Raw genomic sequence first — 55667 nt, forward strand, 5'->3', positions numbered from 1 at the left:
CCATCCCGGGTGCGGACTTCGTCCTGCACAACAGCCTGTTCGTGATCGCGCACTTCCACAACGTGATCATCGGCGGTGCGGTATTCGGTTACATCGCAGGTTTCGCGTTCTACTTCCCGAAAGCGTTCGGCTTCAAGCTGCACGAAGGCTGGGGCAAGGCTGCATTCTGGTTCTGGATCACCGGCTTCTTCGTCGCATTCATGCCGCTCTACGTCCTGGGCTTCATGGGCATGACCCGTCGCCTGAACGCCACCACCAACCCGGAATGGGTACCGTACCTGTACGTCGCCATGTTCGGCGCCGTGATGATCGCTGTCGGCATCGCCTGCCAGTTGATCCAGCTGTACGTCAGCGTGCGTGATCGCAACAAGCCAGAAAACATGTGCGAACACGGTGACCCGTGGAATGCCCATACCCTGGAATGGTCGACCTCCTCGCCACCACCGTTCTACAACTTCGCCGTACTGCCAAAAGCCGATGTGATCGATCCGTTCACCGAAGCCAAGGAAAACGGTACCGCGTACCAGGCGCCAAGCCGTTACGAACCGATCCACATGCCAAACAACACCGCGACCGGTGTGGTCATGGGCGCACTGTTGACAGTGTTCGGTTTCGCGATGATCTGGCACATCTGGTGGCTGGCCGCCTTCGGTCTGGTCGGCACCGTGGTGTACTTCGTGATCCACGCTGCGCGTGATGATCAGGGCTATATGGTGCCGGTCGACGTGATCGAGCGCATCGAAGCCGAGCAGCACAAGCGTCTGGTAGCGGCCGGGAAAGTTCCAGCCACCGCCACCCGTGTTGAAACCTCGTTGGAACAGGCTTAAACCATGTCGAACTTAGTGACCAATGCTGGACACACCCATGTCGATGGACATGGGCATGATGACCATCACCACGACTCGGGCGAGATGACCGTATACGGCTTCTGGCTCTACCTGATGACCGACTGCATCCTGTTTGCGTCGATCTTCGCGGTATACGCGGTACTGGTAAACAACGTCGCCGGTGGCCCGTCGGGCCACGACATCTTCGAACTGCCGTATGTACTGGGCGAAACCGCTCTGCTGCTGTTCAGTTCGATCACCTACGGCTTCGCCATGCTGGCGTTGTTCAAGGGCAAGAAGAGCCAGGTCCTGGGCTGGCTGGCCATGACCTTCCTGTTCGGCGCCGGCTTTATCGCCATGGAGATCAACGAGTTTCACCTGCTGATCTCCGAAGGCTACGGCCCTAGCCGTTCCGGCTTCCTGTCCGGGTTCTTCACCCTGGTCGGCACCCACGGTCTGCACGTGACCAGCGGTCTGATCTGGATGGCGATCATGATGTATCAGGTGCAGAAAAACGGCCTGACGGCGACCAACAAGACCCGTCTGAGCTGCCTGAGCCTGTTCTGGCACTTCCTGGACGTCGTGTGGATCTGCGTATTCACCGTTGTTTACCTGATGGGGACTATGTAAATGGCTAACACATCACATTCCCACGACGACGCCGGCCACGGCAGCGTCAAGTCCTACGCCATCGGCTTCATCCTGTCGGTCATCCTGACAGTGATCCCGTTCGGCCTGGTGATGTACCCATCGCTGCCGAAGTCGATCACCCTGTGGATCGTCCTGGCATTCGCCGTGATCCAGGTGCTGGTGCACCTGGTGTACTTCCTCCACCTGGATCGTTCGCAGGCTCAGCGTAACAACGTGATCGCGTTTGTCTTCGCCGCACTGGTGATTGTCCTGCTGGTGGGTCTGTCGCTGTGGATCATGTTCAGCATCCACACCTTCATGATGGCGAAGTGAGGTAAGTCCGGATGTCCTTTAAGCACTTTATCCAAATCACCAAACCGGGGATCATTTTCGGTAACGTGCTTTCTGTGGCAGGCGGATTCTTCCTGGCCTCGAAGGGGCATGTCGATCTGGCCATTTTCCTGGCCGCGATGATCGGCACGTCCCTGGTGGTAGCCTCGGGTTGCGTGTTCAACAACTGCATCGACCGTGATATCGACCTGAAGATGGAGCGCACCAAGAACCGGGTGCTGGTGCAGGGCCTGATCTCCCTGAAACTGGCACTGGTTTACGCGACTGTCCTGGGTGTTGCGGGCGTGGCCCTGCTGTACAAGGTGGCCAACCCGTTGGCGGCGCTGTTCGCGGTGATCGGGTTTGTCATCTATGTCGGCTTCTACAGCCTGTATCTCAAGCGCAAGTCGGTACACGGCACGCTGGTGGGCAGTCTGTCGGGGGCGATGCCGCCGGTGATCGGTTATGTGGCCGTGAGCAACAGCTTCGACATGGCTGCGCTGACCCTGCTGGTGATGTTCAGCCTGTGGCAGATGCCGCATTCCTATGCGATCGCGATTTTCCGCTTCAACGACTACCTGGCGGCCTCGATTCCGGTGTTGCCGGTCAAGCGTGGGATCCAGGTGGCGAAGCGGCATATCCTGCTCTATATCCTGGCGTTCCTGGTGGCGACCTTGATGCTGACCTTCAGTGGTTATGCGGGCATGAGCTACCTGGCCGTTGCCGCGGCCATGGGCATGTACTGGTTGTATATGGCCTGGACCGGCTATAAGGCGGTGGATGACACGGTGTGGGCACGCAAGCTGTTTGTGTTCTCGATCTTCACCATCACGGCGTTGAGCGTGATGATGTCGTTGGATTTCAAGGTGCCGAGTGAGTTGTTGCTGACTTACGCGCCTTAAGGTTTGCCGTTGTGCCTGGAGCCCCGCCTTTGTGAGAAGAGCGGGGCTTTTTGTTGGGGCTGGGTTTGTCGGGGGGGGGGGGGGCATATCCGTTGCTGTGGTGATGGCGGCTAATGGTTCCGCCCTTACGGCGGGTCACTTTGGCAAACGCCGGAGTGCCGGCCCAGCCCAAAGTAACCAAAGGTCTTTGCCCCAGGCGTTCGGCCCCTCGCTAAGGCTCGGGGTCCCTTCGCTACGGTATCCATCCGGGGGCATCGCCTCCGGTTTGCTTCGCTGCACCTCCTCTCGATGTATGCGGCTTCGCCGCACGGCGCTCCGCGCCTCCCCCCGGATGGACACCTTCGCTCAGCCTGCCGATGGGGCGGGTGGATCAAGATCAAGAGCAGCAGGCGAGCTAACGCTCGGCCTGTTGAGTGGTAAGGGCGAGGCGGCCTATCGGCCGGCCTGCTTCTTTTTGGCTGGAGTATTTCTGTGGGATGTCTTTGTGGCTGCTAGCTTGCTAGCGATGGTGATCTGCGCCACACCACATATCTTGGCAATATCCCAATCCCCCGCAGCTGTCGAGCCCGCGAGGTTGCGTTCGAGGACCTGGTCCTCGCCGCTCTTGCGCTGCGTTTTCTCCGCCGATGCGCTCGCTCGCCCCAGCAAAAAGCCCCGCCTTCAAACGAAGAGCGGGGCTTTTTGTTGGGGCGATTTACTCGGCGATTACTGGGCCGCGATGCTGTAGCCGGCAAACGCGGTCTGTTGTTGCAGGGCGGTGATGATGGCTTTGCGGGTGGCCGGTTGTTCGGTGCCGCTGGTGTCGAGGAAGGTTTCGTTTTCCAGTTCCAGTTCGTCGCCTTCACCGACAAAGGTGAAGCCGAGGAATTCATAGGCTTGGCGATCGACGCTGGGTTTCGAGCGTGGGGTGCGCAGGGGCAGGGTGACGGTGAGGCCGTCCTTGCTGATGCTGAACACTTCGACTTCTTTCTTCGCGCGGGCGGCCTTGCCCTTGCTGCCGCTTGGGTTGCTGATGGCCTGGTGAGTCTGGTTGAGGACTTTCAGGGCCAGGCCGTAGACCAGTTCCTGGAAAGCAGGGTCGTCCTTGAAGCTGGACAGGATGCGGCTGATCGGGAATTTGCTGCTCAGGTCTTCGAGGGCGGCGATGTCGGCGGCCTCGGCGTCCTTGAGTTGCTTGAGCTGGCCCATCAGTTCGTAGGCCTGGTCGTCGTCGAAGCGGTCGTGGGCCTGGCGGATGGCGGCGCGCAGATCGCGAATCTGGTCGCTTTCCTTGGAAGTGTGGAAGGCGTCCAGGACCATCTCGCTGATGGTTTTGGCCTGGGGCACGTGTTGTGAAAGATTGATGGAGTTTTCGTATTCCGCTTTGGACGACAACGTGACTACGGATTCAGCGGTGTTGGAATCTGGCATTGAAATTTCACTACTTCTTTAAACTTGAATTGAGGCGAGAAAGCACGACGGCCTTTTCAGGCCGCCTAATCTATTGGACCGGGACGGTGTTGTCACGGGTGTTGAAGCCTTTGCGCCCGTTTGTCGACCAGGTGCTGGACCACCAGGCGCCCAATCAGCACCAGCAGGGTCAGGCTGATCAGCAGCACCGAGATGGCCGCCACGCTTGGGTCGACGTTGTCGCGCAGGCCGCTCCAGATGCGCTTGGGCAGGGTGTCGACGTTGACGCTGGTGATGAACAGGGTCACCGCCACTTCTTCCCACGACAGGGCAAAGCCCAGGAGGGCGGTGGAGGCCAGGCCCAGCTTGAGGTTCGGCAGGATCACCATGAAGGTGGTCTGCATCAGGCTGGCGCCGAGGTTGCGCGAGGCCAGTTCAATCCGCCGGTCGATCTGGCTGAGGGCAACCAGCATGGTCACCACCCCGTACGGCACCACCATGATCACGTGGGCGATCACCACCCCGGTCAGGGTGTCGTAGCCCATGCCCGGGGCGAACCGGCCGAGCTTGGTTTCCATGAAGTACAGCACCAGCGCCGAAATCACCGGCGGGATCGCCATCGGCAACAGCACCAGGCCGATCAATGCGGTGGCCAGTTTCGAGCGCATGTACCAGATGCCCAGGCTGAAGCTGGCCGCCAGCAGGGTGGCGATGAGGCTGGTGGCAAAGGCAATGGTCAGGCTCTGGCTGATGGCATGGATCCAGTCCGGATTGCTCACCAGCGCCTCGTAGTGCCGTAGCGACCAGTTGCCCTCGGGCATCGACAGGAAGCGCTTGCTGGTGAACGACACCGGTATGACCGTCAGCAGCGGGAACAGCATGAAGGCCATGGCGATCACGGCCAGCAGGCGGGTACTCAGGCTTGTACGATGGGTGTTCATAGATAACCTCAGCCTACCAGGCGGTTCACACGGGTCATTTTCAGCAGGACCCAGATCAATGCGCTGACCAACAACAGCAGCACCACGCTCAAGGCGGCCCCCAGGCCCCAGTTACTGGTCTGGAACATTTGCAGGAACACGTACTCGGCGATCATCACCGTTTGCCCGCCACCCAGCAGTACCGGGGTGATGAAGAAGCCCAGGCAGAACACGAAGACCATGATGAAGGCGCCCAGCATCCCCGGCAGGGTCTGGGGCAGCAACACTTGCCAGAACGTGCGCAGCGGCCCGGCTCCCAGGCCCCGGGAGGCCATGAGAATGCGCTGGTCCAGCTGGCGCATGCTCGACAGCAGCGGGAACACCGCGTACGGAATCATCACGTGGAGCATGCCGATCACCACGCCGATTTCATTGCGGCTCAGTTGCAGCGGTTGATCGATCAGGCCCATGCCCATCAACCCGTTGTTGAGCACCCCATTGCTGCGCAGGGCGATCAACCAGCCGAACGCCCGCACCAGCACCGAGATCCAGAACGGGATGAAGATGCAAATCTCCACCACCCGCTGCCAGAACGGCGGGCTGAACACCCAGCAGTAGGCCAGCAGGTAGCCGATCACCAGGGCCAGCACGCTGACGGTCAGGCACAGGCGCAGGGTGCGCCAGAGCATGTCGTGGATGGCCGGGTCGGTGGCGATGCGTTCGTACTGCTCCAGGCCCGGTGTCGGCAGCGAGAAGCTCCAGCCGACCACGCCGATAAACGGCAGCACGTAGAAGATCAGCAGCAACACCGGCAGCGGGAGCAGCAGCAAGCCGCGTTCCAGCGCCGGCGAACTGAACCGCGGCTTGGGTTTGCTCAGGGTCAAGGTCATGGTCATGATCGATGGCTCACTTGGACAGCCGCGTGAGGTACTGCTCCAGGGCGTTGGAGTAGTTGTCGGCGTACCACTGGGCGTTGAGCGCGATCTGTTTCTTCAGGTTCTCTGGCGACGCGCAGTTGGCTTGCAGTTGTTCGGCCGACATCAGCTTCTCGGTCGCGCTGTTGGACGGACCGTTGCCCAGCAGTTCGAAGAGCTTGAGCTGGCCTTCCGGTTGCAGGGCATGCTGGATGAACTGCATCGCCGGCTGGCTCCCCGCCGGGTTGCCCGACAGTACGGCCCAACTGCTGGAGTTGATGAAGCCGTTGTCGAAGCTCCAGCGCACACGGCCTTCGGTGTCTTCGCTGAGCAGCTTGGCGCGGGTGTGCCAGATGGCGCCCACCGAGACTTCGCCATCGACCATCAGTTGCTGGCTTTCGGCGCCCGAGCTCCAGAACGACAGCACGTGGGGCTTGATCTCGTCGATCTTGTTCAGGGCGCGCACCACGTCCAGCGGGTAGAGCTGATCGGCCGGAACGCCGTCGGCCAGCAGCGCCGCCTCGAGCATGCCGTTCATCCACTTGTAGAGGGTGCGTTTGCCGGGGAATTTCTTCACGTCCCAGAAATCGGCCCAGGTTTTCGGCCCGTTATCGCCGAACTTCTCGCTGTCCCAAGCCATCACGTAGCTGAACTGGTAGCTGGCGATGCCGTGGTCGGAGGCCAGGACTGGCGCCACCTGGTCACGCTTGATCACGTTGTAGTCCAGGGGCTGCAGGATCTTTTCCTTGCCCAGGACAATGGCGCTGTAGCTCTCGACGTCGACCACGTCCCAGCTGGGCTGACCGCTGGCCAGTTGTGAGCGGATCGCGCCCTCGGTGGGGCCGGCGCCGTCGATGCGCACCTGGATTCCGGTGTTCTTGGTGAAGGTGTCGGTCCAGGCGGAGCGGAAGGCGGTCAGTGCGTCGCCACCCCAGTTGACCACCACCAGCGGCTTGTCGGCCGACCAACTGATACCGCTGCGCAGCGCCAGGGGCACGGCCGCCAACAGGCCCATGGCCTGGATGAAGGTGCGTCGGTTGATCTGCCCGCCACGGGCCTTTTCGATAAGCACTTCAATACAGTCGCGTTGATGATCCTGGCTCATGGGCAAGTCCTCAGATGGCGGCAGTCCGTTGGGACAAGGGCCTATTGTTGTCGTTAGGAGAGAGCTTTGTGACGCACGTTGTTCAGGGGTTCAGGCTTGCAGCAGGAAGCTTTGCTGGACCGGCCAGCTCAGCCACACCGGCGCGCCGCTGGGCATCAGGGCTCCCGGGTGATTGCCGGGCACCGAGAGGTTGATCGGCAGGGCATCGCCCCCGACCTTCAGCGACAGGTGAGTGCTGGAGCCCTGGTAGACCTTGTCGGTGAGCTGCGCGGGGATCACGTTGTAGCCGTCGCGGTTCGGACGTTCGCTGTGCAGGTCCATGTGTTCGGGGCGCACCGCCAGCACGCTTGGCTGTTTGCTCAGGGGGGCCGGGGCCTGGGCGTGCAGCAGGTTGTCGCCACAACGGCCGCTGGCGGTGGGGCCGTTGCGGGTCAGGTCCTGCAGCGGGAACAGGTTCATCTTGCCGAGGAATTCGGCGACAAACCGGCTCTCGGGGCGGTTGTAGATGTTTTCCGGGGTGTCGACCTGGGTCAGCTTGCCGTGGTTGAAAATCGCGATGCGCGAGGACAGCGCCAGGGCTTCGTTCTGGTCGTGGGTGACGAACACGAAGCTGGTGCCGACCTGGCGATGGATGCGTTGCAGTTCGGTCTGCAGTTGTTCGCGCAGGTTCTTGTCCAGGGCCGACAGGGGCTCGTCGAGCAGCAGCAGGTCCGGTTCGAACACCAGCGCCCGGGCAATGGCCACGCGCTGTTGCTGACCGCCGGACATTTCGGCCGGCTTCTTGTGCATGTGGGCGCCGAGGCCGACCACTTCGAGGATGTGCTTGACCCGGCGCTGGCGTTCTTCGGCGGCGACTTTGCGGATGCGCAGCGGGTAGGCCACGTTGTCCGCCACCGTCATGTGTGGGAACAGGGCATACCCCTGGAACACCATGCCGTAGTTACGCTTCTCGGCCGAGCGCTTGATGATGTCGACGCCCTGTTCCATCAACTTGCCGGACGTCGGGCTGAGGAAGCCCGCGAGGATCATCAGCAAGGTGGTCTTGCCCGAACCGGAAGGCCCGAGCAACGTCAGGAACTCGCCCTGGCGAACGTCCAGGTCGACGTTATCCAGCGCTGCGAAACGACCGTAATACTGGCTGATACCTTGTGCGCTGAGCTGAATCGCTGAACCGCTGGACACGATGGAGATCCTCTTTTTATTGCCCATAAGACGTACGAGGACGGATGCAAATCCGAAATGGGCTTTGGGTTTATTATTGTTAAAAGTATCGCTACATCAATGGAATTATTTTGTGGGTATTGGTTAGAAAAATTACTCAATTGTCGGCTGATTCCGCCCTGAAAAGGGGCGGCGTTTTCCGTCGGCTCAGAGGGTGTCTTGCCAGGTCTGGTGGGAGGACTGCAGTTGGGTCTTGACCCAACTGCTGAAAGCCTGGACCACCCGCCGCTCGGCTTTTTGCGGGTCGGTCGCCAGGTAGTAGCCGCGGTGCAGGTCGATGGTGATGTCGAACGGGCGCACCAACAGCCCCTTGGACAGTGCATCGCCACTGATCAGGTTGTCGCCGATGGCAATGCCCTGGCCGGCAATGCACGCCGACTGCGCGCAGTGGGCGTCGGAGAACAGGATTCCGCTCATGGCATTGACGCCCGAGGCGCCGGCGGCGGTCAGCCAGACGCGCCAGTCCGAGTAGTCGGTCATGTGCAGCAGCGGGTAGGCGCTGAGCTCCTGCGGGTTCTTCAGGCCGCTCAAGGCGTTGATCAGGCGCGGGCTGCACACCGGGAAAAAGCGCAGCGCGACGATCTCCTCGACGTGCATTTCCGGCCAGTCACCAATGCCGTAGGCGATAAACAGGTCGACGTTGGTGTTGTGGGTGTCATCCGGCGATTTGGGGGAGATCAGCTGCAACTGCACCTGCGGGTACTGGCGCAGAAACGCGCCAATGTGGTGGCACAGCCAGTAGGTGGCGAATCCCGGCGCGCAACTGACACACAGCCGCCCCGAGACTTCCTGGTCGTCCACCGGCTGGCCGGCGTCCAGCAGGTTCAGCAGAATTCCGTGCACCTCGCGGGCGTAGCGCTCGCCCTGGTAGGTCAGGCCGATCCCGCGGCCGATGCGCTCGGTCAGGGCAAACCCCACGCACTCTTCCAGCTTGCTGATCTGGTGGCTGATGGCGCTGCGGGTCAGGTTCAGTTCGCGGGCGGCGACCGACACGCTGCCCAGCCGGGCCACCGCATCCAGAGCCCGCAGGGCTGTCATTGAAGGAAAGCGCATAAAGAATCCTGTCTTTAAGGGGGGCTGAGTGTTGAATCGTATGGTGACGTAAATCGAACGATTAAGCCAAAAAAAATCGATTGTTGTATTGGTTGATTCAACAATACTAGTGCCATTCGTCAGGGTCACCGAAGCCAAATGTGCGCGGAAGACCCTTCACCCGCACTGAACTCGAAGGTGGCTTGCATGGCTGAGTCCGACAACTTTTCCTCTACCCATTCTGCGCAAGGGACCTATGCCGACCTGATCCTTGGCAACGGTCGCATCTATACCCAGAACCCGGCGCAGCCCTGGGCGGAGGCCGTGGCCATTCGCGGCGGCAAGTTGGTGGGGGTTGCCAGCCTGGCCGAGTTGCAAGGATTCAAGGGCCCGAACACCCTGGTGCATGACCTGCAGGGGGCCTTCTGCATGCCGGGCCTGCACGACATGCACACCCACCCTGACCTGGCCCTGGCCCCGCGCTACAGCGACGACCTGGATGTCGGCATCGAAGACCCGACCCCGGAACAGCTGCGCGCGAGCATCCTGGCCTATGCCGATGCCCACCCCGGCGACGGTTGGATCTATGGGCAATACTGGGTGCGCTACACCTTCCGCGAAGCCGGCCTGACCCCGGGCCGGGCGTGGCTCGACAGCGTCATGCCGGATCGCCCGGTGGCCCTGCTCGATCGTATGTGGGGCACCATGATGGTCAACTCCAAGGCCCTGGAACTGGCAGGCATCGACCGCCACACCGCCGACCCGCGCAACGGCTACCTGGAGCGCGACGAACTGAGTGGCGAACCCAACGGCCTGATGATCGACGGTGCCTACGCGATGATCCACGCCGCCATGCCGCCGACCCCGGTCAGCGTGCTGCGCCGCGCCTACCGTGACGGGGTGCATTTCCAGAGTTCGCGTGGTGTCACGGCGAGCAAATACGTGCACGTCTGCGAGCAACGCCTGCAGGCGCTGAAAGAGCTGGACGACAGCGGCGAACTGACCGTGCGCATTGAAGCCGCCATCAGTTGGCAGGACGACATCTTCCCGGTGCGTCGCCGCTGGGAACTGCTCAGCGGTGAACGTCACTACTACCGCAGCGCACGCCTGAGTGCCAACGCGGTGAAGTTCCACTTCGACGGCACCGTGGAGCCGAAGTCCTCGTACCTGCTGACCCCCTGGCCAGAAGAGTCGAGCTGGCGCGGTAAGCTCAACCTGACCCCCGAGCACATCACCGACATGGTGGTGGACATGGACAGCCGCGGCATCCGCGTCATCGCCCACTGCACCGGCGACGGCGCTTCCGATGTGTTCCTCGACGCCGTCGCCGAGGCCCGTCGGCGCAACGGCTTCAGCGGTGTGCGCCACCAGTGCGCCCACAGCACCTTGCTGCACCCGGGCAACCTGCCGCGCTTCAAGGAACTCAATGTGATCGCCGAATTCTCCCCGGCGGCCTGGTACCCAACGCCGTTTGCCAGCGGCGCACGTTCGGGCTACGGCCAGGAGCGGCTCAAGCGCATCTACGATTTCAAAGGCGTGCTCGAAGCGGGCGGTACCGCAGTGATGGGCACTGACTGGCCGGTGGCGTCCATCGACCCGTGGCTGGCACTGGAAACCATGGTCACCCGGCAGAACCCGTGGAACGACGATCCCTCCTGCTTTGGCGACCCCATCAGCCTCGAGCAGGCACTGAACGTGATCACTCTCAACGGCGCCGTGGCCATGGGCCTGGAGCAGTCGACCGGCAGCCTGGAGGTTGGCAAGTCGGCGGACCTGATCGTCATCGACCGCGACCTGTTCGCCCAGCCGGCGCGCAATTACATTCACCAGACCCAGGTGCTGTTGACCTTCGTCGACGGGCAACTGGTCTATGACCGCAACGGCGCACTGGCCGACGCCGGCCTCAAGGCCGTGTGGACCGGTGAGCCACCGGTGCTGGAGGGCAAGGCCCAATGAACCCTCAACGTATCGCGGTGACCGTGGTCTCGGGATTTCTCGGGGCCGGCAAGACCACCTTGCTCAACCGCATGGTGCGCCGCGCCGAAGGCAGTCGGCTGGCGGTGATCGTCAATGATTTTGGCGAGCTGAACATCGATGCGGCGATCGTTTCCGAGGTCACCGACGCGGTGTACAGCCTGCAAAACGGCTGCATCTGCTGCACGGTGCAAGAAGACCTGCTGGCGCAACTGAGCAGCCTGGCGCAATTGCAGCCACGCCTGGAGCGCATCGTCATCGAGTGCAGCGGGGTGTCCGATCCACAGCGCATCGTGCAGACCCTGGCCTACCCGCAACTGCGCAGCCAGATGCAACTGGACATGGTGATCACCGTGGTCGATGCCACCGGGCACTTGCAGCTCGATGGCGAGTACGCACGCCTGGCTCGGGCGCAAGTGGCGGCGGCCGACCTGCTGCTGTTGAACAAGACCGACCTGGTGGACGCCGCCCAGTTGCAAGCCCTGCGCGACGCGCTGGGCCTGCGCACCCGGATCCACGAGAGCGTCCAGGCGCAACTGCCCGACGCCCTGTGGCTGGATTCGGACCTGGACCTGCAGCCGCGCTCGCTCAAGCCCTTGGTCCGGGCAACCGGTGGCGACCACGGCGAAATGTTCAGCAGCTTCCTCTGGCAGAGCCCGGCGCCGTTGAATGTCGAGCGCCTGCGCGGCTGGTTGCAGGCGTTGCCCCGGGATGTGTTTCGGGTCAAGGGCCTGGTGCTGCTGGATCAGGGCAGCAAGGCACACTGGCTGCAACACGTCGGCACCCGCAGCCAGTTTCTGGCCGCCACCGACGAGGCCCACGCCACGGGGTCGCGCCTGGTGTTCATCGGCCGTCGCGACTTCGCCGACTGGGACGCGCTGGTCGAGGGCCTGGAGCAATGCCAATGATCCATCCGAGCGAACAAGTCCTGCGTGAGGAATTGGCGGCCTGCTACCGCTTGATCGCGCACTTTCGCATGACTGACCTGATCTTCACCCACATCTCGGTGCGCCTGCCGGGGCCTGAGCACCATTTTCTGATCAACCCCTATGGCTTGATGTTCGACGAAATCAGCGCTTCGAACCTGGTCAAGATCGGGCTCGACGGACGTGCGGTGGAGGACAGCCCGTATCCCGTCAATCCGGCCGGCTTCGTCATCCACAGCGCCCTGCACGCGGCCCGCGAGGACGCCCAGTGCGTGCTGCACACCCACACCCGTGCCGGTTGCGCGGTGGCGGCGCTGGCCTGTGGCTTGTTGCCGGTTAATCAGATGTCCATGGAGTTCTATGGTCGTGTCGCCTATCACGACTACGAGGGCATCGCCCTGGACCTGGCCGAGCAGGCGCGGCTGGTGGCGGACATGGGCGACAAGCACGTGCTGATGCTGCGCAACCACGGCCTGTTGACCGTCGGCAGCAGTGTGGCCCAGGCCTTTTTGCGCATGTACTACCTGGAAAAGGCCTGCGACATCCAGTTGGCCGCCCAAGCCTGCGGTGATCTGGTGCTGCCACTGGCAGCGGTCTGCGAACACACTGAACGCCAGTTCAACCAACCGCAGCGCCCGCTGGCCGAAGGCGAGCTGAGTGACCCGGATGCCCTGGATCTGGCCTGGAAAGCCTTGCTGCGGCTGCTTGACCGAGTGGCGCCCGGCTACCGCGACTGACTGCAGGTATCTGTGGGCACCACAAAACCATTGTGGAAGCGGGCTTGCCCGCGATGAGGCCGCCACATTCAATATCCATGGCGCCTGACACACCGCCATCGCGAGCGAGCTCCCACAGGATTTACGTCGGTCCGTCAGGCCTGTCCCGGTGTGTTGAGGTTCATCGAGCGCACTGCCAGGGCCGTGGCTGTGGCTTCGTCCACCGCCAGGGAAAAGCACAGAGTCGCGCCCTGGCCAGGGACATCCAGCAGCCGTACCTGGCGGCCATGCAGTTCAAGGATCCGCTGCACAATCCGCAAGCCCAGGCCACCGTCGCGGCGCGCCCCGCCAATGTTGAACGGGCGCAGGAACAGTCCTTCGCGCAGTTCGGCGGCAATCCCCGGGCCGCTGTCGCTGACGGTGATTTCGACGAATTTGCCCTGGGGCACCAGGCGGATTTCGATCACCCCTCCGGCCGGGGTGTAGCGCAGGGCGTTGTCGAACAGGTTGGTCAGCACCCGCTCGATCAACCCGAGGTCGGCGCACACCCCTGACACGCTCGGCGCAAAACTGGCCTTGAGTTGCACATGCCGGGACTCGGCGTTCAGCTCGAATTTCTGGAAGATGTCCTGCACCAGGTCGGTCAGGGAAAAACGCTCCAGCACCGGCTGGACAAAACCGTGCTCCAGGCGCACCAGTTCCAGCAACGATTGCGCCAGGCCACCGACCTTGCGGCTCTGGTCCAGGGCGATGCCCAGGTAACGCCGGCGTTCGTCCGGGGTCAGGCTGGCGTCCTTGAGCGACAGGGTTTCCAGGTAACCATGCAACGACGCCAGGGGAGTGCGCAGGTCGTGGGAAATGTTCGCCACCAGTTCACGGCGCTCCTGATCCTGGCGGGTCAGGGAGCGCCATTGTTCGCCCAGGCGGTTCTGCATTTGCCGGAATGCGGCAGCGAGTACGGCGATTTCGTCCTGGCTGGTGGAGGGCTCCACAGGCACGGGGGCGGGCGCCGTGGCGGGGATGCCGTCGATGTCGAAGCCCTTGACGCTGTCGGTCAGGCGCCGCAGCGGCCGGGTGATCAAGGTGAACGCGGTCAGGCCGGCAATCAGGCACAATAGCGCCACCAGGCCAATCGACCAGAGGGCCGTGTTCAGCGCCGCGCTGGTGGCGCCGCGCGCGGCCAAGCGGTCACGTTCTTCGCTGAGCAGCACCACATACAGATAACCGGCCTGCTGGCCGTTGACCTTGAGCGGTGCGGCGCTGAACACCTTGCGCCCGTCGAGACTGCGCGGATCGTCGCCGAGAATCGGCAGGCGCTCGTCGTTGAGCAAACGCTGCAAGGGCGCCAGGTCGACCTGCTCGCGGCGCAGATGGCCCTCGGGCGCCGCATCGCCGATCACTCGGCCCTGGTTGTCGAGCAGGTACACCTCGACACTCGGGTTGACCAGCATCAGTTGGCTGAACAGGTTACGCAGGGCTTCGGGTTTCAGGCCGTTGGCATCCATCAACTGGGTGTCACGGGCGATGTGCTGCGCCAGGTCGCGGGACAAGCCTTGCACCACTTCCAGCTCATGCATCTGGTTGGCGCGCACCTGCATCCACACCGAGGTGCCACTGCAGATCAGCAGGAGCAGGGCGAACACCAGCGACAGGCGTTGGCTGAGGGTCAGCTTCATGTCGGCTCCTGCGCGCTGGCGAATTTATAGCCGCGCCCCCAGACCGTGAGAATGCGCACCGGCTGCGCCGGATCGGCCTCGATCTTGGCGCGCAGGCGGTTGATGTGGGTGTTGACCGTGTGTTCGTAGCCTTCGTGGCTGTAGCCCCAGACCGCGTTGAGCAGGTCCATGCGCGAGAACACCTTGCCCGGCTGGCGGGCGAAGAAGTACAGCAGGTCGAACTCGCGCGGTGTCAGGTCCAGGCGCTTGCCGTGCAGCGCCACTTCGCGGGTGATCGGGTCGATGAACAGACCGTCGCTGCTGAGGCTGCCGGCGTCCATCTTCAGGTTGCGCGCCATGGCATCGACTCGGCGTAGCAGGGCCTTGACCCGAGCGACCAGCTCGAGCATGGAAAACGGTTTGGCCAGGTAATCGTCGGCACCCAGTTCCAGGCCGAGGATGCGGTGCATTTCGCTGGAACGCGCGCTGGTAATGATGATCGGCGTGTAGCGCGCCATGGCGCGGGCGCGGCGGCAGATTTCCAGGCCGTCGACACCGGGCAGCATCAGGTCCAGGACCAGCGCGTCCCAGTTGCCCTGTTCGAGCAGGTGCAGGCCCTGGTTGCCGTCGGCGCTGTGCACCACCTCGAAGTGTTCGTCGCGCAGGTGCAGGCAGATCAGGTCGGCGATGTGACTGTCGTCCTCGACCACCAGGACACGTTTTGGCTGGTCCATAAAGCTCCGATCCGGTTGCGTAGTGCGGCCATTGTGCGGCTTTTCCCGGCGCTCAGTTATCACGAATTGTTTAACTGTACGTGAGGATTTGGCGATCAACTCAAGCCTAGGCTGTGTTCCAGGTTATCCACAGCACAGTGAAGGAGAGGGACCATGTATTCACGGCGACAGTTTCTGCTGGCCGGCGGCGGGCTGGGTGTTGCAGCGCTGGTGGCCGGGGTCCTGACCCGGCGGGTGGCGCCCCCGACGTTGATCGGTGCGGCGCAGGCGGCCGAGACCTTCGAGGTCAGCCACAGCGATGAGCAATGGCGCGCCCTGCTGACCCCCGAGCAGTACCACATCCTGCGGGAGGAGGGCACCGAGCGCGCCTACAGCAGTGCGCTGAACGACGAGCATCGCGACGGCACCTTTGCCTGCGCCGGCTGCCAGTTGGCGCTGTTTACCTCCAGCCGCAAGTTCGACAGCCATACCGGCTGGCCAAGTTTCTGGGCGCCCCTGCCCAACGCCGTGGCCACCCGCCAGGACCGCAGCTTAGGCGTGCTGCGTGAAGAGGTGCATTGCCGGCGCTGCGGCGGGCACCTGGGCCATGTATTCGACGACGGCCCACCGCCGACCGGACTGCGCTACTGCATGAATGGCCTGGCCATGACCTTTGCGGCCTGACCCCGGGTTTTTACCTTGCTCAGTGACGGCACTGTCAGTCACCCATTTCCCCCATCAGGAGTACTCACCATGAATCGCCGATTGACCTGGCGTCACACCTTGTTCGGCCTGGCGCTCGCCGGCGTGGTCGGGCAGTGCCTGGGTTTTTCCCTGGGCGCGAGCGAAGAGGCGGTCGTCCTGGCAGCGCCAGTGGTCGACGAAGTGCCGAATACGGCGAGTGAAACCGCGGTGTTCGCCGGTGGTTGTTTCTGGGGCGTGCAGGGGGTGTTCCAGCATGTCAAAGGGGTGACCAGTGCGGTGTCGGGCTACGCCGGGGGCACGGCCGAAACCGCGCAGTACGAACGTGTCGGCGAAGGCGATACCGGCCACGCCGAGGCGGTGCGAGTGACCTTCGACCCGGCCCAGGTCAGCTACGGCAGCTTGTTGCAGATCTATTTTTCGGTGGCCCATAACCCTACGGAACTCAATCGCCAGGGGCCCGACCGGGGCACCCAGTATCGTTCGGCACTGTTCGTGGAAAATGCCCGGCAACAGAAGGTCGCCCAGGCCTACATCGCCCAGTTGGACGCGGCCCATGCCTTCAACGCACCGATAGTGACCACCGTCGAGCGTGACAGTGGTTTTTACCCAGCGGAGGACTACCACCAGGACTTCCTGACCGAGCACCCCAGCCACCCCTACATCGTCATCAACGACCTGCCGAAAGTGGCGCAGCTCAAACAGCTGTACCCGCAGCGGTATTCGGCGCAACCGGTGTTGGTGAAGGCCGGGATGTAAGTCCGATCATTCGCTGATCATGTTCTTGCCGACGCTTTTCGAGCGATACAGCGCCTGATCGGCGCGGGCCAGCAGGCCGGTCTGCTGTTCGTCGTCGAAGCGCTGGACCACGCCAAAGCTCATGGTCACCTGGTAGTCGCCCACCGGCGCCAGGCTTTCCAGTTCAAAGCGAATGGTTTCGGCCAGGACCCGGGCGGTGGTGACGGGGGTGTTGGGCAGCAGCATGATGAACTCGTCGCCGCCCCAACGGGCCAGCAAGTCGCCTTCGCGCACGCAGCGCTTGAGGGTTTCCACCACGTGCACCAGCGCCGCATCACCCAGGGCATGGCCGTAGTGGTCATTGATGACTTTGAAGTCGTCGATGTCCATGGCGATCAGCGACAGTGGCTGGCGAAACCGCTCGGCGCGTTCGCACTCAAGCGGCAGGGCGGTTTCCAGGCGGTAGCGGTTGGCGATGCCGGTGAGGCTGTCGCTCTCGGCCAGCTTGCGGTTCTCCTGCAACTGCACCTGCAACTGTTGATTGACTCGCGATAACTCGCGGGTGCGTTCGTCGATGATGGCTTCCAGGGACTTGTTGCGTTGCTCCAACTGCTCCACCAGGCGCTGCTTGTCTTCAATGCTGCGGTGGGCGCCGATCATCCGCGCGACCGAGCCATCGGCATTGCGGGCGACCACGTAGCCCTGGTCTTCGATCCGGGTGTAGGCGCCGTCCTGCATGCGGCAACGGTATTGCGCCAGGTAACGCGGCGAGCGTTGCTGCAGATGGTCGTCGAACAGTTGCATCACCTGGGGGAAATCCTCCGGGTGGATCAGGCTTTCCCAGGTCAGTACGCTGTTTGCCAGGCCGTGGGGCGCGTAGCCAAGCATCTCGTACCAGCCGCGGTTGCGGTAGACGAAGCCGGTGTTGGCGTTCCAGTCCCAGATGCCGTCGCTGGTCAGGTCCAGGATCGCCCTCAGTATGTCTTCGTTCAGGTCCACCGGGTGGACCTGCAATGGCTCGAATTCCGACGCATCCCCCATGATCGCTCTCCTTGCTGTGCTGATGCCGAAGTGGTCCTTGCGTCGCTGAGACTAGCCCAAGGCACAGGGTCGCTCCAGTGCCGGGAGTCGCCTCGCAGGTGTAGCTTCCTGAGGCTACAACGGGAAAAGTAGCCTCAGGAGGCTACAGTCCCAGGATCCGCGTCACCGCCAGCCCGACGGCGATGCTCAGGGTGAAGCTCAACAAGGTGCCCAGCAGCACGTATTCGCTCAGCGAGCGGACCTTGGCGCCCTGGATTTCATTGAAGCGCAGGATGCTTTTGGCGGTGATCAGGAAACCCACGGCCTCCCATTGCTGCAACAGGACGAAGGTCAGGATCAGCACCCGCTCCAGATTGCCAATCAGCGCCCCGGCGTTGGCCAGTGAGCCGAGTTTGTCGATTTCCTTGATCCACGGGGCGAGGGCGGCCCCGATCAGGCTGGACGTGGGCCGCAACACCAGCAGGTAGGCCAGGGCGATCAACAGGTTTGGCGCACTCACCAGTTCCGTCAACCAGGCACGCCAGGGCGCGGCGGCGCCCTCGATCGCGGCCCAGACCCCGAGGATCGCCAGCAGGCTAACCCCCTGTTCCAGGAGGAAGCGGCGCACCGGATGGGGCGCGGGACGCGGGAGCAACCCATGCAGGGCGGCTCGCGCCACGGCCAGCGACAGTGCGATCAGGGCGGCCCAGGGCAGCGGATTGGCGGTCAGCGCCAGCGCGGCACAGTAGCCCAGCCCCGCGACCCCGACATAGCTGGTCAGCGCCCGTGCTCGGTGGAGCCCGCTGCTGGCTTGGCTGAACCAGCGTTTCCAGGGCAGGGAGAAGTCGGCCAGCACATGGATCAGCAGCAGTATCAGCAACAGAGTGTTGGGCTCAGCCATGTTGCAACTCCTCGATCCACTGGTGGGTGCGTTCCAGGTAACGATCCAGCAAACGTGCCTGGGCCCGTTGCAGCGCTTTGTTCACCGTGACCCGGGATTTGCCCAGGTGGTGGGCGGTGCTCGACTGATCGCCCTGGCTGGTCAGGTGCACGCCATAGGTCTGGGCTTCCACTTGGGTCCATTGCTCGATGATGGCGCCGACAAACTCGGTCACCAGCTCTGTGCGCTCGAGAAACCGGCTGTCGCTGCAAAAAACCCCCAGGGTCGACTTTTTCATGCTGTCCAGGCCTTGCCCGGACAGCACGAAGACTTCGCCGTAGCCTTTATCGACTGGCGCCGCCCCGATGCCGACGGCGACCCGGGCGTCCCAGCGCTCGCCTTTGGGGCTGGCGGCAATCAGCCCGGCCCGCAAGGCCAGCGCACAGTCGAAGGCCAGCGCCGGTTGTCCGAGCACCAGTTGAAAGCCGTCGCCACGGAAGGTTTCAGCGCTGGCGCCGTAGCGCTCGCTCAAGGTCGCCAGCACCCTGGAAAGCCCCTCGATGTACGCCAGGGTGTCGTGGGAGTGCTGGGAGTGAATCAGATCACCGGTCAGGACTGCCTTGATCGTCATGCAGGTTCCTAGAGGAAAGACGTAGTGCTTAAAAGTAGCCTCTAAAGGCTACATTTGCAAAAGTAGCCTTTAGAGGCTAATCCATAATGTGATTCGACTGCGCGGTTGTCGTAGGCGCAAGGCTTGCCCGCGTGGCGGCCTCTGGGGTGTTGGATATGTACCCGGCCTAATCCAACACCCCAGAGGCCCACAGATGCAACGTCGCACCACAGTCGTGTAGATACCTATGCCGCGATGACGCCCTTGAGATCATGATCGCAAGCAAGCTTTGCTCCTACGTTGATTTGGGTGATTTGGGTGATTTGGGTACGCCGGCCCCGGGCCCTTGTTTGCCCCACATCTGCAGTGCGAACTCGACAAAGCAGCGCAGCTTCGGCAGGCGGTAGCGGTCCGGGGCGTAGACCAGGTTCATCGGCCGGTGGGGCAGTTGATAGTCCTGCAGCAGCGCCACCAGCTTGCCGTCGTGCAGGTCCTGTTGCACCAGCGCATCGGGCAGCATGACTATGCCCATGCCAGCGCGCGCGGCCTGGTGCAAGCCGGGTGCGCTGTTGATCATCATCGGCCCGCTGACCGGCACCAGCACTTCGCCTTCGGGCCCGCTCAGTGGCCATTGTTTGCCCACCGCGCTCCAGTCATCGCCGACGGGGTAGGCGTAGGTCAGGCAGGCGTGTTGGCTCAGTTCGGCCGGCGTGCGGGGCACTCCCCGGCGTTCCAGGTAGGAGGGGGCAGCGCAGATGGTCAGGGTGAAGTCCATCAGCGGCCGGGCGATCAGCCCCGACGGCTCGGGGGTGCCCAGGCGAATGGCGGCGTGGACACTGTTGTCGATCAGGTCCACCACCTGCTGGCTCAGCACCACATCGACGCGGATTTGCGGGTACTGCTGGGTGAACAGGTGCATGGCCGGCGCCAGGCATTCGGAACCGAAGCTCGGTGGGGCGGCGATACGCAGCATCCCCTGGGGTTCGTCGTGCACGGTTTCGGCGAGTCGTTCGCTGTCCTGCACCAGCCCCAGTACCTCCAGGCAGCGCTCGTAGTAGGCTGCGCCAAACTCAGTGAGGCGCTGGCGGCGGGTGGTGCGGTTGATCAGGCTGACGCCCAGGCGTTGCTCGAGGGCGCGCAAGTGGTTGCCGACCATGGTGGTCGACAGGCTGCACTGGCGGGCGGCGGCGGTCATGCTGCCGGTCTCGACCACTTTGACGTACACCGTCATGGCCAGGAATAGGTCCATTATCAAGTCCAGCTTCAAGATGATTGAAGTTTCAGGCTGTTTATCCAGCTCAGGTGGCTAACGATACTGCAAAAACACCGAACCCTGCTGGAGCACGCTGCGATGACCGCCACCCACCTGATGAGCACCTACCAACCCCTGGCCCTGAGTTTTGCCAAGGGCCTGGGCACCCGCCTGTGGGACCAGGCCGGGCGCGAGTACCTGGACGCGGTGGCGGGCGTGGCGGTGACCAATGTCGGCCACTCGCACCCACGGTTGGTCAGCGCCATCAGCGAACAGGCCGGGCTGTTGCTGCACACCTCCAACCTGTACAGCATCGACTGGCAGCAGCAACTGGCGCAAAAGCTCACCCAACTGTCAGGCCTGGAGCGGGCGTTCTTCAGCAATTCCGGGGCCGAAGCCAATGAAACCGCGCTGAAGCTGGCGCGCCTGTACGGCTGGCAAAAAGGTATCGAGCAACCCTTGGTGCTGGTCATGGAAAACGCCTTTCACGGGCGCACCCTCGGCACCCTGTCGGCCAGCGACGGCCCGGCGGTGCGCCTGGGCTTCGGCGCCTTGCCAGGGGACTTCCTGAAAGTGCCGTTCGGCGACCTCGCCGCGCTGGATCAGGCGCACCAGGATCACGGGCAGCGCATCGTGGCCATTCTGATGGAGCCGATCCAGGGCGAGAGCGGCGTGCAATTGGCGCCGCCGGGCTATCTGAGCGCGGTGCGCGAGCGGTGCAACCGGCGCAACTGGCTGCTGATGCTCGATGAGATCCAGACCGGCATCGGCCGTACCGGGCAATGGTTTGCCTTCCAGCACGAGGGTGTCGTGCCGGACGTCATGACCCTGGCCAAGGGCCTGGGCAACGGCGTGCCGATCGGCGCGTGCCTGGCCCGGGGCAATGCCGCCCGGCTATTCACCCCCGGCAGTCACGGCAGCACTTTCGGCGGCAACCCGCTGGCCTGCCGGGTGGCTTGCACGGTGCTGGAGATCATCGAGGAGCAAGGGTTGCTGGACAACGCCAGGCGTCAGGGCGAACGCCTGCTGGCACGGCTGCATGCCGAGCTCGATGGCCTGGCGAACGTGGTGGCGATTCGTGGCCGGGGCTTGATGATCGGGATCGAACTGAGTCACTCGATCCGCGACCTGAGCCTGATCGCCGCCCGCGATCATGGCCTGCTGATCAATGTCACCCGGGGCAAGACCATTCGCCTGCTGCCGCCCCTGACCCTGGATGAGCGGGAAGTGGAGATGATTGTGCGTGGGGTGTATGGGGTCTTGAAGGCGTCGTGAACAGGCCACGGCCCTAACGGTTGGACAGCTCGCACAGTGAGGGGGCGTCCATGATCTGGACGTATTTGCCCTGCACCTGGATCAGGCCTTGCTGCTGCAGGAAGGTGAACGTGCGGCAGGTGGTCTCGGTGGCGATCCCCAGGTAATTGGCGATTTCCTGGCGGGTCATGCTCAGGCGAAACTGATGGGCCGAGTAGCCGTTGGCGTGAAAGCGCACCGAGAGATTGATCAAAAAAGCCGCCAGGCGCTCCTGGGCATTTTTCTTCGCCAGCAGGCGCATCATGTTCTGATCGTCGCGAATCTCGCGGCTCATGATGTGAATCAACTGGCGGCGCAGCTTGGGGATTTTCTCCAGCAGGTTTTCCAGTTGGTCGAAGGGGATTTCGCACACCGTGGTGGTTTCCTGAGCCTGGGCCGTTGAGGTGTAGGCGTTCAGGTCCATGGCGGAGAAGCCGATCAGTTCGCCCGGCAAATGAAAGCCGATGATGTGTTCTTCGCCGTTGCTGGTGAGGCTGGAGGTTTTCAGGGTGCCGGAGCGGATCGCGTAGATGGAGGTGAAGGGGTCGCCCTGGTGGAACAGGTAATCGCCCTTTCGCAACGGGCGTTCGCGTTTGATGATCTCGTTCAGCGCGCTGATGTCCTGGCTGTTGAGGGCCAGCGGCAGGCACAAGGCGGCTAACTTGCAGCTTTGACAATGCAGCGTTTCGACGTGCTTGAGGGCGACAGAATTGAGCATGTTTTAGCCTTGAGAGAATCGTCGGGCGTCATCGAGGGGCGCAGTCGCTCCTGGCGGGCGCCCGTGTATCCGTGACGGTGGATTGGCTTTTATCGGGCCTACAGCAAGCGGTAACGATTGCGGCGCACGTCCTCGACCCGCAGTTGCACACGCTCTTTGGAGGTGCCGAGCATGATCAGGGTGTGGGCGGCCATGGTCAGCGCCGACTCGAGCACTTCGGGGATGACCTCGGTGGCGCCGGCCGTTTTCAACTCGACCGTCTGGCTGTCGTCCTGGGTACGCACGACGATTTCGATGGTGCTGTTGATCTGGCGCACGGCGTGGGTAATGGCCATTGCCGCGTCCGGGTCATTCACCGCGATCACCACCAGGCGGGCGCGACTTATCCCCAGGGCGGTGAGCAGCTCCAGGCGCCGCGAATCACCGTAGTGCACATGCTTGTGCTCGGGCCCATGCTGGATTTGCGCGGGGTCATCATCGACCGCGACAAACCGATATTGCTCACCCTGCAACACCCGGCCAATGGCCCGACCGACACGGCCGTAGCCACAGATGATCACGTGCCCCTGCAGTTCCTGGCTTTGCTGGGCGATTTCATCGATGTTGAGCGCATCGTACGGCGCCCGGTGCAGGCGCTTGGCGATGGCCGGCGCGACCCGCAGCATCAGCGGGGTGACCACCATCGAACAGAAGGTCGCGGTCAGCAACAGCCCGCTCAGTTCCTTGGAAACCAGGTTGTTGGCTTGCATCTGGGTCATCAGGGCAAAGCAGAACTCGCCACCCTGGGCCAGGGCCAGGCCGCTGCGCCAGGCGGTTTCGCTGTTGTTGCCAGTGAACCGCAGGATCAGGGCGACCACCAGGCCCTTGGTCACCAGCAGCGCCAGGGTCAGGCCGACAATCAGCAAACCGTGGCTCTGGAAGATTTTCAGGTCGATCAGCATGCCGATACTGACAAAAAACACCCCGAGCAAAATATCCCGGAAGGGCCGGATGTCGGCCTCGATCTGGTGGCGATAGCTGCTTTCACCCAGCAGCATGCCCGCCAGAAATGCCCCCAGTGCAGGCGACAGCCCCAGCAGGTGGGTCAGCCAGGCCGTCAGCATCACAATCACCAGGGCCAACAACACGAACAGTTCGGCGGAGCGCGAGGCCGCGATCTCGTCGAACAGCTTGGGCAGCAGCCAGCGGCTGATCAGGAACAGGCCGGCAAACAGCACCACGGTCTTGCCCAGGGTAATCGGCAGCGCCCAATACCAGGCCTGTCCGGACGTCCCGGAAAACACCGGCACCATGGTCAGCAGCAGGACGGCGATCACGTCCTGGAACAGCAGCACGCCAATGGCGTTCTGGCCATGGGGGCTGAAGACCTCGCCCAGGCTGGTCAGCTCTTTGCTGACGATGGCCGTGGACGACAGCGCCAGGCCGGCCCCCAACAGCACCGCGGCACTGGGCTGCAAGCCCGCCATGTACAGGGCTCCACCCAACAGCACGCTGGAGACCAGCACCTGCAGGCTGCCCAGGCCGAACACCACTTTGCGCAGGGCGAGCATTTTCGACAGCGAAAACTCCAGGCCCAGGGAAAACAGCAGGAACACCACGCCCAGCTCTGCCAGGTAGGGCAGGCCTTCGGAGTCACTGACCCAACCCAGTGCCTGCGGCCCGATCAGCAAGCCGACACACAGGTAGCCAAGAATCGGTGGCAGGTTCAAGCGCCGGAACAGCGCAATGACCACCAGCGATGCCGTAAGAATAATTAAAATATCTCTGAGCATGGGTCGTTCTCTGAGTGGTTGCACAGCGTGTCAGGCAGATGGGGCGTCGCGGTGTGGCACTGAACATTCAAGGTGCAGCAAGGGTAGTCCAGCGGTGGCTGGAGCGCGAAGCCGGTGTGCGGCGCAGGGCTGTTTACCGGCTGACGCGCCCCCGACCGGCTGCTGATGGTCTTTCATTAGGGGCGTGCCAGGCCTTTAGGGTCAATCGCGCCGGGGGCCAAATAAGCATTATTGATAAACGGATAACCCCGTCGGCGCAGGCCATGGCGTTAGCGCAGGGGCCTTTCGCCCAGGGCTTCGACCAGTCGTAACAGATAGCCGTCGGGGTCCTGCACGATCAATTCACGCTGGCCGACCTCCACCTCGCCGGAGCGATACCAGGCATCGGCAAAGGGGCAAAACAGCGGCCATTGCACCGCGGCCAGGCGGGCCAGGATCGGTTCGACCCGCTCCACCGTCATCTGGAAATTGATCCCGCGGCCAAACGGCGCTTGCAGTGCGCCGGTGTGCCATTGCTCGTCGTCCGCGGCGATGTACTGTTCGAGCATCACTTGCACGCCGTCTAAATCCAGGTAGGCAAAGCCTTCTTCGCGGCGTTCGTAGGCGATCTGAAAACCAATCAGGTCGGTCCAGAACGCCAGGCTCTGCTGGATGTCGCTGACCGTCAGTTCGGGGACCATCTTGTTCCGTGTGAGCATACGTATCCTTCGTAGACCTGGTGAGTACTGCGTTGGTGTGGGGGCCGTGGTCAATCGACCGTCGGCGCCACCATCCGGGTTTTTTCGGCGCCATTGGCGTTGTGCTGGTAGATCGCTTGCGGCTGGCCTTGCTGATTGAAAAACACCTGGCCGATGCCCGCCGAATTCCACAGGCGCTCGCCGGCCTCTGCGTGCTCGGGCACATGGGGCACCACTTGCATGCGTCGGCGCTTGGTCAGCCAGTTCAGCGGCGAACGTGGCGAATACAGCCAGCGGTTGAGGCGGTCGAACCACTCCAGCAGGCTCGGCGGGAATTCATTCTTGATACCGCTGCTGGTGATCTGCCAGATCCGTGGCCCGGCGGTGCGGTGCCGGATCAGCACCTCGTAGACGAACGAGTAGTGCACATCGCCAGAGAGGATCACGTAATTGCCGGGCGTGCGCGAGTGGCGAAAGATGTTGAGGATGACCTGCGCCGCGCCACGGTGGGCCATCCAGTTTTCCGCGTCCACCAGCAGCGGGTAGCCGCACCAACTGAAGACTTTCTGCACGGTTTCGATCAGCTTGACGCCGAACACCGGCGCCGGCGACACGATGATGGCGCAAGGGTGGTCGAGCAATTCCTGCTGCAACTCGCTGAGGGCTTCCCAGTCCAGCAGGCCCGAGGGCTGCTTGAGGTTGAACTCGCTGCGCCAGCGCCGGGTGCGGGTGTCGAGCACCACCAGTGCCGGGGAGGTTGGCAGCACGTAGTGCCATTGCTGGAATTTCAGCAGGTCGCCGATCAATTCATCCTGGGCGCTGTTGTCCAGGTAGCCGCCCTGGGGGTTGAGGTCGCGGGTTTTCTCCAGCAGCGCGCTGAAGGCATCCGGGTTGTTGCCCCAGCCCTGGCACAACATGTAGGCGAGCAGGGCGTTGCCGATGATGCGCTTGGAGAACGGATGGCCGTAGGCGGTTTCTTCCCACTGGGCGCTGAGGTTCCAGTCGTCGGTGATGTCGTGGTCGTCGAAGATCATCAGGCAGGGCAGGTGGGCGAACGCCCGGGCTACGTTGCCCAGGCCCTGCTTGAAGCCGTCGATCCGGGTCTGTTCCAGGGCGTAGCGCTCACGGCGCTCGGCTGTCAGCACCGGTGGTTGCGGGTCGATCAGGGTCCAGGCGGTCGGGGCCCATACCAGCAGGTACATGGCCATGACTTCGGCGAAGGTCACCAGGTGATTGTCGGCGCTGCTGCTGGTGAAGATCGGCTTGCGCGCGCCGCCGAAAAACCGCTCGCGCAGGCTGTCGTTACTTTCCAGCGCCGGCAGCAGGTCGGCGCGATGGTAGTAGCTGGCCGGGTGCTGGTAGAGCGCGGCGCTGTCTTGCACCACTGCGCCGTCCAGGTGCTCGCCGTACAGCCCCAGGCGTTCGATCAGTGCATGGATGGCCCGCAACATCGGCCCGGCCACATCGTCGGCGTAGACCTGGTCGCCGCTCATCATCAGCAGTGCCGGGCGTTGGCTCGGTTCATGGGCCGTCGCCAGCAATTGGTCGACGCAGAGCAAGCCATCATTGGCTGGGTGATGGGGCTTGCGGCACGAGCCGTGCAGCAGTTGATCGATGCGGCTGCGCAGGACGAAGTTCGGGCACTGGGCCTGGTCGTAGAGCAAATGCGGGGCCCACTGGGCAATGCCGAGCAGGCTGGCGTCGTCCTCGCGGATCAACAGGTCGTAGTCAATGCAGACGTCCTGGGGCAGGGCGCTGTCCAGCTGGATGTCGATCAGGTGGACAAAGGCATGGGTGCCGACCGGGATGACCCGGCACTGCGACGCATCGAGCATCAGGTCGCCCACAGGCGCCAGGCGCAAGGTCAGCGCCAGCTCCCGCGACCCCACCAGCCACAGCACCAGGCGCGTCGGTTCCAGGCGCCGCAGCAGCGGGCCGACCAGGACGGCGGGCAGAGGTGCGCAAGTGTGGGTGTGTGGGGCTGGCGTGGACATCCGGGGCGAAGCTCCAGGGCAAAATAAGCCGGCGATGATAACCCAACTTGAAGGCGGCCCTTGTCGGCGCAATTCAGTTCATTGCCTGGCGCGCCGGCAGTTCCTGGCCTTGCTCCACTGGCAGCGCCTCGCCTTGGGCGATGATCCAGCGCAGCAGGGCGGTGACCGAGACCCGGTGGCTGCGTTCGACCCACTCCACGCCTTCGGGGCGGTAGAGTTCGATGTAGCGGCTGAGGATCAGTTCGCGCTCGTCCTCCGACAGCCGCAGGCTGGTTTCGCTGCAGTGCAGGCCGGCGTTGGCGCGCTTGACCAGGCGTTGCTCGAGCATCAGCGACGGGCTGTTACGTGGCATCGGTTGGAGCTTCTGTGCAGAGATCGTCGTGCAGGCCGGACGCGCCGCGCTTGCCCTCCAGGACAAAGTCCGCGCGTTTTTCGGCGCTGACGTCACGCAGCGCGCTGTAGTAGTCCGGCAGGGCTTGCAGGGCGTCGGTCAGCGGCAGCGCTTCGGCGCGCTTGTCGATGGTGCCGCCGACACTGGCCACGGTCGTCAGGGTCTCGGCGGTATCGCTGCTGTCGCCGAACGGGTTGACCGCCACGGCCAGTACCTTGCCCACGGCATCGCGGCTGTTGGCGGTACCCAGCACCGGGATTTCGACGATCGGTCCGTCCGGGATGCCCCAGACGCCGAAGGTCTGGCCGAAATCGGAGCGGTGGCGCGGAATTTCCAGGGAGTCCGAGACATCGATCACCCCCAGCAAGCCGGCGGTGCTGTTGAGGGTGAAGCGCCCCAGGGTGTTGAGCGAGCGCTTGCCGTTGCCTTGCAACAGGTCGTTGAGGAACACCGTCGGCTCGTTGAAGTTGGTGGTGAAGTTGTGCAGGCCCAACTGGAAAAATTCCGGCGTGTAGCCGTAACCTCGGGCGACCGGCGCGACGGCGTACTCGTCAATCACCTGGTTGAAGGCGAAGATCCCGCGGTTGACCGGCTCGGCCGGGTCGTACAGCGGGTAGCTGACTTGCGCGCAGGTCATGGGGTTATCGGTCGAGGTGCGACTGGAGCATCCGTACAGATAGGTCAAGCTCAACAGCAGTGCGGCATTGCGAAACAGTGCAGGGGAGCGCTTGAACAAAGGCATGGGGAACAGTCTTCGTAGAAAAGGAGCTTGATCCTGGCATCCGCGTCTTGCGCAAAGATGTCTGGTTTTTTACCGCGTCGACGCTTTGTGACCGGGATGAAATAAATGACGCGGCGCGCCGAATGGTTTTAGATATCCGCACTATCAGTCGTTGAGTGATGCCCGCCGGTGAGCCATCTTTTGATCGTGGACGACGACCTTGAGGTCCTCGATCTGCTGAGTAAGTTTTTTGTCCAGCAAGGTTATGACGTGGCCGTGGCCACCGACGGCGTCGCGCTGTGGGCGGCACTCGAGCAGCAAATGCCGGACCTGATCATCCTCGACTTGATGATGCCCGGCGACAACGGCCTGACCCTGTGCCAGCGCCTGCGCCAGCAATACACCACGCCGGTGATCATGCTCACCGCCATGGGCGAGCTGAGCGATCGGGTGGTGGGCCTGGAAATGGGCGCCGACGACTACCTGAGCAAGCCCTTCGACGCCCGCGAATTGCTGGCGCGGGTGCGTGCAGTGTTGCGCCGGGTGGGCGAAGTCCGGCCGTTGACCGGCCAGGTGCCGCATCCGCTGATCAAATTCGCCGACTGGCAACTGGATCTCACGCGCCGCGAATTGCGCTCGCCCGACCAAGTGATGATTCCCTTGTCGGCCGGTGAGTTCGACCTGTTGCTGGTATTCGTCGAGCACCCGCAGCGCATCCTCACCCGTGAACTGCTGCTGGACCTGGCCCGGGGACGCACCCACGAAGCCTTCGACCGCAGCATCGATGTCCAGGTCAGCCGCTTGCGGCGCAAACTGGAAATCGACAGCAAACGCCCGGAAATGATTCGCACCGTGCGCAACGGCGGTTACCTGTTCACCCCAAGCGTGACCCGCCAATGAAAGGCTGGCGGGCGGGCTGGTGCCTGCGCTCGCGGGACACCGTGACCCGCTGGATCGCCCTCACCACCATACTGGCGATGCTCACCTCGCTGGGCTTCTACGCCCTGTTCACCCAGGTGGCCGGGGTGTGGGCCTACCCGCCTTTGACCGAGACCGGGCTGCTGGAAAAACTCTCCTCCCTGAGCCGGGTCATTGCCGCTTCCGACCCCGCGCAGCGCCCACAACTGGCGGCTGCCGCCAGCGACAGTAGCCTGGGCATCCGCTGGAGCCCGAGCCATGCGGCCCTGGGCCTGCCGGCAACCCCCGAGGCGGCCACCCGGGCCAACACGCCGAAGGCTCACGAACTGTTCAACAGCCAACACCTGGAAGCCTATCAACCGGCGGACTGGCCACAACAGGACGGTCAGTACGCCATGGCGATGCAGTTGACCGACGGCTCCTGGCTGATGTTCAGCATGCCTTCGCGCAGTTGGGGCCTGGAGCATTGGGCGCGCAACTTGATCGTGATCGTCCTGGTGTTGCTGTCAACCGGCCTGGTGGCGCTGATCGCCACCCGTCGCCTGGCCCGGCCGCTGCAGACCTTTGCCCAGGGCGCGCGGCGCTTTGGCGTGGACTTCCGGGCGCCGCCGATCAAACCGTTGGGGCCGCTGGAAATCCGCCAGGCGATCCTCGCGTTCAATGCGATGCAGGCCCAGTTGCAGCACTTCATCAAGGACCGCACGCAGATGCTCGCCGCCATCTCCCACGACCTGCGCGCACCGCTGACCCGCATGCGCCTGCGCGGCGAGTTCATCGACGACCCGCAACTGCAGGCCAAGCTGTTCCGCGACGTCGACGAGATGCACGCGATGATCAATTCCAGCCTGGAGTTCTTCCGCGACAACGCCCGCCTCGAAGAAGCCACGCCGTTCGATCTGGCCGAGCTGCTGCAAACCCTGATCGACGACTACCGTGACCAGTCCATCGACATCCCCTTCAGCGGCCCCCCGCGCCTGGCCTACCTCGGCCGTCCGCTGGGGCTCAAGCGGGTGATCACCAATCTGCTGGAAAACGCCCTCAAATACGCCAGCGAACCGGCCATTGAACTGCGCAGCCACGACGACCACGTGACCATCCGCGTGCTGGATCGCGGCCCGGGCATCCCCAAGGAAAGCCATGAACAGGTATTCATGCCTTTCTATCGTCTGGAAGGCTCGCGCAACAAAAGCACCGGCGGCGTCGGCCTCGGCCTCTCGGCCGCCCGGGCGATTGTGCTGGAGCACGGTGGCGAGCTGACCGTGAGAAACCGCAAGATCGGCGGGCTGGAGGCGAGGGTGGTGTTGCCGGTGTTGGAGGGGTAGGGACAGGTCAGGGCTTCACCCAAGGCCTGGCCAGTGCCAGCTTGATCAGGTAACGCTCTTCTGTCGGGCGCTTGATGTCCTTGAAACGATTGACCACCAGCATCACCTGATACTGGTTCCCTGCCTGCCAGTAAGAGGTTCCGCCTTTGTTCACATCTCGCAACCGGGCACGCCATTGAGGCGTGTCGGCGAACGGAGGGTCTTGTTCGACGCGGATCGGCACCCATCCGGCTTTGTGCCATTGTTCCTGTAAATCGAGCACTACCCTGAGGGTGTCTTCGAGCAACAGGGGTTCGATTTGCGGGGACATGCGGATACCGCGGGTTAAGCCGTCACTGTTGAAGTTAACGGTGAAAAATCGCGCAAGTGGAGTTGTGAACCCGTATTGAGGATCGATGAAACGGAGCCGAGCATCCGACTTGGGAATGCTGAACGCAAAGTGCCCAGGAATGGTTGGACCAATAGCGGCACTGGAGCGCTGACGCATATCCTCCCAGGGCTCGCCAAACTTCAGTGCGATTTCCTTTTCTGACTGTAGTTGGATCGCCCATCCTAGAAATACGACTACAGCCAGAGCGACAACCCAATGTCGCCAGCCAAGTTGCGTCAACCCATTCATCGCATGCCTCTGCCAGAGGCGATATTCCATATCGCCTGTTCGATCTGGTTGCGATCGTTGCTATGTAACAGTTGATCAAACTGCAGCGCAGCCTTGATCACAAACGCCATACGTTGATCCAGATCGGACAAGTCGGCAAAAGGGTTACTCCCGAAGCCAATAGTGCGTCCATCATCCAAACGTTGACACTGGCTAGCTAGTGTCAGCTCGATGGCCTGTGCGGCGCCTGCCGGAAAATTAACAACGTGGGACAGGTGGTTGCCACGCAGCAGCGCTATCAACCCCCGGTCGCTGTACATTGTCGGCTGCAAGATGTTTTTCTGCTCGTGCGTGGCAAGAAACTGAACACTGTCGGCAATGCGGCCAGCCTCGATCGCTGTGAATGTCTGCAGGATTTCCTCGTAGTTGGTACCGAACTCCAGCCTCTCCTGCGCCACAGGCCACAGCACCGGATACTGACCATTTCCATAGATGTTTTTCCGCGAAGGCAAGCAGGCCTCAAGCGCCGACAGCCCCCGCTCCTGATAAAAAACATGCAACGGATACACGTCCAGAAACAGCGTGGTATTGCCCATGGCCAACATCGTGTACACGTGCTTGCATAAGGTCCACCAGGTGCGGGCCGTCGCAGACGATGACGCCAGTGCTGTCGCAGGCTGGACAAGCGACTTCATCGCCTTCGCGGGCGATGGGCTGGCCATCGATGGTCCAGAATTCGTAGCCGGTCATTACGGTGCCGTCGGCAGTGGTCTTGGCCCCGACGGTGATGTGATAGCGCCTCATGCCAGATTGGTCCCTGTCGATTTGACGAAAGGACCCACGCTAGATGACGCTCTTGCGGGAGATAAATCAGACGTTTCTTTGAGTGCTGTAGGCCCACTCCGTTTATGTAGGAGCGAGTTTGCTCGCGATGGACGTGAACAATAACGCCCGCTGCCTGGATTGATGCGGTGCCCCTGAGGGCGTCGCGGGCAAGCCGGGGCCTACTACAAAGCGCAGTTGGGTTATTGGAGACTGCCCAGGGCTAGTCTCAAGTCACGGACCACCGTCGCCTCGACATCCCCATCCACACCCCCCTGCAGAAACGCCCCACAGCTCGCCGAATGTTCGCCATCCGTGGCCCGATAAACCGCCACCACACTGCCGGGCCCACCGCCGGTATGCCCGCACAGGTGCAAGCCCCCGGCTACCGCGCCGCTCATGACCCCCAGGCCATAACCGGCAGACACCCAAGGCCGGCCAGGGATCGGTCCGCCGAGCTGACGCAGCGCCTGCATCTCGGTCAGCAACTGATCCGGCAACAAATGCCCGCTCAGCAGCCGATCAAGGAAGGTCACGGCCTGCTGCAGCGGTCCGAGCAACAGGCCGTGATAGACCCACGCCGGATCGTAGGCCGGGGCCAGGCCTTGCAGGTCGCCGGGCACTTTGGCGAGCCGCACCTGAACGACATCCAAAGGCGCCAGCGCCCGTTGGATCAACGCCTCTTCCAGCCCCAGGCCGGTGACCCGCTCGATCAACTGGGCGATGTACAGGTAACCGACATTCGAATAACCCCAGCCACTGCCCGGCGCATAACGCAGCCGCGCCGCGTCCAGGCGTTGCAGCATCTCCTCGGCCGGCCACGCGGTTTCATGCCGGGCAACGGCCGCGTGGTACTGCGCCAGTTCGCCGTAGTCCGCCAGCCCGGCTTCATGGCGCAGCAGTTGGCGCAAGGTGAACGGGCCTTGCGCGACCGGTTCGTCCAGAGCGACCAGGCCATCGCGCACCAGGGTCAGCGCCGTGGCCGCCAGCACGGTTTTACCGAAGCTCCACCAGGGCACGCTGACCGGCTCGGGGGCTGGGGCGAGGGGCTGACCGTTGTTTACCGTGCAAGACATCATCAAGGTTGTACTCATCCATGGAGACCTTTGTGTGAGTGACGCGCCAGCGGCGAATCAAGCCGGGCTATGTTGCGCGAAATAGCGACTCGGCGCCTGCCCCAGCACCCGCCGAAAAACCCCGGTGAACGCACTCGGGCTGCTATAGCCCAGATCCGTTGCCACCCGCGTCACGGGCTCGCCATTGCCCAGGCGCACCACGGCCATCAACAGGCACGCCTGCTGGCGCCATTCGACAAAGCTGATCCCGGTCTGCTCGCGAAACAGCCGGGTGAAGGTGCGGCGGCTCATGGCAACCTGGCGACACATGTCGTCGATCCCGACCGCCAATGACGGCTGCTCCAGCAACTGGCTGCAGGCCTGGGCCAGGCGTGGTTCGCTGGGCAGCGGCGCATTGAGCGACAGCGGCTGCATGGCGGCGATTTCGTGCAGGAGCAGGTTCATCAGGTAGCCGTCCCGCTGGTCCTCGGCATACAGCGCCGGCACGTCCATGGCGCTGATCAACAGTTGGCGCAGCAGCGCCGACACACCAAACACCTGGCAGTGCGCCGGCAGGCCGAGGCGTGTGCTGGCGATGGGGTGGATGTAGCTGTTGAGCATGGTCACCGGCCCGTGCATGTGCATTTCGTGGGGGGCGTGGGCCGGGACCCAGATGGCCCGTTGTGGCGGCACCACCCAGTTGCCCTGGTCGGTGAACACCGTGATCACCCCGCAGGCGGCGTAGGCGAATTGCCCGCGCTGATGGCTGTGCCGGGCAAAGTGCAGGCCGTCGCAGTAGTCGTTGGCGGTCACCACGGCATCGCGGGGCGTGTGTTCGTAGGGATCGATATCAATGTCGCGCATGGCCCAAATCTACCGATCTATGACCTGATAGTGCAAGCGGGCCGTGGTGCGGATGACCCAGAGTGTCGGCTTCATTTTGTGGAATGGCTCAGCATGCACAACAAACACCTGATCCTCGCCGTGTTGGTGACGGCGGTCTGGGGTCTTAACTTTCCGGTCACCAAACTGGGCCTGGCGGCAATTGATCCACTATTGCTGACGGCCCTGCGTTTCACCCTGGCTGCATTGCCCTGGGTGTTTTTTGTGCGCCGCCCGCCGATCGCCTTGGGCTGGTTGGCGGCTTATGGCCTGATTTTCGGGGTGGCGATGTGGGCGTTGATCAACCTGGGCATCGAGCTGGGGGTACCGCCCGGGACGGCGGCACTGCTGGTGCAGTTCAGTGCCTTTTTCACCCTGGGCTGGGGCGTGCTGCTGTTTCGCGAGCGCTTGCGCCTTGGTCAATTAGTGGGCGTGGGTCTGGCGGTGGTGGGCTTGCTGTGCATCATCGTCAACAGCCCCGGTCAGGCCACAACCCTGGGTTATGCACTGTTGCTGGTCAGCGCCTTCAGTTGGAGTGTCGGCAACGTCATCATCAAACAGTCGAACGTGCGTGAGATGTTTGCCTTTGTGGTGTGGGCCAGCCTGTTTCCGCCGATTCCCTTGCTGCTCCTGACCTGGCTGGCCCATGGCTCGGCACCCTTTACCGGGCTGGTCCGGCACTTCCAGTGGCTGGCGCTGTTTTCCCTGTTGTTCCAGGTCTACGCGGCGACCCACTTCTGTTACTGGGGCTGGAACCTGTTGCTGCGCGAGTACCCGGTGTCCAGGGTGGCGCCGCTGTCGTTGCTGATCCCGGTGTTCGGGGTGGCCGGTTCGGTGCTGATGCTGGGGCATCGGGTGGAGCTCCATGAAGGGCTGTCGATCCTGTTGATTCTGGCGGCGCTGGTGGCAGGGTTGATCCAGACTCGGCCCAAGACGCCGGTGGTCGTTGCACACAAATAATCAACAATTGACCACGGTTATCTGAAGCCTGTGCCAAGCTGGTGGGGTCCCAATGCGCCATCAGCCCGGCCTATCCCCAGGAACCCCACACCATGACATCCAAGCATTCAGCGCACGTGCGTCGTGAGTTCTACAAAGCCGTCGGATTCTACTTTCGCGTCGTCTGGCCGATTTTCTCCATCCTGTTTTTGCTGATCGTGGTGGTCGGCCTGATCATCAGCTACCTGGAGGGTTGGCCGCCGTTGGACGGCGTCTATTTCGGCTTTGTGACGGGCTTGACCATCGGGTATGGCGAGCTGGTGCCCAAGCTGGGCGTCTCGCGGGTGCTGGCGATTCTGCTGGGGTTCAACGGCGTGCTGATGACCGCGATATTCGCGGCGATCAGCGTGCGGGCGATCGAAGTCGCCGTGCGTGCGTCGGGCAAGGACGAGTAGGGCACGCCTGGGCGGTCACTGAATGTCTTTCAGGTAATCCCTGAGCGCCAGGAGCGGAGCCTGCATCTGCTCCAGCGTCTGCGCCTGGCCGAAATCTATGGCCAGGCGCTGCAGCTCACGGCCCATGGGTTTGTCCACCCCGCCCAGGGCCGTCAGCGCCAGGCCAACGCAGGTCGCCACCTTCAACTGGATCGCCGCCACCTCGCCGCGCCGCACCAGCAACTGGAACACCTCCCGCTGGTAGTCATCCATGATCGGATCGTCACGCAGGATCGGGCTTTGGCCTTCGGTCTCGTGAACCAGCTTGAGGGCGAAGAGGGCGACGGTTTCCAGGGCGCGGTCCATGGAGGGGGTCCTTGTGCGGTGGTGTGGGGTGGTGCGGGTCACTTTTCTACGGGCGAAAAAAGACCTTGATAAACAAGGTCTCTTTTTAATTGGCGGGCCGTGGGAGGCGTCGATGTCATCCGTGGCTGCGGGCCGATTATATCGTCAGGGGTACAGGATTGCAGCCAGCACGGTTCAGGCAATCAGCTCGACTTTGCCGGTCGCCAGGCGATAAATGCCGCCGACGATTTTCAACTTGCCTGTGTCGAGCGCATCGGTCAGCAGGGGCGTGGCTTTCTTCAGGCGCTCGACCGAGTCTTTGACGTTTTGCACGGTCGCGTTTTCCACCAGTTCCCCGGGTTGCTTGATCACGCTCTCGATAGAGGACTTGAGTGCGTCCGTCAGTTTCGGGATGTGCCCGGGGAACACCGTGTGATCCTTGACGGCTTTGATGCCGGCCTCGATGGCGCCGCATCGCTCATGCCCCAATACCAGGATGAGCGGGGCGCCCAGCACCGCGACACCGTATTCAAGACTCGCCAAGCCCTCATCGGTGACGAAGTTGCCTGCCACACGTATCGCGAAAAGATCGCCGCGCGCGGTATCAAACGCATATTCGGGCGCGATGCGCGAGTCGGAACAACTCAGGACTGCCACGAAGGGATTCTGGCCGGAGACCAAGGCTTCACGTTCGTCCTTGAAATCGTGGGTTTCGGAGTTGCCGCTGACGTACCGCTCATTGCCGGCCATCAGTCGTTTGAGGGCGTCATCCGGGCTGATGACGTTTTTCGGCTTGGGCGGCGCGGAGGTTGCCTCGGCCGCCTGAGCAAGCCTGCCGGGCAATGCACCGGCCAGCAGCAGCGCGCCGGCACCCAGTCCGGCAAGACGAAGAAAATCACGACGAGTGTTCACTTTTGAAACAGAGCCTGAATCGCATGATTCACACATGATTGTGTACTCAGTTCAATTCGGTGGGAATGACAGCTTCGGGGAGTGCCTGCAGGGACCTGCGGCACTGGAGTGAAGAAGTCTAGTCGGTCTGTGGGGTTGCGGTTGGCGCCGCCGGTTTCAGATACGGCGCTATGCCGAGGGCTGCCCCTCAGTGTTGATGCCGGTGATGGATGTCAGGAAAGTGCGGGTGACTGTGGCGCAGGGGGGCGTGTTCATGCACATGGCTATGAGGCTCGGACGCCTCCCACTCAAAGGCATGTTCATGTTGATGGTGCTCGTCGTGAACGTGCGGATGGTCATGGGTCTGCGGATCGTGTTGATGCTCGTGTGAATGACTCTCGGTGAGGTGGATCCAGACTCCAATCCCCATCAGGCCCGCAGCAACCCAAAACACCCATGACACGGCTTCGCCCAGAAACACAATTGAAACAGCTGCGCCCAGGAAGGGCGCGGTCGAGAAATACGCGCCGGTCCGCGCTGTTCCCAGCCCCCGTAACGCCAGCACGAAAAGCACCAGGCTCACGCCGTATCCCAGGAAACCTACGAGAAGGGTGGGGCCGAGCAGAGGCCACTCGGGGAGATGCATGCCCAGCGCAATCCCCAGGGTGCAATTGACCACCCCGGCGACCAGCCCCTTGATGCCTGCAATGAACAACGCATCCGATGCTGAAACCTTGCGAGTCAGGTTGTTATCAACGGCCCAGCAAAGGCATGCGATTGCGACTGCACTCGGCCCAACCCAGCCATTGATCTGCGCTGACGTTTGAGGCCAACCCAGCATTACGCCGCCCGCCACTATTGCGATCATTCCCATGACGATCCGCCTGTCAGCGTTCTCCTTGAAAACCATCCACGCCAGTAGTGCGGTCAACACGGCTTCAAGGTACAGCAATAGCGAAGCGGTGGTGCCGGAGGTCAGGGTCAGCCCAAACATCAACGACACCGGCCCCAGCACCCCACCGAAAACAATCGCGCCAATAAGCCACGGCCACTCCGATGCAGTCAGGCCGACAGGCTGCCAGCCGCGATCACGGATCAACCGACTGACCGTCAAGCCCAAGCCGCTCCCCAGGTACAGCAACCCGGCGAGCAAGACCGGAGAGATGTTCAGCCCCAGAACCTTGGCAAGCGGTGTGCTGGCCCCAAAGAGCGCAGCGGCTCCCAAGGCGTAGAAAATGCTTCTGGTCATCATCCGATCCGTAGCGAGGGTATCGATGGGGAACACGATACTCGTCGTAGGTGGATCGCGCATTGGGTCGTGGTGGGTGGGGGCTGAGAAGCTGGGGGGGTTAAGAGCGTGGGGGCGGAGAGCGTGCTGTTTGGTTTTTTCTCAGGGGGGCAAGCAGAGGGATGCAGGGGTAGAAAGACAGACACAAAAAAACCGGCTCAAGTGGCCGGTTTCTTTGGGTCTGAAAGCCTGGTAGAGACTTTCAGATACTGCTATATGGTGCCCCGAGGGAGACTCGAACTCCCACTCCTTTCGAAAACGGATTTTGAATCCGCCGCGTCTACCAATTCCGCCATCAGGGCTCAATGGCGGCGAAGTATAGAGAGGTGATAACCGTCGGTCAATCAGGTACATGGAGAATTTTTGATATTTCCGCTAGACTTCCCGGCCCTGCTAGACGAACCCCATCATGCGCGTTGCTGACTTTACTTTCGAACTCCCTGATTCGCTGATCGCTCGCCACCCGTTGGCTGAGCGGCGCGGCAGTCGCCTGCTGACCCTGGATGGGCCTAGCGGCGCCCTGGCGCACCGTCAATTCACTGATTTGCTTGAGCATTTGCGCCCAGGCGACTTGATGGTGTTCAACAATACCCGGGTGATTCCGGCGCGGCTGTTTGGCCAGAAAGCCTCCGGCGGCAAGCTGGAAATTCTGGTGGAGCGGGTGCTCGACAGTCACCGTGTGCTGGCCCATGTGCGCTCCAGCAAGTCGCCCAAGCCTGGCTCGAAGATCCTCATCGACGGTGGGGGCGAGGCTCAGATGCTGGCGCGCCACGATGCGCTGTTCGAGCTGGGGTTTGCCGAAGAAGTGTTGCCGCTGCTCGACCGCGTCGGGCATATGCCGCTGCCTCCTTATATAGACCGTCCGGATGAAGACGCCGATCGCGAGCGCTACCAGACGGTGTACTCCGAGCGCCTGGGCGCCGTGGCGGCGCCGACGGCGGGGCTGCATTTCGATCAGCCGCTGCTGGAGGCGATTGCCGCCAAAGGCGTCGAGACTGCGTTCGTGACCCTGCACGTGGGGGCTGGCACCTTTCAGCCGGTGCGTGTGGAGAAGCTCGAAGACCACCACATGCACAGCGAGTGGCTGGAAGTCGGCCAGGACGTGGTGGATGCGGTGGCGGCCTGTCGGGCCCGTGGCGGACGGGTGGTGGCCGTGGGGACCACCAGCGTGCGTTCGCTGGAGAGTGCGGCGCGCGATGGCGTGCTCAAGCCGTTCAGTGGCGACACCGATATCTTTATTTTCCCGGGCCGGCCGTTCCATGTGGTCGATGCCCTGGTCACCAACTTCCATTTGCCCGAATCCACGCTGTTGATGCTGGTTTCGGCGTTTGCCGGGTATCCCGAGACCATGGCCGCCTACCAGGCAGCTGTCGAGCATGGGTACCGCTTTTTCAGCTACGGTGATGCGATGTTCATCACCCGCAATCCCGCACCGCGCGGCCCAGAGGAAACAGCATGAGTCGCACCTGTCGTATGTCTTTCGAACTTTTGGCCACCGATGGCAAGGCCCGTCGCGGGCGCCTGACGTTCCCGCGTGGCACCGTCGAGACCCCGGCGTTCATGCCGGTGGGTACCTACGGCACGGTCAAGGGCATGTTGCCGCGGGACATCGAGGCCACGGGCGCCGAGATCATCCTGGGCAATACCTTCCACTTGTGGCTGCGTCCTGGCACCGAAGTGATCAAGAAGCACGGCGACCTGCACGATTTCATGCAGTGGAAAGGCCCGATCCTGACCGACTCCGGTGGTTTCCAGGTGTTCAGCCTGGGCGCCATGCGCAAGATCAAGGAGGAGGGCGTGACCTTCGCCTCGCCGGTGGACGGTGCCAAGGTGTTCATGGGGCCGGAAGAGTCGATGCAGGTCCAGCGTGACCTGGGCTCCGACATCGTGATGATTTTTGACGAATGCACGCCGTACCCGGCCGACGAAGACGTGGCGCGGATCTCCATGGAGTTGTCGCTGCGCTGGGCCCAGCGTTCGAAAAACGCCCATGGCGAGAACACCGCGGCGCTGTTCGGTATCGTCCAGGGTGGCATGCACCAGGACCTGCGCATGCGCTCCCTGGAAGGCCTCGACAAGATCGGTTTTGACGGCCTGGCCATTGGCGGCCTGTCGGTGGGCGAGCCCAAGCACGAGATGATCAAGGTGCTGGACTACCTCCCGGGTCAGATGCCGGCTGACAAACCTCGTTACCTTATGGGTGTTGGCAAGCCGGAAGACTTGGTTGAGGGTGTGCGCCGCGGGGTGGACATGTTCGATTGCGTGATGCCAACCCGTAATGCCCGCAATGGGCATCTGTTCATTGATACGGGTGTGCTGAAGATCCGTAACGCGTTCCATCGCCATGATGATTCGCCGCTCGATCCGACCTGCGATTGCTATACCTGCCAGAACTTCTCCCGCGCTTATCTGCATCATCTGGACAAGTGCGGCGAAATGCTGGGGAGCATGCTCAATACCATCCATAACTTGCGTCATTATCAAGTGCTTATGGCTGGTTTGCGCGAGGCTATTCAACAGGGTACATTGGCCGCCTTTGTCGATGCCTTCTATGCCAAGCGCGGGTTGCCTGTTCCGCCTTTGGACTGAGTTTTAAAACGTTTAAGACACTAATTCTGCAACTGGAGTGCTAAATGAGCTTTTTTATCTCGAATGCGATGGCAGACGCCGCTGCACCTGCTGCCGGCCCTGCTGGCACTGGCTTTGAGTGGATTTTCCTGGTCGGTTTCCTGGTCATCTTCTACCTGATGATCTGGCGTCCACAGGCCAAACGCGCCAAAGAGCAGAAGAATCTGCTGAGCAACTTGCAAAAAGGTGATGAAGTTGTGACCTCCGGCGGCATCGCCGGCAAGATCACCAAAGTAGCGGATGATTTCGTGGTTCTCGAAGTTTCTGACTCGGTAGAGCTGAAGTTCCAGAAAGGCGCCATCGCTGCCACGCTGCCAAAAGGCACGCTGAAAGCGATCTGAGTTTCATCTTCTACCAATCGACGGGGCGCGCAAGGCGCCCCGCGTCATAAGCGGGCGGCGTGATGCTGAACAAATACCCTCTGTGGAAATACCTACTGATCCTGGCGGTGCTGGCGATCGGTCTGATTTATTCCGCTCCCAATCTATACCCTGATGACCCGGCCATTCAGGTCAGCGGTGCAAGCACTGCGCTGCAGGTCAATCAGGCGGATCTGGATCGTGTGAGCAAAGCGCTCAACGAGTCCGGGATCACCGTCAAGGCGGCCACGCTGGCAGCCAACGGCAAGGGCGGCCTGATTCGTCTGACCAAGCAGGAAGACCAGCTTCCGGCCAAGGACGTCGTTCGCAAGGCCTTGGGTGATGACTATGTCGTTGCGCTGAACCTGGCACAAACCACCCCGCAGTGGCTGCGCAACCTCGGCGCGCACCCGATGAAGTTGGGTCTGGACTTGTCCGGTGGTGTGCACTTCCTCCTGGAAGTGGACATGGACAAAGCCATCGACGCCCGCATGAAAGTTTACGAAGGCGACGTCAAGAGTCTGTTGCGCAAAGAGCGCCTGCGCTATCGCAGCCTGCCGCAACTCAACGGTGCCATTCAGTTGGGCTTCACTGATGAAGCCGCCCGCGAACAGGCCCGTGCACTGATCCGCAAGAGCTTCAACGATTTCGATATTGTTCCCGCCGACCTCAATGGTCAGCCGGTGCTGCGTCTGGCGATGACCCCGGCCAAGCTGGCGGAAATCCGTGAATACTCCATCAAGCAGAACTTGACCACGGTACGTAACCGCGTCAACGAGCTGGGTGTTGCCGAGCCTATCGTTCAGCGTCAGGGTGCCAACCGCATCGTGGTTGAACTGCCAGGCGTGCAGGACACTGCCGAAGCCAAGCGAATCCTGGGCAAGACGGCCAACCTTGAGTTCCGTCTGGCAGCAGAGCCGGGCGCATCCAAAGCCACTTCCGAGATGTTCGAGTTCCGCGAGGGCAAGCGTCCTCCTGCGCAGATCGAGCGTGGCCTGATCATCACGGGCGACCAGGTGACTGACGCCAAGGCCGGTTTCGGCGAGCACGGCACCCCAGAGGTGAACATTCGCCTGGACGGTCATGGCGGCGAGCTGATGAACCGTGCGACCCGTTCCAACGTCGGTCGCAGCATGGCGGTGATCTTCATCGAGCAACGTCCGGTGACCACCTACGTCAAGCAGGTCGTCAACGGCGTCGAGAAAGACGTGGCGGTGCAGACGTTCAAGGAAGAGAAGAAGATCATCAGCCTGGCGACCATCCAGTCGCCGCTGGGTGCTCAGTTCCGCATCACCGGCCTGAACGGCCAGGGCGAATCCTCGGAGCTGGCGCTGCTGCTGCGCGCCGGTGGTCTGGCGGCCCCGATGTACTTCGCTGAAGAACGTACCATTGGTCCAAGCCTGGGTGCCGACAACATCACCAAGGGTGTCGATGCCTCGCTGTGGGGCATGCTGTTCGTGTCGCTGTTCATCATGGCGATCTACCGCTTCTTCGGCCTGATCGCCACGGTGGCGCTGGGCGTGAACATGGTGCTGCTGCTGGCCCTGATGTCGCTGCTGGGTGCAACCCTGACCCTGCCGGGTATCGCCGGTATCGTGCTGACCATGGGTATGGCGGTCGACGCCAACGTGCTGATCTTCTCGCGGATTCGTGAGGAAATCGCGGCGGGCATGACTGTGCAACGGGCAATCAACGAAGGTTTCGGGCGCGCATTCACCGCGATTCTCGACGCCAACCTGACCACCTTGCTGGTGGGCGGGATTCTGTTTGCCATGGGTACAGGTCCGGTCAAGGGCTTCGCCGTGACCATGTCCCTCGGGGTTCTGACCTCGATGTTCACGGCCATCATGGTTACCCGTGCGATGGTCAACCTGATCTTCGGCGGTCGTGACTTCAAGAAGTTGTGGATTTAAGGGGCTGCCATGTTACGTACAATCAACTTCATGGGCGTTCGCAACGTTGCGTTCGGCGTCACATTGTTCCTCACGGTGCTGGCGCTGTTCAGTGTCGCCACCAAGGGCATGAACTACGGCCTGGACTTCACCGGCGGTACGCTGATCGAGCTGACCTATGAGCGTCCGGCCGATGTGACCAAGGTGCGTGAGCAGCTGGTTACCTCGGGTTATCACGAGGCGGTGGTGCAGAGCTTTGGCGCGACCACCGACCTGCTGGTGCGCATGCCAGGCGAAGACCCGCAACTGGGTCACCAGGTAGCCGAGGCCTTGCAGAAGGTCGGCGGCGACAACCCGGCTGTGGTCAAGCGCGTCGAGTTCGTCGGCCCGCAGGTGGGTGAAGAGCTGCGCGACCAGGGCGGCCTCGGCATGCTCATGGCGCTGGGCGGCATCCTGATCTACCTGGCGTTCCGCTTTCAATGGAAGTTTGCGGTCGGGGCCATCGTGTCGCTGATCCACGACGTGATCGTGACCATTGGTATCCTGTCGTTCTTCCAGATCACCTTCGACCTGACGGTGCTGGCGGCGGTGCTGGCGATCATCGGTTACTCGCTCAACGACACCATCGTGGTGTTCGACCGGGTGCGTGAGAACTTCCGCGTGCTGCGCAAGGCGACGCTGATCGAGAACATCAACATCTCGACGACTCAGACCCTGCTGCGCACCATTGCCACCTCGGTTTCGACCCTGTTGGCGATCGCCGCGCTGCTGTTCTTCGGGGGTGACAACCTGTACGGCTTCTCCTTGGCCCTGCTGGTAGGTGTATTGGCGGGTACGTACTCGTCGATCTACATCGCCAACGTGGTGCTGATCTGGCTGAACCTGAGCAGTGAAGACCTGATCCCTGTGGTCAACACCGATAAGGAAGTGGACGACCGTCCTTGAGACGTTTTCCTACCTGGTAGTACCCCAAAAGGCGCGAGTATTGAACTCGCGCCTTTTTTTGTGCTCCAAGGCTGGGAGAAGCGCGGGCATGTCCCGCATGTGATGGTCAGGAGGTTCATGTGAACAAGTCGTTGCTGGTTGGTGCGGTATTGGGTGCTGTCGGTGTGACTGCCGGGGGTGCTGTTGCCACCTACAGCCTGGTAAAAAGCGGCCCTGAGTATGCGCAAGTACTGGCCGTTGAGCCGGTCAAGAAACAGATCAAGACTCCACGTGAAGTGTGCAAGGACGTGACCGTGACCCGTCAGGCGCCGGTCAAGGATCAACACCAGATCGCCGGTACCGTGGTCGGTGCGCTGGCCGGTGGCCTGTTGGGCAACCAGATCGGCGGCGGCAGCGGCAAGAAGATCGCCACGGTCGCGGGTGCGGTGGGTGGCGGTTATGCCGGTAACAAGGTGCAGGAGGGCATGCAGGAGCGTGACACTTACACCACCACGCAAACCCGCTGCAACACGGTCAATGACATCAGTGACAAGGTTGTAGGCTACGACGTGCGTTATTCCCTTGATGGCAAGGAAGGCAAGGTGCGCATGGATCGCGATCCAGGCAACCAGATTCCGGTCAACAAGGAAGGTCAGTTGATCCTGGGCCAGAACGAACCGGCGCAGTGATTGGTTGAAACGCAGGCATAAAAAAAGCACCCCGTAGGGTGCTTTTTTTATGCCTGGCGCTTAGCGTTTCAGCGAGGCTGGCAGGTGCGGCTGGATGGCCGTCAGGACTGCCTTGAAGCATTTGGTGTTGCCGGCAACGATGTGGCCTTTTTCCAGGAAGTCGTGACCGCCGGTGAAGTCGCTCACCAGACCGCCTGCTTCCTGAATCAGCAGGGCGCCTGCAGCCATGTCCCACTCGGACAGGCCCGATTCCCAGAACGCGTCGAAACGGCCGGCGGCGACGTACGCCAGGTCCAGGCTCGCGGCGCCAGCGCGGCGGATGCCGGCGGTCTGGCCAACCAGGGCGCGGAACATGCCCAGGTAGTTGTCGAGGTTGTCCATCTGGTCATCACGGAACGGGAAGCCGGTACCCAGCAGGGCGCCGTCCAGGCTGGTGCGACCGCTGACGCGCAGGCGACGACCGTTCAGTTGGGCGCCACGGCCACGGCTGGCGGTGAATTCTTCCTGGCGAACCGGGTCCAGGACCACGGCGTGTTCCAGGCGGCCACGGTATTTGCAGGCGATGCTGACGGCGAAGTGGGGGATGCCACGCAGGAAGTTGGTGGTGCCGTCCAGTGGGTCGATGATCCACAGGTACTCTTCACCTTCGATACCGGTGCCGGCGTGCATGCCGGTCTCTTCGCCGAGGATCGAGTGGTTTGGGTAGGCTTTGCGCAGGGCGTCGACGATTTTCTGTTCGGCCGCGCGATCCACTTCGGACACGTAGTCCTTGGCGTCTTTTTCATCGACCTTGATGGTATCCAGGCGCTCGATGGAGCGGAAAATCAATTCACTGGCGCTGCGGGCGGCGCGCAGCGCGATATTCAGCATGGGCTGCATGGATGTGTCACCTAAGGTTGTTAAAGAAAGCCGGGCATTCTAGCAGAAAGTTTCTACAGATGAACGACGACGTTTGCTTTCGTAGCTTAACTTTAGGATGAACTGTAAGATTTGCGACCAAATTCCCTGTCAGAGAGCGCCTCCCTTGCTGCAGAACATTCGTGTCGTCCTGGTCAATACCAGTCATCCGGGAAACATCGGTGGGGCTGCGCGTGCCATGAAGAACATGGGGCTGTCGCGCCTGGTGCTGGTGGAGCCGCGGCTGTTTCCCCATCACGAGGCCGATGCACGGGCTTCGGGTGCCGGCGACATCCTGGAAAAGGCGCAAGTGGTCGCCACCCTGGAAGACGCGCTGGTGGGCTGCAACCTGGTGCTCGGTACCAGTGCTCGCGACCGTCGTATTCCCTGGCCGCTGCTCGATCCACGCGAGTGCGGGACCAAGGTGGTCGAGGAAGCGGCGGCCGGCGCCGAGATCGCCCTGGTGTTCGGTCGTGAAGATTCCGGCCTGACCAATGAAGAGCTGCAGCGATGTCATTATCACGTGCACATTCCATCGGACCCTGAGTTCAGTTCGCTGAACCTGGGGGCTGCGGTGCAGGTGCTGAGCTATGAAGTGCGCATGTCTTGGCTGGCCGCGCAAGGCCAGCCAAGCAAGGTCGAGAAGGAAGAAGTGGCGTCCACCAAGAGCGGTGAGCTGGCGACCATGGATGAGCTGGAGCGATTTTATGAACACCTGGAGCAGACCCTGGTGGCCATCGAGTTTCTCGACCCGGAAAAACCGCGACACTTGATGGCGCGCCTGCGCCGGCTGTACGGACGAAGCTCGGTCAGCCGGGCGGAGATGAATATTTTGCGTGGCATCCTCACGGAAACCCAGAAAGCGGCCCGTGGTGAGCTCCTTAAGCGGAAGGATTAATGATGTTCGAGCGTTTGCGTGAAGATATCCAGAGCGTTTTCCATCGGGATCCGGCGGCACGTAATGCATTCGAAGTGCTGACCTGCTACCCGGGCATGCACGCGATCTGGATTCATCGCCTGTCGGCGGCGCTGTGGGGTTGGGGTTGGAAATGGCTGGCGCGGCTGGTATCGAACTTCGGTCGCTGGCTGACCGGGATCGAGATTCACCCGGGCGCCAAGGTGGGTCGACGCTTCTTTATTGACCACGGCATGGGCATTGTCATTGGTGAAACCGCCGAGATCGGTGATGACGTGACCCTGTATCAGGGCGTGACGCTGGGCGGCACCAGCTGGAACAAGGGCAAGCGCCACCCGACGCTGGAAGATGGTGTAGTGGTGGGCGCTGGCGCCAAGGTGCTGGGGCCGTTTACCGTGGGGGCGGGCGCCAAGGTCGGCTCCAATGCGGTGGTGACCAAGGCGGTGCCGGCCGGTGCGACAGTGGTCGGGATTCCCGGGCGGATCATCGTCAAGTCCGACGACGAGCAGGAGGCCAAGCGCAAGGCCATGGCCGAGAAGATCGGTTTTGATGCCTACGGTGTCGGCGAAGACATGCCCGACCCGGTGGCGCGGGCCATTGGTCAGTTGCTCGATCACCTGCAGGCGGTGGATAGTCGTCTGGAAGGCATGTGCGGCGCGCTGAAAGACCTGGGCAGCCCTTATTGTGCCAAGGACCTGCCTGAGTTGCGCGAAGAGGACTTTGCCTGCGTGAAGGGCAAGGATCAGACCCAGGCCAGCTAGGCCGAGTCGCTCCCCATCGCGGGCAAGCCCGCTCCCGCCAGGTCTTCGGTGATACACAGATTGCGTCAGCACCGAAAATTCCTGTGGGAGCGGGCTTGCCCGCGATGAAGGATGGCGCGGTACTGCTGGCTGTAACCTGCCAGCCTTTGCTATGATACGCGCGCTCTTTTGCCGGTAAACCTGACTAAAGTACTAGGTCTTATAGTTGACTTAAATACTCGGGAATTGCATACTCCTCCCCATCCCGAAACTCCGCGGTAATTGTCCATGCGACTGACTACAAAAGGCCGATACGCTGTAACCGCCATGCTTGACCTGGCGTTGCACGCGCAGCATGGGCCTGTGTCCCTGGCTGACATTTCCGAGCGCCAAGGCATTTCCCTGTCCTACCTCGAACAGCTTTTCGCCAAGTTGCGCCGCAGCAACCTGGTCTCCAGCGTTCGTGGTCCTGGCGGCGGCTACCAGCTGTCGCGTGACATGCAGGGCATTCAGGTCGCTCAGGTGATCGACGCGGTAAATGAATCGGTTGACGCTACCAAGTGCCAGGGTCTGGGTGATTGCCACGGTGGCGATACCTGTCTGACCCACCACCTGTGGTGTGATCTGAGCCTGCAAATCCACGAATTTCTCAGCGGTATCAGCTTGGCTGATCTTGTCACTCGCCGTGAAGTGCAAGAAGTAGCCCAGCGTCAGGACCAGCGTCGTTGCAACAGCAAGTCGCCGCGCCTGGACAAGATTGAAGCGTCCGCCGTCGAATGACAGCCAAAGAGCTAGCGGCACGCCAGCCAGCCTGATTTAGGAGATAGTCCATGAAATTGCCGATTTACCTTGATTACTCTGCGACCACCCCGGTTGATCCGCGTGTCGCGCAAAAGATGAGTGAATGCCTGCTGGTCGACGGAAACTTCGGTAACCCGGCGTCCCGCTCCCACGTGTTCGGCTGGAAAGCCGAAGAATCGGTCGAGAACGCTCGCCGCCAGGTCGCCGACCTGGTCAACGCCGACCCGCGTGAAATCGTCTGGACCTCCGGCGCCACCGAGTCAGACAACCTGGCAATCAAGGGTGCGGCACATTTCTATGCCACCAAAGGCAAGCACCTGATCACCACCAAGATTGAGCACAAGGCTGTCCTCGACACCATGCGCCAACTGGAGCGTGAAGGTTTCGAAGTGACCTACCTCGAGCCGCGCACCGATGGCCTGGTGACTCCGGAAATGATCGAAGCTGCACTGCGTGACGACACCATCCTGGTTTCGGTCATGCACGTGAACAACGAAATCGGCACCATCAACGACATCGCCGCCATCGGCGAGTTGCTCCGCGCCAAGGGCATCCTGTTCCACGTCGACGCCGCACAGTCCACTGGCAAGGTCGAGATCGACCTGCAGAAGCTGAAAGTCGACATGATGTCCTTCTCCGCTCACAAGACCTACGGCCCTAAAGGCATCGGCGCACTGTACGTGAGCCGCAAGCCGCGTGTGCGCATCGAAGCGACCATGCACGGTGGCGGTCATGAGCGTGGCATGCGCTCCGGCACCCTGGCCACTCACCAGATCGTCGGCATGGGCGAAGCCTTCCGCGTAGCCAAGGAAGACATGGCTGCCGAGAACGTACGCATCAAGGCCCTGAGCGACCGCTTCTACAAGCAGGTCGAGCACCTGGAAGAGCTGTACGTCAACGGCAGCATGACCGCCCGCGTTCCGCACAACCTGAACCTGAGCTTCAACTACGTTGAAGGCGAGTCGCTGATCATGGCGCTCAAGGACCTGGCGGTTTCCTCCGGTTCGGCCTGCACCTCGGCTTCGCTCGAGCCTTCGTACGTACTGCGTGCCCTGGGCCGCAACGACGAACTGGCACACAGCTCGATCCGCTTCACCTTCGGCCGCTTCACCACCGAAGAAGAAATCGATTACGCCGCGCAGAAAGTCTGCGAGGCCGTTACCAAGCTGCGCGCTCTGTCGCCGCTGTGGGACATGTACAAAGACGGCGTCGACATTTCGAAGATCGAGTGGGCGGCACACTGATATATAAGTCGCCGCACACGGGCTCTGTCTTGAAATTTCGGTTTGCAGGGCCCAAAGAGCGACTCTCTGATGAGTGAGGATTGAATCATGGCTTACAGCGAAAAGGTCATCGACCACTACGAAAACCCGCGCAACGTCGGCAAGATGGACGCGCAGGATCCTGATGTCGGCACTGGCATGGTCGGCGCTCCGGCGTGCGGCGACGTGATGCGCCTGCAGATCAAGGTCAACGAGCAAGGCATCATCGAAGACGCCAAGTTCAAGACCTACGGCTGCGGTTCCGCCATTGCTTCCAGCTCCCTGGCCACCGAGTGGATGAAGGGCAAGACCCTGGATGAAGCCGAGACCATCAAGAACACTCAACTGGCTGAAGAACTGGCCCTGCCGCCAGTGAAAATCCACTGCTCGGTACTCGCTGAAGACGCCATCAAGGCTGCTGTTCGCGACTACAAGCAGAAAAAAGGCTTGATCTGACTTTCAGGTTTTGGCGACGAGTAAGGAGTCAACGATGGCTATCAGCATGACAGAAGCGGCTGCTCGACACGTGCGACGCTCCCTCGACGGGCGCGGCAAAGGTGAGGGGATTCGCCTGGGTGTTCGCACCACGGGCTGTTCCGGCCTTGCCTACGTGCTGGAGTTTGTCGACGAAGTGGTGGCAGAGGATCAGGTGTTCGAGAGTCACGGCGAGAAAGTGATCATCGACCCGAAAAGCCTGGCCTACCTGGACGGCACCGAGCTCGATTTCGTCAAGGAAGGGTTGAACGAAGGCTTCAAGTTCAACAATCCCAACGTACGCGGTGAATGTGGCTGCGGCGAAAGCTTCAACATCTGAGGCTTGTCGTGGGAACTCCTTGTCATTTCGCTTTATTTGAGTTGCAACCGAGCTTCAACCTGGACCTCGATCAGCTGGCTACGCGCTACCGTGAGTTGGCGCGCGGCGTTCATCCGGACCGCTTTGCTGATGCTTCCGAGCGTGAGCAACGGCTGGCGCTAGAGCAATCCGCGAGCCTCAACGAGGCCTACCAGACGCTCAAGAGTCCCCCCAAGCGCGCGCGTTACCTGCTCGCGATGGGTGGTGGCGAGCTGCCGCTGGAGGTCACGGTGCATGATCCGGAGTTTCTTCTGCAGCAGATGCAATGGCGCGAAGAGCTCGAAGACCTGCAAGACAGCGCCGACCTGGCCGGGGTTGCGGTATTCAAGCGCCGCCTGAAGGTCGCCCAGGAAGAGCTGAACCAAAGCTTCGCAGCTTGCTGGAACGATGCCGCGCAACGCGAACAGGCCGAACGCCTGATGCGGCGCATGCAGTTCCTCGACAAGCTCACCTACGAAGTGCGCCAGTTAGAAGAGCGCCTCGACGATTAACCCAGTGCCGCCTCGGTCGCACGCCTGATATACAGATAAGTCCTGATAACGATGGCCCTACTGCAGATCGCCGAACCCGGCCAAAGTCCTCAACCGCACCAGCGTCGTCTGGCTGTGGGGATCGACTTGGGCACTACCAATTCGCTGGTCGCTGCGTTGCGCAGTGGTCTTTCCGAGCCGCTGGCCGACGCTGACGGGCAGGTCATCCTGCCGTCTGCCGTGCGCTATCACGCTGATCGCGTCGAAGTGGGCGAATCCGCCAGGCTGGCTGCCGCTACCGACCCGTTGAACACCGTGCTGTCGGTCAAGCGCTTGATGGGTCGTGGTCTTTCCGACGTCAAGCAACTGGGCGAGCAACTGCCGTACCGCTTTGTCGGTGGCGAGTCGCATATGCCGTTCATCGACACCGTTCAAGGGCCGAAAAGCCCGGTCGAAGTCTCCGCCGATATCCTCAAGGTGCTGCGTCAGCGCGCTGAAGCGGCGTTGGGGGGTGAGCTGGTGGGTGCCGTGATCACGGTTCCGGCCTACTTCGACGATGCCCAGCGTCAAGCCACCAAGGATGCGGCCAAACTGGCCGGCCTGAATGTGCTGCGCCTGCTCAATGAGCCAACGGCTGCGGCGGTCGCCTACGGGCTGGACCAACACGCCGAAGGCCTGGTTGCTATCTATGACCTGGGCGGCGGCACCTTCGATATTTCGATTCTGCGCCTGACCGGCGGTGTGTTTGAGGTCCTGGCGACCGGCGGCGACAGCGCCCTGGGTGGCGATGATTTTGACCACGCCATTGCTGGCTGGATCATCGAGAGCGCCGGCTTGTCCGCCGATCTCGACCCGGGCGCGCAGCGTCAACTGCTGCAAACCGCCTGCGCGGCCAAGGAAGCGCTGACCAATGCCCCGTCGGTCGACGTGACTCATGGCACCTGGAAAGCCGAGCTGACCCGTGAAGCCTTTGATGCACTGATCGAGCCAATGGTCGCGCGCAGCCTCAAGGCCTGTCGTCGTGCTGTGCGTGACTCCGGCATCGAGCTGGATGAAGTGCATGCGGTGGTCATGGTTGGTGGTTCCACTCGTGTGCCGCGGGTGCGCGAGGCCGTCGCTGAAGCCTTTGGTCGCCAGCCGCTGACTGAAATCGATCCGGATCAAGTGGTGGCCATTGGTGCTGCGATCCAGGCCGATACCCTGGCAGGCAACAAGCGTGACGGTGGCGAACTGCTCCTGCTCGACGTGATCCCGTTGTCCCTGGGGCTGGAAACCATGGGCGGCCTGATGGAGAAGGTGATTCCGCGCAACACCACGATCCCGGTGGCGCGTGCTCAGGACTTCACCACCTACAAAGACGGCCAGTCGGCCATGATGATTCATGTCCTGCAGGGCGAGCGTGAGCTGATCAGCGATTGCCGCTCCCTGGCGCGTTTTGAATTGCGCGGTATTCCGGCCATGGTGGCCGGTGCGGCGAAGATTCGCGTGACCTTCCAGGTCGACGCCGACGGCCTGCTCAGCGTGTCGGCACGCGAGCTGGGTTCGGGCGTGGAGGCGAGCATCCAGGTCAAGCCGTCCTACGGTCTGACCGACGGCGAAATTGCCAAGATGCTCAAGGATTCGTTCCAGCACGCCAATGATGACAAGGTTGCCCGCGTCCTGCGCGAGCAGCAGGTTGATGCCCAGCGCCTGGTCGAGGCTGTGCAGGGTGCTCTGGAGGCGGATGGCGAGCGCTTGCTCGACGCCGAAGAGCGCATGGTCATCGACATGCAGGTGCAGGAACTGATCGAACTGATGAAAGGTACTGATGGTTACGCCATCGAGCAGCAGACCAAGCGTCTGTCGCAAGTGACCGACGCTTTTGCTGCCCGCCGCATGGACCAGACGGTGAAGGCCGCTCTGTCGGGGCGCAATCTGAATGAAATCGAGGATATCTGATGCCGCAGGTCATTTTTCTGCCACACGAGAAGTTCTGCCCGGACGGCATGGTTGTCGAGGCTGAGCCCGGCACTTCTATTCTCGATCTGGCACACGAACACCATATCGAGATGGAAAGCGCCTGCGGTGGCGTCTGCGCCTGCACCACGTGCCACTGCCTGATTCGTGAGGGTTTTGACTCGCTGGAAGAGGCCGACGAGCTGGAAGAGGACTATCTTGATCGGGCCTGGGGTCTGGAGCCTGTGTCCCGCCTGGCCTGTCAGGCCAAGGTCGGCACCGAAGACCTGACCGTCGAGATTCCGAAGTATTCGCTCAACCACGCTGCCGAAGCGCCGCACTGATTCAAGGAATTGTCATGAGTCTGAAGTGGACTGATGTACTGGAAATCGCGATCCAGCTGGCGGAAAGCAAGCCGGATGTAGATCCAATGTCGGTCAATTTCGTCGATCTACGCAAGTGGGTCATGGAATTGCCCGAGTTTGACGACAAGCCCGAGCACTGCGGGGAAAAGATTCTGGAGGCCATTCAGGCCCACTGGATCGAAGAGCGCGACTGAAGCTCGCCGCAGGTTAGGCAATACCAAAGAACCCGCGTATAATTCGCGGGTTTAATTTTTCGCAAATTACCGTTTCTGGAGTTACACCATGGCTGTTCAACGTACTTTCTCCATCATCAAGCCTGACGCTGTTGCAAAAAACGTTATCGGCGAGATCACCACTCGTTTCGAAAAAGCTGGCCTGCGCGTTGTAGCTTCGAAACTCAAGCAACTGTCCAAAGCTGAAGCCGAAGGCTTCTACGCTGAGCACAGCGCTCGTGGTTTCTTCGGCGACCTGGTTGCCTTCATGATCTCCGGCCCTGTTGTTGTACAGGTTCTGGAAGGCGAAAACGCTATCGCTCTGAACCGTGAGCTGATGGGCGCTACCAACCCTAAAGAAGCTGCTGCCGGCACCATCCGCGCTGACTTCGCTGATTCCATCGACGCCAACGCTGTACACGGTTCGGACTCCGAAGCCGCTGCTGCTCGCGAAATCTCGTACTTCTTCGCAGCTACTGAAGTAACCACTCGCTAAGCATTGGCTTAAGAGTGAAGGTGAATCCATGACTACATCGACTGTTAAAACTAACCTGCTGGGTCTGACTCAGCTGGAAATGGAAAAATTCTTCGACTCAATCGGGGAGAAGCGTTTCCGTGCCGGTCAGGTAATGAAATGGATTCACCACTTTGGCGTCGACGATTTCGACGCCATGACGAACGTCAGCAAGGCCCTGCGCGACAAGCTCAAGGCCATTGCCGAAGTTCGCGGTCCCGAAGTGGTCAGCGAGGACATTTCCAGCGACGGCACCCGTAAGTGGGTGGTGCGCGTGGCGTCCGGCAGCTGTGTCGAGACCGTGTACATTCCCCAGGGCAAACGCGGCACCTTGTGCGTTTCGTCCCAGGCAGGCTGTGCCCTGGACTGCAGTTTCTGCTCCACCGGCAAGCAAGGCTTCAATAGCAACCTCACCGCCGCCGAAGTCATCGGCCAGGTGTGGATTGCCAATAAATCGTTTGGCAGCATCCCGGCGACCGCCGACCGTGCCATCACCAACGTGGTGATGATGGGCATGGGTGAGCCGCTGCTGAACTTCGACAACGTCATCGCTGCCATGCACCTGATGATGGACGACCTGGGCTACGGCATCTCCAAGCGCCGCGTGACCCTGTCGACCTCCGGCGTGGTGCCGATGATCGACGAGCTGTCCAAGCACATCGACGTGTCCCTGGCGTTGTCGCTGCACGCACCCAACGACGCATTGCGTAACCAATTGGTACCGATCAACAAGAAGTATCCGCTTAAGATGCTCCTCGAGTCGTGCCAGCGCTACATGTCGTCCCTGGGCGAAAAACGTGTGTTGACCATCGAGTACACCTTGCTCAAAGACATCAATGACAAGGTCGAACACGCGGTGGAAATGATCGAGTTGCTCAAGAACATCCCGTGCAAGATCAACCTGATCCCGTTCAACCCGTTCCCGCATTCCGGTTACGAGCGGCCGAGCAACAACGCTATCCGGCGTTTCCAGGATCAACTGCATCACGCTGGTTTCAACGTCACCGTGCGCACCACCCGCGGCGAAGACATCGATGCCGCTTGTGGTCAATTGGTCGGGCAGGTGCTGGATCGCACCCGCCGTAGCGAACGTTACATTGCTGTGCGGGAATTGAACGCCGACAGCGATCTGGCGCAAGACGCTGCGAATCGTACCTAAGAGAGGATCTCTATGTCCCTGCGCGTTGCGCTGCTCCTGCTGTTGGCCAGCCTCTCGGCTGGCTGCGTCTCATCGGGTGATTTCAATCCAATGCAGACCAGCAAGGGCCGTGACGAGGCGCGAGTAGCCTATGTGCAGTTGGGCATGGGCTACCTGCGCCAGGGCATGACCGAGCAGGCGAAAGTCCCGCTGCGCAAAGCCCTGGAACTCGACAGCAATGACGCCGATGCCAACGCCGCCCTGGGCTTGGTGTTCCAGATGGAAATGGAGCCGGAACTGGCCGAGCAGCACTTTCGCAAGGCCCTCGCAGCCCGCCCGGGCAATGCGCGGATCCTCAACAACTACGGCAGCTTTCTCTTTGAAGAGAAACGTTACAAAGAAGCCTACGAGCGCTTTCAACAGGCCGCTGCCGATAGCCTTTATCCTGAACGTTCGCGGGTCTTCGAGAACCTGGGCATGACGGCCGCGATGCTCGGCGAGCGTGATCTGGCCCGGCAACAGCTGGAAAAAGCCCTGCGCCTGAACCGCCAGCAACCACGGGCGTTGCTGGAAATGGCTGAGTTGTCCTTCGAAGACAGGCATTATGTGCCCTCGCGTGACTATTACGACCGTTTTAGCCTGCTCGCCGAGCAAAATGCACGTAGTCTATGGCTCGGCGTTCGGCTGGCCAGTGTGTTCGAAGATCGCGACAAGGCCGCCAGTCTGGGCCTGCAATTAAAACGACTCTATCCCGGTACGCCGGAATATCAGCAATACCTGTCGGAGCAATGATGAAAGCGGCGCATCCCGAAGTTGTAGCAGCGACTCGCGTAAACCCCGGAGAGACCTTGCGTCAGGGCCGCGAAAGCAATGGTTGGTCGTTGGCTGAAGTGGCGGTAAAGCTCAATCTCACCGTGATTTCCCTGGGTAACCTGGAAGCTGGCGCGTTCGACAAGTTGCCAGGGCATACCTTTGCCCGTGGCTACATCCGTGCCTATGCCAAATTGCTCGGCATGGACCAGGCCATCCTGGTCCAGCAGTTCGACCAGCACACCGGCACCGACGCCCAGGGCAGCAACGTTCATAGCCTGGGACGTATCGAGGAGCCCAGCCGTATTTCCCATACCATCCTGCGCATTGTCAGCCTGCTGTTGCTGATTGCGGTCGTGGGTGGCGGTTTTGTCTGGTGGCAGGATCAAACCTCGCTGCGCACCAAGGACCTGATCGGCCTGAACCCGGAGCACGTCGAAGTCGAAGGCGCCGACGGCACCACCCAGATCCATCCGCTGGACGAGCCGGAAGACCAGGCCGTCGTCGAAGCCCAGACCGAAAGCACCACCCCGCTGACCTTGCCTGAGGGTGCCTCCGTGGCCCCGAGCGCGGAAACTTCCCAGGCCCCGGTGGCAACACCTGCCGCGCCTGCGGTTGCCGTGCCAGCCACTCCGGCAGCGCCAGTTGCCCCGGTTGCGCCCGTGGCACCGGCACCCGTGGTCAGCGCGCCGGTAGTGCCTGTTGCGCCTGCCCCGGTGGCAACCACGCCGGTGGCCGGCTCTGGC

At 61.9% G+C, this 55667-nt stretch carries 61 protein-coding genes and 1 tRNA gene (2 of these 62 only partly in view); 34 read left to right on the forward strand and 28 right to left on the reverse strand.

All coding sequences use genetic code 11. From position 1 onward, the window contains the following. The 4 genes in view from cyoB to cyoE are tightly spaced (at most 11 nt apart) and all read left to right on the forward strand, a layout consistent with a single transcriptional unit that may run on beyond the window. Positions 1-827 carry the 3' portion of a cytochrome o ubiquinol oxidase subunit I gene (cyoB, locus tag H7995_RS11345; RefSeq protein ID WP_166593143.1) on the forward strand. It extends 1204 nt beyond the left edge of the window, so 827 of the gene's 2031 nt are visible here — the last part of the coding sequence; its start codon lies beyond the left edge, outside the window; the stop codon is at positions 825-827. 3 nt (positions 828-830) lie between these two features. Beyond that, entirely contained in the window at positions 831-1457 is a 627-nt protein-coding gene (locus H7995_RS11350; protein WP_166593142.1) for a cytochrome o ubiquinol oxidase subunit III, read from the forward strand. After that, a complete protein-coding gene (gene cyoD / locus H7995_RS11355; protein ID WP_095168913.1) occupies positions 1458-1790 on the forward strand; it encodes a cytochrome o ubiquinol oxidase subunit IV in 333 nt (110 codons plus the stop codon). It begins immediately after the preceding gene. A gap of 11 nt (positions 1791-1801) precedes the next feature. Next, positions 1802-2689 (forward strand): heme o synthase, encoded by an 888-nt coding sequence (gene cyoE / locus H7995_RS11360; protein ID WP_095168912.1) that lies wholly within the window; start codon positions 1802-1804, stop codon positions 2687-2689. A gap of 705 nt (positions 2690-3394) precedes the next feature. Here cyoE and H7995_RS11365 read toward each other — a convergent pair. From H7995_RS11365 to H7995_RS11390, 6 genes are all read right to left on the reverse strand, one after another. Further along, entirely contained in the window at positions 3395-4099 is a 705-nt protein-coding gene (locus H7995_RS11365) for a hypothetical protein (RefSeq protein WP_182342222.1), read from the reverse strand. 92 nt (positions 4100-4191) lie between these two features. Next, the gene (locus tag H7995_RS11370; protein ID WP_182342220.1) at positions 4192-5019 is read right to left on the reverse strand and encodes an ABC transporter permease; all 828 of its coding nucleotides are present in this window, start codon (positions 5017-5019) and stop codon (positions 4192-4194) included. Between the two features lie 8 nt (positions 5020-5027). Beyond that, on the reverse strand, positions 5028-5894 hold the full coding sequence (locus H7995_RS11375; protein ID WP_182342218.1) for an ABC transporter permease: 867 nt from the start codon (positions 5892-5894) through the stop codon (positions 5028-5030). A gap of 10 nt (positions 5895-5904) precedes the next feature. Continuing rightward, entirely contained in the window at positions 5905-7017 is a 1113-nt protein-coding gene (locus H7995_RS11380; protein WP_166589688.1) for an ABC transporter substrate-binding protein, read from the reverse strand. A 90-nt stretch (positions 7018-7107) separates the two neighbouring features. Further along, positions 7108-8199 (reverse strand): ABC transporter ATP-binding protein, encoded by a 1092-nt coding sequence (locus H7995_RS11385; protein ID WP_166589687.1) that lies wholly within the window; start codon positions 8197-8199, stop codon positions 7108-7110. 186 nt (positions 8200-8385) lie between these two features. Next, positions 8386-9291 carry a LysR substrate-binding domain-containing protein gene (locus H7995_RS11390; RefSeq protein ID WP_095168906.1) on the reverse strand — a complete coding sequence of 302 codons (906 nt, stop codon included), beginning with the start codon at positions 9289-9291 and terminating at the stop codon, positions 8386-8388. A 186-nt stretch (positions 9292-9477) separates the two neighbouring features. On the opposite strand from H7995_RS11390, the gene H7995_RS11395 reads away from it, so the two are divergent. The 3 genes from H7995_RS11395 to H7995_RS11405 are packed head-to-tail and all read left to right on the forward strand — an operon-like array spanning position 9478 to position 12907. Continuing rightward, entirely contained in the window at positions 9478-11226 is a 1749-nt protein-coding gene (locus H7995_RS11395) for an amidohydrolase (RefSeq protein ID WP_095168905.1), read from the forward strand. Beyond that, a complete protein-coding gene (locus H7995_RS11400) occupies positions 11223-12152 on the forward strand; it encodes a CobW family GTP-binding protein (RefSeq protein ID WP_166589686.1) in 930 nt (309 codons plus the stop codon). Before H7995_RS11395 ends, H7995_RS11400 begins: the two co-directional genes overlap by 4 nt. Further along, complete coding sequence (locus H7995_RS11405; RefSeq protein WP_185818378.1) at positions 12149-12907, forward strand: class II aldolase/adducin family protein; 759 nt, start codon at positions 12149-12151, stop codon at positions 12905-12907. The genes H7995_RS11400 and H7995_RS11405 overlap by 4 nt, the downstream gene beginning before the upstream one ends. Before the next feature lie 134 nt (positions 12908-13041). Here H7995_RS11405 and H7995_RS11410 read toward each other — a convergent pair whose 3' ends face one another. Together H7995_RS11410 and H7995_RS11415 are read right to left on the reverse strand one after the other, a co-directional pair. Next, positions 13042-14562, reverse strand: coding sequence for a HAMP domain-containing sensor histidine kinase (locus H7995_RS11410; protein ID WP_185818379.1), 1521 nt, complete (start codon positions 14560-14562; stop codon positions 13042-13044). Then, positions 14559-15275 (reverse strand): response regulator transcription factor, encoded by a 717-nt coding sequence (locus H7995_RS11415; protein WP_185818380.1) that lies wholly within the window; start codon positions 15273-15275, stop codon positions 14559-14561. The genes H7995_RS11410 and H7995_RS11415 overlap by 4 nt, the downstream gene beginning before the upstream one ends. A gap of 153 nt (positions 15276-15428) precedes the next feature. On the opposite strand from H7995_RS11415, the gene msrB reads away from it, so the two are divergent. Next, positions 15429-15938: a peptide-methionine (R)-S-oxide reductase MsrB gene (msrB, locus tag H7995_RS11420; protein ID WP_166589682.1), complete on the forward strand. Its 510-nt coding sequence runs from the start codon at positions 15429-15431 to the stop codon at positions 15936-15938. 69 nt (positions 15939-16007) lie between these two features. After that, complete coding sequence (gene msrA, locus H7995_RS11425; RefSeq protein ID WP_166589681.1) at positions 16008-16715, forward strand: peptide-methionine (S)-S-oxide reductase MsrA; 708 nt, start codon at positions 16008-16010, stop codon at positions 16713-16715. Between the two features lie 6 nt (positions 16716-16721). Here the strand turns inward: msrA and H7995_RS11430 are convergent, their stop codons facing one another. The 4 genes from H7995_RS11430 to H7995_RS11445 form a co-directional block, all read right to left on the reverse strand. Beyond that, the gene (locus H7995_RS11430) at positions 16722-17735 is read right to left on the reverse strand and encodes a sensor domain-containing diguanylate cyclase (protein ID WP_185818381.1); all 1014 of its coding nucleotides are present in this window, start codon (positions 17733-17735) and stop codon (positions 16722-16724) included. Positions 17736-17877: 142 nt separating this feature from the next. Next, positions 17878-18615, reverse strand: coding sequence for a DUF3307 domain-containing protein (locus H7995_RS11435; RefSeq protein ID WP_166589679.1), 738 nt, complete (start codon positions 18613-18615; stop codon positions 17878-17880). Further along, on the reverse strand, positions 18608-19225 hold the full coding sequence (locus H7995_RS11440; RefSeq protein ID WP_166589678.1) for a hypothetical protein: 618 nt from the start codon (positions 19223-19225) through the stop codon (positions 18608-18610). The genes H7995_RS11435 and H7995_RS11440 overlap by 8 nt, the downstream gene beginning before the upstream one ends. A gap of 274 nt (positions 19226-19499) precedes the next feature. Next, entirely contained in the window at positions 19500-20453 is a 954-nt protein-coding gene (locus H7995_RS11445; protein WP_185818382.1) for a LysR family transcriptional regulator, read from the reverse strand. Between the two features lie 102 nt (positions 20454-20555). Between H7995_RS11445 and H7995_RS11450 the strand changes: the two genes are divergently transcribed. Next, the gene (locus H7995_RS11450) at positions 20556-21731 is read left to right on the forward strand and encodes an aspartate aminotransferase family protein (protein WP_182342207.1); all 1176 of its coding nucleotides are present in this window, start codon (positions 20556-20558) and stop codon (positions 21729-21731) included. Positions 21732-21744: 13 nt separating this feature from the next. Here the strand turns inward: H7995_RS11450 and fnr are convergent, their stop codons facing one another. From fnr to H7995_RS11480, 6 genes are all read right to left on the reverse strand, one after another. Continuing rightward, a complete protein-coding gene (gene fnr / locus H7995_RS11455; protein WP_166589675.1) occupies positions 21745-22467 on the reverse strand; it encodes a fumarate/nitrate reduction transcriptional regulator Fnr in 723 nt (240 codons plus the stop codon). 98 nt (positions 22468-22565) lie between these two features. Further along, a complete protein-coding gene (locus H7995_RS11460; RefSeq protein ID WP_166589674.1) occupies positions 22566-24239 on the reverse strand; it encodes a cation:proton antiporter in 1674 nt (557 codons plus the stop codon). Between the two features lie 269 nt (positions 24240-24508). Continuing rightward, entirely contained in the window at positions 24509-24937 is a 429-nt protein-coding gene (locus H7995_RS11465) for a bleomycin resistance protein (RefSeq protein ID WP_166589673.1), read from the reverse strand. A gap of 50 nt (positions 24938-24987) precedes the next feature. Continuing rightward, a complete protein-coding gene (locus H7995_RS11470; protein WP_166589672.1) occupies positions 24988-26910 on the reverse strand; it encodes an alkaline phosphatase D family protein in 1923 nt (640 codons plus the stop codon). A gap of 73 nt (positions 26911-26983) precedes the next feature. Continuing rightward, positions 26984-27262 (reverse strand): hypothetical protein, encoded by a 279-nt coding sequence (locus H7995_RS11475; RefSeq protein WP_166589671.1) that lies wholly within the window; start codon positions 27260-27262, stop codon positions 26984-26986. Next, positions 27252-28043 carry an MlaA family lipoprotein gene (locus tag H7995_RS11480; RefSeq protein WP_185818383.1) on the reverse strand — a complete coding sequence of 264 codons (792 nt, stop codon included), beginning with the start codon at positions 28041-28043 and terminating at the stop codon, positions 27252-27254. The genes H7995_RS11475 and H7995_RS11480 overlap by 11 nt, the downstream gene beginning before the upstream one ends. A gap of 168 nt (positions 28044-28211) precedes the next feature. Between H7995_RS11480 and H7995_RS11485 the strand changes: the two genes are divergently transcribed. Together H7995_RS11485 and H7995_RS11490 are read left to right on the forward strand one after the other, a co-directional pair. Then, positions 28212-28922, forward strand: coding sequence for a response regulator (locus H7995_RS11485; RefSeq protein WP_166589669.1), 711 nt, complete (start codon positions 28212-28214; stop codon positions 28920-28922). Then, positions 28919-30262 carry an ATP-binding protein gene (locus H7995_RS11490; protein WP_182342194.1) on the forward strand — a complete coding sequence of 448 codons (1344 nt, stop codon included), beginning with the start codon at positions 28919-28921 and terminating at the stop codon, positions 30260-30262. The genes H7995_RS11485 and H7995_RS11490 overlap by 4 nt, the downstream gene beginning before the upstream one ends. A gap of 7 nt (positions 30263-30269) precedes the next feature. Here H7995_RS11490 and H7995_RS11495 read toward each other — a convergent pair whose 3' ends face one another. From H7995_RS11495 to H7995_RS11515, 5 genes are all read right to left on the reverse strand, one after another. Then, positions 30270-30881, reverse strand: coding sequence for a hypothetical protein (locus tag H7995_RS11495; protein ID WP_185818415.1), 612 nt, complete (start codon positions 30879-30881; stop codon positions 30270-30272). Then, on the reverse strand, positions 30878-31456 hold the full coding sequence (locus H7995_RS11500; RefSeq protein ID WP_185818384.1) for a DUF2515 family protein: 579 nt from the start codon (positions 31454-31456) through the stop codon (positions 30878-30880). Before H7995_RS11500 ends, H7995_RS11495 begins: the two co-directional genes overlap by 4 nt. Then, complete coding sequence (locus H7995_RS11505) at positions 31380-31664, reverse strand: PAAR domain-containing protein (protein ID WP_185818385.1); 285 nt, start codon at positions 31662-31664, stop codon at positions 31380-31382. Before H7995_RS11505 ends, H7995_RS11500 begins: the two co-directional genes overlap by 77 nt. 221 nt (positions 31665-31885) lie before the next feature. After that, complete coding sequence (locus H7995_RS11510) at positions 31886-32761, reverse strand: serine hydrolase domain-containing protein (protein WP_185818416.1); 876 nt, start codon at positions 32759-32761, stop codon at positions 31886-31888. Positions 32762-32815: 54 nt separating this feature from the next. Then, positions 32816-33601 (reverse strand): AraC family transcriptional regulator, encoded by a 786-nt coding sequence (locus H7995_RS11515; protein ID WP_185818386.1) that lies wholly within the window; start codon positions 33599-33601, stop codon positions 32816-32818. Between the two features lie 93 nt (positions 33602-33694). On the opposite strand from H7995_RS11515, the gene H7995_RS11520 reads away from it, so the two are divergent. Further along, on the forward strand, positions 33695-34579 hold the full coding sequence (locus H7995_RS11520) for an EamA family transporter (RefSeq protein ID WP_185818387.1): 885 nt from the start codon (positions 33695-33697) through the stop codon (positions 34577-34579). A 92-nt stretch (positions 34580-34671) separates the two neighbouring features. Beyond that, positions 34672-35013, forward strand: a complete 342-nt coding sequence (locus H7995_RS11525) for a potassium channel family protein (protein ID WP_166593152.1) — start codon at positions 34672-34674, stop codon at positions 35011-35013. A gap of 15 nt (positions 35014-35028) precedes the next feature. Here the strand turns inward: H7995_RS11525 and H7995_RS11530 are convergent, their stop codons facing one another. From H7995_RS11530 to H7995_RS11545, 4 genes are all read right to left on the reverse strand, one after another. Beyond that, positions 35029-35358, reverse strand: coding sequence for a hypothetical protein (locus tag H7995_RS11530; protein ID WP_185818388.1), 330 nt, complete (start codon positions 35356-35358; stop codon positions 35029-35031). Between the two features lie 174 nt (positions 35359-35532). Beyond that, positions 35533-36285: a carbonic anhydrase gene (locus H7995_RS11535; RefSeq protein WP_182342188.1), complete on the reverse strand. Its 753-nt coding sequence runs from the start codon at positions 36283-36285 to the stop codon at positions 35533-35535. Positions 36286-36436: 151 nt separating this feature from the next. Continuing rightward, the gene (locus tag H7995_RS11540) at positions 36437-37477 is read right to left on the reverse strand and encodes a DMT family transporter (protein WP_280516529.1); all 1041 of its coding nucleotides are present in this window, start codon (positions 37475-37477) and stop codon (positions 36437-36439) included. Between the two features lie 256 nt (positions 37478-37733). Continuing rightward, positions 37734-37818, reverse strand: a tRNA-Leu gene (locus H7995_RS11545). Between the two features lie 107 nt (positions 37819-37925). Between H7995_RS11545 and queA the strand changes: the two genes are divergently transcribed. The 6 genes from queA (at position 37926) to H7995_RS11575 (ending at position 44008) form a co-directional block, all read left to right on the forward strand. Continuing rightward, positions 37926-38975 (forward strand): tRNA preQ1(34) S-adenosylmethionine ribosyltransferase-isomerase QueA, encoded by a 1050-nt coding sequence (gene queA / locus H7995_RS11550; protein WP_166592897.1) that lies wholly within the window; start codon positions 37926-37928, stop codon positions 38973-38975. Between the two features lie 14 nt (positions 38976-38989). Beyond that, on the forward strand, positions 38990-40105 hold the full coding sequence (gene tgt / locus H7995_RS11555; RefSeq protein ID WP_166592911.1) for a tRNA guanosine(34) transglycosylase Tgt: 1116 nt from the start codon (positions 38990-38992) through the stop codon (positions 40103-40105). Positions 40106-40149: 44 nt separating this feature from the next. Continuing rightward, complete coding sequence (gene yajC, locus H7995_RS11560) at positions 40150-40485, forward strand: preprotein translocase subunit YajC (RefSeq protein ID WP_095166066.1); 336 nt, start codon at positions 40150-40152, stop codon at positions 40483-40485. A gap of 62 nt (positions 40486-40547) precedes the next feature. Further along, positions 40548-42416, forward strand: a complete 1869-nt coding sequence (secD, locus tag H7995_RS11565) for a protein translocase subunit SecD (protein WP_182342182.1) — start codon at positions 40548-40550, stop codon at positions 42414-42416. 9 nt (positions 42417-42425) lie between these two features. Beyond that, positions 42426-43340 (forward strand): protein translocase subunit SecF, encoded by a 915-nt coding sequence (gene secF, locus H7995_RS11570; RefSeq protein ID WP_166592895.1) that lies wholly within the window; start codon positions 42426-42428, stop codon positions 43338-43340. A 119-nt stretch (positions 43341-43459) separates the two neighbouring features. Then, positions 43460-44008: a glycine zipper 2TM domain-containing protein gene (locus H7995_RS11575; RefSeq protein ID WP_166592894.1), complete on the forward strand. Its 549-nt coding sequence runs from the start codon at positions 43460-43462 to the stop codon at positions 44006-44008. A 60-nt stretch (positions 44009-44068) separates the two neighbouring features. Here H7995_RS11575 and suhB read toward each other — a convergent pair whose 3' ends face one another. Further along, positions 44069-44887, reverse strand: a complete 819-nt coding sequence (gene suhB / locus H7995_RS11580) for a type III secretion system regulator SuhB (RefSeq protein ID WP_003185165.1) — start codon at positions 44885-44887, stop codon at positions 44069-44071. A gap of 145 nt (positions 44888-45032) precedes the next feature. Here suhB and trmJ point away from each other — a divergent pair, with 145 nt between their 5' ends. From trmJ to H7995_RS11650, 14 genes are all read left to right on the forward strand, one after another. Continuing rightward, positions 45033-45803 carry a tRNA (cytosine(32)/uridine(32)-2'-O)-methyltransferase TrmJ gene (gene trmJ, locus H7995_RS11585; protein ID WP_166593054.1) on the forward strand — a complete coding sequence of 257 codons (771 nt, stop codon included), beginning with the start codon at positions 45033-45035 and terminating at the stop codon, positions 45801-45803. 2 nt (positions 45804-45805) lie between these two features. Continuing rightward, positions 45806-46582, forward strand: a complete 777-nt coding sequence (cysE, locus tag H7995_RS11590) for a serine O-acetyltransferase (RefSeq protein WP_185818389.1) — start codon at positions 45806-45808, stop codon at positions 46580-46582. Positions 46583-46849: 267 nt separating this feature from the next. After that, positions 46850-47341, forward strand: a complete 492-nt coding sequence (gene iscR, locus H7995_RS11595) for a Fe-S cluster assembly transcriptional regulator IscR (RefSeq protein ID WP_095166055.1) — start codon at positions 46850-46852, stop codon at positions 47339-47341. 50 nt (positions 47342-47391) lie between these two features. Then, a complete protein-coding gene (locus H7995_RS11600) occupies positions 47392-48606 on the forward strand; it encodes an IscS subfamily cysteine desulfurase (RefSeq protein WP_166593056.1) in 1215 nt (404 codons plus the stop codon). Positions 48607-48693: 87 nt separating this feature from the next. Further along, the gene (iscU, locus tag H7995_RS11605; RefSeq protein ID WP_003185157.1) at positions 48694-49080 is read left to right on the forward strand and encodes a Fe-S cluster assembly scaffold IscU; all 387 of its coding nucleotides are present in this window, start codon (positions 48694-48696) and stop codon (positions 49078-49080) included. 34 nt (positions 49081-49114) lie between these two features. Further along, positions 49115-49438: an iron-sulfur cluster assembly protein IscA gene (iscA, locus tag H7995_RS11610; RefSeq protein WP_003227904.1), complete on the forward strand. Its 324-nt coding sequence runs from the start codon at positions 49115-49117 to the stop codon at positions 49436-49438. Positions 49439-49446: 8 nt separating this feature from the next. Continuing rightward, complete coding sequence (hscB, locus tag H7995_RS11615) at positions 49447-49968, forward strand: co-chaperone HscB (protein ID WP_166593057.1); 522 nt, start codon at positions 49447-49449, stop codon at positions 49966-49968. A 51-nt stretch (positions 49969-50019) separates the two neighbouring features. After that, the gene (gene hscA, locus H7995_RS11620; protein ID WP_185818390.1) at positions 50020-51885 is read left to right on the forward strand and encodes a Fe-S protein assembly chaperone HscA; all 1866 of its coding nucleotides are present in this window, start codon (positions 50020-50022) and stop codon (positions 51883-51885) included. Beyond that, on the forward strand, positions 51885-52226 hold the full coding sequence (gene fdx, locus H7995_RS11625) for an ISC system 2Fe-2S type ferredoxin (RefSeq protein WP_166593059.1): 342 nt from the start codon (positions 51885-51887) through the stop codon (positions 52224-52226). Before hscA ends, fdx begins: the two co-directional genes overlap by 1 nt. Positions 52227-52240: 14 nt before the next feature. Beyond that, on the forward strand, positions 52241-52441 hold the full coding sequence (gene iscX / locus H7995_RS11630; RefSeq protein WP_017123703.1) for a Fe-S cluster assembly protein IscX: 201 nt from the start codon (positions 52241-52243) through the stop codon (positions 52439-52441). A gap of 88 nt (positions 52442-52529) precedes the next feature. Then, positions 52530-52955, forward strand: a complete 426-nt coding sequence (gene ndk / locus H7995_RS11635; RefSeq protein ID WP_007916882.1) for a nucleoside-diphosphate kinase — start codon at positions 52530-52532, stop codon at positions 52953-52955. Positions 52956-52983: 28 nt separating this feature from the next. Continuing rightward, positions 52984-54132, forward strand: coding sequence for a dual-specificity RNA methyltransferase RlmN (gene rlmN, locus H7995_RS11640; RefSeq protein ID WP_166593060.1), 1149 nt, complete (start codon positions 52984-52986; stop codon positions 54130-54132). Between the two features lie 12 nt (positions 54133-54144). Beyond that, positions 54145-54903 (forward strand): type IV pilus biogenesis/stability protein PilW, encoded by a 759-nt coding sequence (gene pilW / locus H7995_RS11645; protein WP_185818391.1) that lies wholly within the window; start codon positions 54145-54147, stop codon positions 54901-54903. Further along, a protein-coding gene (locus H7995_RS11650) for a RodZ domain-containing protein (protein ID WP_182342174.1) crosses the window boundary here: on the forward strand, positions 54903-55667 show its 5' portion. 234 nt of this gene lie beyond the right edge of the window; only the first 765 of its 999 coding nucleotides appear in the window; its start codon is at positions 54903-54905; its stop codon lies off the right edge, out of view. Before pilW ends, H7995_RS11650 begins: the two co-directional genes overlap by 1 nt.

Source organism: Pseudomonas kielensis, assembly GCF_014236655.1.
GTDB classification, from domain to species: domain Bacteria; phylum Pseudomonadota; class Gammaproteobacteria; order Pseudomonadales; family Pseudomonadaceae; genus Aquipseudomonas; species Aquipseudomonas kielensis.

Coding starts and splice junctions, on each gene's coding strand:
- queA (WP_166592897.1), top strand. CDS start 37,926: ATGCGCGTTGCTGACTTTACTTTCGAACTCCCTGATTCGCTGATCGCT.
- H7995_RS11375 (WP_182342218.1), bottom strand. CDS start 5,894: ATGACCATGACCTTGACCCTGAGCAAACCCAAGCCGCGGTTCAGTTCG.
- iscX (WP_017123703.1), top strand. CDS start 52,241: ATGAGTCTGAAGTGGACTGATGTACTGGAAATCGCGATCCAGCTGGCG.
- H7995_RS11480 (WP_185818383.1), bottom strand. CDS start 28,043: ATGCCTTTGTTCAAGCGCTCCCCTGCACTGTTTCGCAATGCCGCACTG.
- H7995_RS11510 (WP_185818416.1), bottom strand. CDS start 32,761: ATGATGTCTTGCACGGTAAACAACGGTCAGCCCCTCGCCCCAGCCCCC.
- fdx (WP_166593059.1), top strand. CDS start 51,885: ATGCCGCAGGTCATTTTTCTGCCACACGAGAAGTTCTGCCCGGACGGC.
- iscR (WP_095166055.1), top strand. CDS start 46,850: ATGCGACTGACTACAAAAGGCCGATACGCTGTAACCGCCATGCTTGAC.
- H7995_RS11530 (WP_185818388.1), bottom strand. CDS start 35,358: ATGGACCGCGCCCTGGAAACCGTCGCCCTCTTCGCCCTCAAGCTGGTT.
- ndk (WP_007916882.1), top strand. CDS start 52,530: ATGGCTGTTCAACGTACTTTCTCCATCATCAAGCCTGACGCTGTTGCA.
- H7995_RS11370 (WP_182342220.1), bottom strand. CDS start 5,019: ATGAACACCCATCGTACAAGCCTGAGTACCCGCCTGCTGGCCGTGATC.
- H7995_RS11445 (WP_185818382.1), bottom strand. CDS start 20,453: ATGGACCTATTCCTGGCCATGACGGTGTACGTCAAAGTGGTCGAGACC.
- H7995_RS11505 (WP_185818385.1), bottom strand. CDS start 31,664: ATGAGGCGCTATCACATCACCGTCGGGGCCAAGACCACTGCCGACGGC.
- hscA (WP_185818390.1), top strand. CDS start 50,020: ATGGCCCTACTGCAGATCGCCGAACCCGGCCAAAGTCCTCAACCGCAC.
- H7995_RS11440 (WP_166589678.1), bottom strand. CDS start 19,225: ATGACGATCAAGGCAGTCCTGACCGGTGATCTGATTCACTCCCAGCAC.
- iscA (WP_003227904.1), top strand. CDS start 49,115: ATGGCTATCAGCATGACAGAAGCGGCTGCTCGACACGTGCGACGCTCC.
- H7995_RS11390 (WP_095168906.1), bottom strand. CDS start 9,291: ATGCGCTTTCCTTCAATGACAGCCCTGCGGGCTCTGGATGCGGTGGCC.
- H7995_RS11500 (WP_185818384.1), bottom strand. CDS start 31,456: ATGGGCAATACCACGCTGTTTCTGGACGTGTATCCGTTGCATGTTTTT.
- yajC (WP_095166066.1), top strand. CDS start 40,150: ATGAGCTTTTTTATCTCGAATGCGATGGCAGACGCCGCTGCACCTGCT.
- H7995_RS11540 (WP_280516529.1), bottom strand. CDS start 37,477: ATGACCAGAAGCATTTTCTACGCCTTGGGAGCCGCTGCGCTCTTTGGG.
- H7995_RS11395 (WP_095168905.1), top strand. CDS start 9,478: ATGGCTGAGTCCGACAACTTTTCCTCTACCCATTCTGCGCAAGGGACC.
- iscU (WP_003185157.1), top strand. CDS start 48,694: ATGGCTTACAGCGAAAAGGTCATCGACCACTACGAAAACCCGCGCAAC.
- H7995_RS11460 (WP_166589674.1), bottom strand. CDS start 24,239: ATGCTCAGAGATATTTTAATTATTCTTACGGCATCGCTGGTGGTCATT.
- H7995_RS11365 (WP_182342222.1), bottom strand. CDS start 4,099: ATGCCAGATTCCAACACCGCTGAATCCGTAGTCACGTTGTCGTCCAAA.
- H7995_RS11380 (WP_166589688.1), bottom strand. CDS start 7,017: ATGAGCCAGGATCATCAACGCGACTGTATTGAAGTGCTTATCGAAAAG.
- H7995_RS11490 (WP_182342194.1), top strand. CDS start 28,919: ATGAAAGGCTGGCGGGCGGGCTGGTGCCTGCGCTCGCGGGACACCGTG.
- H7995_RS11415 (WP_185818380.1), bottom strand. CDS start 15,275: ATGGACCAGCCAAAACGTGTCCTGGTGGTCGAGGACGACAGTCACATC.
- secD (WP_182342182.1), top strand. CDS start 40,548: ATGCTGAACAAATACCCTCTGTGGAAATACCTACTGATCCTGGCGGTG.
- H7995_RS11430 (WP_185818381.1), bottom strand. CDS start 17,735: ATGGGGGATGCGTCGGAATTCGAGCCATTGCAGGTCCACCCGGTGGAC.
- suhB (WP_003185165.1), bottom strand. CDS start 44,887: ATGCAGCCCATGCTGAATATCGCGCTGCGCGCCGCCCGCAGCGCCAGT.
- H7995_RS11495 (WP_185818415.1), bottom strand. CDS start 30,881: ATGAATGGGTTGACGCAACTTGGCTGGCGACATTGGGTTGTCGCTCTG.
- H7995_RS11600 (WP_166593056.1), top strand. CDS start 47,392: ATGAAATTGCCGATTTACCTTGATTACTCTGCGACCACCCCGGTTGAT.
- H7995_RS11470 (WP_166589672.1), bottom strand. CDS start 26,910: ATGTCCACGCCAGCCCCACACACCCACACTTGCGCACCTCTGCCCGCC.
- H7995_RS11450 (WP_182342207.1), top strand. CDS start 20,556: ATGACCGCCACCCACCTGATGAGCACCTACCAACCCCTGGCCCTGAGT.
- rlmN (WP_166593060.1), top strand. CDS start 52,984: ATGACTACATCGACTGTTAAAACTAACCTGCTGGGTCTGACTCAGCTG.
- H7995_RS11405 (WP_185818378.1), top strand. CDS start 12,149: ATGATCCATCCGAGCGAACAAGTCCTGCGTGAGGAATTGGCGGCCTGC.
- cyoD (WP_095168913.1), top strand. CDS start 1,458: ATGGCTAACACATCACATTCCCACGACGACGCCGGCCACGGCAGCGTC.
- H7995_RS11525 (WP_166593152.1), top strand. CDS start 34,672: ATGACATCCAAGCATTCAGCGCACGTGCGTCGTGAGTTCTACAAAGCC.
- H7995_RS11520 (WP_185818387.1), top strand. CDS start 33,695: ATGCACAACAAACACCTGATCCTCGCCGTGTTGGTGACGGCGGTCTGG.
- H7995_RS11475 (WP_166589671.1), bottom strand. CDS start 27,262: ATGCCACGTAACAGCCCGTCGCTGATGCTCGAGCAACGCCTGGTCAAG.
- msrB (WP_166589682.1), top strand. CDS start 15,429: ATGTATTCACGGCGACAGTTTCTGCTGGCCGGCGGCGGGCTGGGTGTT.
- fnr (WP_166589675.1), bottom strand. CDS start 22,467: ATGCTCAATTCTGTCGCCCTCAAGCACGTCGAAACGCTGCATTGTCAA.
- msrA (WP_166589681.1), top strand. CDS start 16,008: ATGAATCGCCGATTGACCTGGCGTCACACCTTGTTCGGCCTGGCGCTC.
- H7995_RS11515 (WP_185818386.1), bottom strand. CDS start 33,601: ATGCGCGACATTGATATCGATCCCTACGAACACACGCCCCGCGATGCC.
- H7995_RS11400 (WP_166589686.1), top strand. CDS start 11,223: ATGAACCCTCAACGTATCGCGGTGACCGTGGTCTCGGGATTTCTCGGG.
- cyoE (WP_095168912.1), top strand. CDS start 1,802: ATGTCCTTTAAGCACTTTATCCAAATCACCAAACCGGGGATCATTTTC.
- H7995_RS11410 (WP_185818379.1), bottom strand. CDS start 14,562: ATGAAGCTGACCCTCAGCCAACGCCTGTCGCTGGTGTTCGCCCTGCTC.
- H7995_RS11465 (WP_166589673.1), bottom strand. CDS start 24,937: ATGCTCACACGGAACAAGATGGTCCCCGAACTGACGGTCAGCGACATC.
- H7995_RS11350 (WP_166593142.1), top strand. CDS start 831: ATGTCGAACTTAGTGACCAATGCTGGACACACCCATGTCGATGGACAT.
- H7995_RS11435 (WP_166589679.1), bottom strand. CDS start 18,615: ATGGCTGAGCCCAACACTCTGTTGCTGATACTGCTGCTGATCCATGTG.
- tgt (WP_166592911.1), top strand. CDS start 38,990: ATGTCTTTCGAACTTTTGGCCACCGATGGCAAGGCCCGTCGCGGGCGC.
- H7995_RS11535 (WP_182342188.1), bottom strand. CDS start 36,285: ATGTGTGAATCATGCGATTCAGGCTCTGTTTCAAAAGTGAACACTCGT.
- cysE (WP_185818389.1), top strand. CDS start 45,806: ATGTTCGAGCGTTTGCGTGAAGATATCCAGAGCGTTTTCCATCGGGAT.
- pilW (WP_185818391.1), top strand. CDS start 54,145: ATGTCCCTGCGCGTTGCGCTGCTCCTGCTGTTGGCCAGCCTCTCGGCT.
- secF (WP_166592895.1), top strand. CDS start 42,426: ATGTTACGTACAATCAACTTCATGGGCGTTCGCAACGTTGCGTTCGGC.